The 57,671-nt window shown below is 44.4% G+C and carries 46 protein-coding genes, 1 tRNA gene and 1 other RNA gene (2 of these 48 cut by a window edge); 15 read left to right on the top strand and 33 right to left on the bottom strand.

The annotated features are described in order from the left end of the window. The 21 genes from HMPREF9999_RS07995 to HMPREF9999_RS07900 form a co-directional block, all read right to left on the bottom strand. Nucleotides 1-1,399: the 5' portion of a lipopolysaccharide biosynthesis protein gene (locus HMPREF9999_RS07995; RefSeq protein WP_009752212.1), read on the bottom strand. 47 nt of this gene lie to the left of the window's left edge; 1,399 of the gene's 1,446 nt are visible here — the first part of the coding sequence; it begins with the start codon at nucleotides 1,397-1,399; its stop codon lies off the left edge, out of view. A gap of 65 nt (nucleotides 1,400-1,464) precedes the next feature. After that, nucleotides 1,465-3,990: an SLBB domain-containing protein gene (locus HMPREF9999_RS07990; RefSeq protein WP_044063283.1), complete on the bottom strand. Its 2,526-nt coding sequence runs from the start codon at nucleotides 3,988-3,990 to the stop codon at nucleotides 1,465-1,467. Nucleotides 3,991-4,003: 13 nt separating this feature from the next. Beyond that, nucleotides 4,004-4,231: a sugar transferase gene (locus HMPREF9999_RS10935; protein ID WP_009752210.1), complete on the bottom strand. Its 228-nt coding sequence runs from the start codon at nucleotides 4,229-4,231 to the stop codon at nucleotides 4,004-4,006. Continuing rightward, a complete protein-coding gene (locus tag HMPREF9999_RS10930) occupies nucleotides 4,231-4,683 on the bottom strand; it encodes a sugar transferase (protein WP_009752209.1) in 453 nt (150 codons plus the stop codon). Before HMPREF9999_RS10930 ends, HMPREF9999_RS10935 begins: the two co-directional genes overlap by 1 nt. 156 nt (nucleotides 4,684-4,839) lie before the next feature. Beyond that, complete coding sequence (rny, locus tag HMPREF9999_RS07980) at nucleotides 4,840-6,372, bottom strand: ribonuclease Y (protein ID WP_009752207.1); 1,533 nt, start codon at nucleotides 6,370-6,372, stop codon at nucleotides 4,840-4,842. Between the two features lie 68 nt (nucleotides 6,373-6,440). Continuing rightward, nucleotides 6,441-6,740 (bottom strand): cell division protein ZapA, encoded by a 300-nt coding sequence (locus tag HMPREF9999_RS07975; protein ID WP_009752206.1) that lies wholly within the window; start codon nucleotides 6,738-6,740, stop codon nucleotides 6,441-6,443. Between the two features lie 18 nt (nucleotides 6,741-6,758). Then, entirely contained in the window at nucleotides 6,759-7,052 is a 294-nt protein-coding gene (locus HMPREF9999_RS07970) for a hypothetical protein (RefSeq protein WP_009752205.1), read from the bottom strand. Nucleotides 7,053-7,092: 40 nt separating this feature from the next. Beyond that, complete coding sequence (locus tag HMPREF9999_RS07965) at nucleotides 7,093-7,731, bottom strand: hypothetical protein (RefSeq protein WP_044063282.1); 639 nt, start codon at nucleotides 7,729-7,731, stop codon at nucleotides 7,093-7,095. A gap of 146 nt (nucleotides 7,732-7,877) precedes the next feature. Beyond that, a complete protein-coding gene (locus HMPREF9999_RS07960; RefSeq protein WP_410488783.1) occupies nucleotides 7,878-9,113 on the bottom strand; it encodes an anaerobic sulfatase-maturation protein in 1,236 nt (411 codons plus the stop codon). Nucleotides 9,114-9,379: 266 nt separating this feature from the next. Next, nucleotides 9,380-10,171, bottom strand: a complete 792-nt coding sequence (nagB, locus tag HMPREF9999_RS07955) for a glucosamine-6-phosphate deaminase (protein WP_009752200.1) — start codon at nucleotides 10,169-10,171, stop codon at nucleotides 9,380-9,382. 361 nt (nucleotides 10,172-10,532) lie between these two features. Then, nucleotides 10,533-11,840, bottom strand: a complete 1,308-nt coding sequence (locus HMPREF9999_RS07950) for a TolC family protein (RefSeq protein ID WP_009752199.1) — start codon at nucleotides 11,838-11,840, stop codon at nucleotides 10,533-10,535. Nucleotides 11,841-11,895: 55 nt separating this feature from the next. Continuing rightward, the gene (locus HMPREF9999_RS07945; RefSeq protein WP_009752198.1) at nucleotides 11,896-13,011 is read right to left on the bottom strand and encodes an efflux RND transporter periplasmic adaptor subunit; all 1,116 of its coding nucleotides are present in this window, start codon (nucleotides 13,009-13,011) and stop codon (nucleotides 11,896-11,898) included. 63 nt (nucleotides 13,012-13,074) lie between these two features. Next, entirely contained in the window at nucleotides 13,075-14,328 is a 1,254-nt protein-coding gene (locus HMPREF9999_RS07940) for an ABC transporter permease (protein ID WP_009752197.1), read from the bottom strand. Between the two features lie 29 nt (nucleotides 14,329-14,357). Further along, entirely contained in the window at nucleotides 14,358-15,605 is a 1,248-nt protein-coding gene (locus tag HMPREF9999_RS07935; RefSeq protein ID WP_009752196.1) for an ABC transporter permease, read from the bottom strand. Between the two features lie 75 nt (nucleotides 15,606-15,680). Continuing rightward, the gene (locus tag HMPREF9999_RS07930) at nucleotides 15,681-16,391 is read right to left on the bottom strand and encodes an ABC transporter ATP-binding protein (protein WP_009752195.1); all 711 of its coding nucleotides are present in this window, start codon (nucleotides 16,389-16,391) and stop codon (nucleotides 15,681-15,683) included. A gap of 172 nt (nucleotides 16,392-16,563) precedes the next feature. Beyond that, on the bottom strand, nucleotides 16,564-17,394 hold the full coding sequence (locus HMPREF9999_RS07925; RefSeq protein ID WP_009752194.1) for a GIN domain-containing protein: 831 nt from the start codon (nucleotides 17,392-17,394) through the stop codon (nucleotides 16,564-16,566). 81 nt (nucleotides 17,395-17,475) lie between these two features. Continuing rightward, complete coding sequence (locus HMPREF9999_RS07920; protein ID WP_009752193.1) at nucleotides 17,476-17,883, bottom strand: GntR family transcriptional regulator; 408 nt, start codon at nucleotides 17,881-17,883, stop codon at nucleotides 17,476-17,478. A gap of 33 nt (nucleotides 17,884-17,916) precedes the next feature. Beyond that, nucleotides 17,917-18,795 carry a hypothetical protein gene (locus HMPREF9999_RS07915; protein ID WP_009752192.1) on the bottom strand — a complete coding sequence of 293 codons (879 nt, stop codon included), beginning with the start codon at nucleotides 18,793-18,795 and terminating at the stop codon, nucleotides 17,917-17,919. 30 nt (nucleotides 18,796-18,825) lie between these two features. Next, on the bottom strand, nucleotides 18,826-19,689 hold the full coding sequence (locus tag HMPREF9999_RS07910; RefSeq protein WP_009752191.1) for an ATP-binding cassette domain-containing protein: 864 nt from the start codon (nucleotides 19,687-19,689) through the stop codon (nucleotides 18,826-18,828). 1,021 nt (nucleotides 19,690-20,710) lie between these two features. Continuing rightward, nucleotides 20,711-24,031: a C10 family peptidase gene (locus tag HMPREF9999_RS10010; RefSeq protein ID WP_083475839.1), complete on the bottom strand. Its 3,321-nt coding sequence runs from the start codon at nucleotides 24,029-24,031 to the stop codon at nucleotides 20,711-20,713. Nucleotides 24,032-24,151: 120 nt separating this feature from the next. Beyond that, complete coding sequence (locus HMPREF9999_RS07900; RefSeq protein WP_009752188.1) at nucleotides 24,152-25,849, bottom strand: AMP-binding protein; 1,698 nt, start codon at nucleotides 25,847-25,849, stop codon at nucleotides 24,152-24,154. 336 nt (nucleotides 25,850-26,185) lie between these two features. Here HMPREF9999_RS07900 and mltG point away from each other — a divergent pair, with 336 nt between their 5' ends. From mltG to HMPREF9999_RS07885, 3 genes are all read left to right on the top strand, one after another. Beyond that, a complete protein-coding gene (gene mltG / locus HMPREF9999_RS07895; protein WP_009752187.1) occupies nucleotides 26,186-27,202 on the top strand; it encodes an endolytic transglycosylase MltG in 1,017 nt (338 codons plus the stop codon). Between the two features lie 135 nt (nucleotides 27,203-27,337). Next, nucleotides 27,338-28,651, top strand: a complete 1,314-nt coding sequence (locus HMPREF9999_RS07890; protein ID WP_009752186.1) for a DUF3078 domain-containing protein — start codon at nucleotides 27,338-27,340, stop codon at nucleotides 28,649-28,651. A gap of 87 nt (nucleotides 28,652-28,738) precedes the next feature. After that, nucleotides 28,739-29,452, top strand: a complete 714-nt coding sequence (locus tag HMPREF9999_RS07885) for a DUF4827 domain-containing protein (RefSeq protein ID WP_232301289.1) — start codon at nucleotides 28,739-28,741, stop codon at nucleotides 29,450-29,452. A 107-nt stretch (nucleotides 29,453-29,559) separates the two neighbouring features. On the opposite strand, the gene HMPREF9999_RS07880 is transcribed toward HMPREF9999_RS07885, so the two are convergent. The 4 genes from HMPREF9999_RS07880 to nagA form a co-directional block, all read right to left on the bottom strand. After that, nucleotides 29,560-31,269, bottom strand: coding sequence for an acyl-CoA dehydrogenase family protein (locus HMPREF9999_RS07880; RefSeq protein ID WP_044063368.1), 1,710 nt, complete (start codon nucleotides 31,267-31,269; stop codon nucleotides 29,560-29,562). An 85-nt stretch (nucleotides 31,270-31,354) separates the two neighbouring features. Continuing rightward, complete coding sequence (locus HMPREF9999_RS07875; protein ID WP_009752183.1) at nucleotides 31,355-32,413, bottom strand: electron transfer flavoprotein subunit alpha/FixB family protein; 1,059 nt, start codon at nucleotides 32,411-32,413, stop codon at nucleotides 31,355-31,357. 3 nt (nucleotides 32,414-32,416) lie between these two features. Further along, nucleotides 32,417-33,289, bottom strand: a complete 873-nt coding sequence (locus HMPREF9999_RS07870) for an electron transfer flavoprotein subunit beta/FixA family protein (RefSeq protein ID WP_009752182.1) — start codon at nucleotides 33,287-33,289, stop codon at nucleotides 32,417-32,419. Nucleotides 33,290-33,529: 240 nt separating this feature from the next. Beyond that, complete coding sequence (gene nagA, locus HMPREF9999_RS07865) at nucleotides 33,530-34,702, bottom strand: N-acetylglucosamine-6-phosphate deacetylase (RefSeq protein ID WP_009752181.1); 1,173 nt, start codon at nucleotides 34,700-34,702, stop codon at nucleotides 33,530-33,532. 308 nt (nucleotides 34,703-35,010) lie between these two features. Between nagA and HMPREF9999_RS07855 the strand changes: the two genes are divergently transcribed. Next, nucleotides 35,011-37,077: an OmpA family protein gene (locus HMPREF9999_RS07855; RefSeq protein WP_009752179.1), complete on the top strand. Its 2,067-nt coding sequence runs from the start codon at nucleotides 35,011-35,013 to the stop codon at nucleotides 37,075-37,077. Nucleotides 37,078-37,323: 246 nt separating this feature from the next. On the opposite strand, the gene HMPREF9999_RS07850 is transcribed toward HMPREF9999_RS07855, so the two are convergent. The 3 genes from HMPREF9999_RS07850 to HMPREF9999_RS07840 form a co-directional block, all read right to left on the bottom strand. Beyond that, the gene (locus HMPREF9999_RS07850; protein WP_009752178.1) at nucleotides 37,324-37,935 is read right to left on the bottom strand and encodes an IMPACT family protein; all 612 of its coding nucleotides are present in this window, start codon (nucleotides 37,933-37,935) and stop codon (nucleotides 37,324-37,326) included. Nucleotides 37,936-38,075: 140 nt separating this feature from the next. Beyond that, nucleotides 38,076-38,531: a MaoC family dehydratase gene (locus HMPREF9999_RS07845; RefSeq protein WP_009752177.1), complete on the bottom strand. Its 456-nt coding sequence runs from the start codon at nucleotides 38,529-38,531 to the stop codon at nucleotides 38,076-38,078. Between the two features lie 50 nt (nucleotides 38,532-38,581). Then, on the bottom strand, nucleotides 38,582-39,625 hold the full coding sequence (locus HMPREF9999_RS07840; protein ID WP_009752176.1) for a hypothetical protein: 1,044 nt from the start codon (nucleotides 39,623-39,625) through the stop codon (nucleotides 38,582-38,584). 183 nt (nucleotides 39,626-39,808) lie between these two features. On the opposite strand from HMPREF9999_RS07840, the gene HMPREF9999_RS07835 reads away from it, so the two are divergent. Next, entirely contained in the window at nucleotides 39,809-40,528 is a 720-nt protein-coding gene (locus HMPREF9999_RS07835) for an OmpA family protein (RefSeq protein WP_009752175.1), read from the top strand. A gap of 197 nt (nucleotides 40,529-40,725) precedes the next feature. Here the strand turns inward: HMPREF9999_RS07835 and HMPREF9999_RS07830 are convergent, their stop codons facing one another. The 4 genes from HMPREF9999_RS07830 to HMPREF9999_RS07815 all read right to left on the bottom strand — a co-directional run bounded on the left by HMPREF9999_RS07830 (nucleotide 40,726) and on the right by HMPREF9999_RS07815 (nucleotide 45,410). Next, nucleotides 40,726-42,081: a hypothetical protein gene (locus HMPREF9999_RS07830; RefSeq protein WP_009752174.1), complete on the bottom strand. Its 1,356-nt coding sequence runs from the start codon at nucleotides 42,079-42,081 to the stop codon at nucleotides 40,726-40,728. Between the two features lie 55 nt (nucleotides 42,082-42,136). Then, nucleotides 42,137-42,772, bottom strand: a complete 636-nt coding sequence (locus HMPREF9999_RS07825) for a trimeric intracellular cation channel family protein (protein WP_009752173.1) — start codon at nucleotides 42,770-42,772, stop codon at nucleotides 42,137-42,139. Between the two features lie 77 nt (nucleotides 42,773-42,849). After that, nucleotides 42,850-44,106, bottom strand: coding sequence for a DUF5103 domain-containing protein (locus tag HMPREF9999_RS07820; protein ID WP_052316499.1), 1,257 nt, complete (start codon nucleotides 44,104-44,106; stop codon nucleotides 42,850-42,852). Between the two features lie 8 nt (nucleotides 44,107-44,114). Then, on the bottom strand, nucleotides 44,115-45,410 hold the full coding sequence (locus tag HMPREF9999_RS07815) for an alpha-L-fucosidase (RefSeq protein WP_009752171.1): 1,296 nt from the start codon (nucleotides 45,408-45,410) through the stop codon (nucleotides 44,115-44,117). Nucleotides 45,411-45,515: 105 nt separating this feature from the next. Here HMPREF9999_RS07815 and rnpB point away from each other — a divergent pair. Next, nucleotides 45,516-45,944, top strand: an RNA gene (rnpB, locus tag HMPREF9999_RS10025) — RNase P RNA component class A. 203 nt (nucleotides 45,945-46,147) lie between these two features. Here rnpB and HMPREF9999_RS07810 read toward each other — a convergent pair. Then, entirely contained in the window at nucleotides 46,148-48,871 is a 2,724-nt protein-coding gene (locus HMPREF9999_RS07810; protein WP_009752170.1) for an immunoglobulin domain-containing protein, read from the bottom strand. A gap of 250 nt (nucleotides 48,872-49,121) precedes the next feature. On the opposite strand from HMPREF9999_RS07810, the gene HMPREF9999_RS10490 reads away from it, so the two are divergent. From HMPREF9999_RS10490 to HMPREF9999_RS07765, 9 genes are all read left to right on the top strand, one after another. Next, nucleotides 49,122-49,295 carry a hypothetical protein gene (locus tag HMPREF9999_RS10490; protein WP_157049636.1) on the top strand — a complete coding sequence of 58 codons (174 nt, stop codon included), beginning with the start codon at nucleotides 49,122-49,124 and terminating at the stop codon, nucleotides 49,293-49,295. A 382-nt stretch (nucleotides 49,296-49,677) separates the two neighbouring features. Next, nucleotides 49,678-53,223, top strand: a complete 3,546-nt coding sequence (ileS, locus tag HMPREF9999_RS07800; RefSeq protein WP_009752167.1) for an isoleucine--tRNA ligase — start codon at nucleotides 49,678-49,680, stop codon at nucleotides 53,221-53,223. Nucleotides 53,224-53,328: 105 nt separating this feature from the next. Next, nucleotides 53,329-53,709 (top strand): TraR/DksA family transcriptional regulator, encoded by a 381-nt coding sequence (locus HMPREF9999_RS07795; protein WP_044063366.1) that lies wholly within the window; start codon nucleotides 53,329-53,331, stop codon nucleotides 53,707-53,709. 155 nt (nucleotides 53,710-53,864) lie between these two features. Further along, nucleotides 53,865-54,539 (top strand): lipoprotein signal peptidase, encoded by a 675-nt coding sequence (locus tag HMPREF9999_RS07790; RefSeq protein WP_009752165.1) that lies wholly within the window; start codon nucleotides 53,865-53,867, stop codon nucleotides 54,537-54,539. A gap of 74 nt (nucleotides 54,540-54,613) precedes the next feature. Continuing rightward, nucleotides 54,614-55,453 (top strand): DUF4296 domain-containing protein, encoded by an 840-nt coding sequence (locus HMPREF9999_RS07785; protein ID WP_009752164.1) that lies wholly within the window; start codon nucleotides 54,614-54,616, stop codon nucleotides 55,451-55,453. A gap of 110 nt (nucleotides 55,454-55,563) precedes the next feature. After that, nucleotides 55,564-55,815, top strand: coding sequence for a hypothetical protein (locus HMPREF9999_RS07780; RefSeq protein WP_009752163.1), 252 nt, complete (start codon nucleotides 55,564-55,566; stop codon nucleotides 55,813-55,815). Nucleotides 55,816-55,854: 39 nt separating this feature from the next. Then, entirely contained in the window at nucleotides 55,855-57,030 is a 1,176-nt protein-coding gene (locus tag HMPREF9999_RS07775) for a glycosyltransferase family 2 protein (protein WP_009752162.1), read from the top strand. Further along, nucleotides 57,027-57,572 carry a GNAT family N-acetyltransferase gene (locus tag HMPREF9999_RS07770; RefSeq protein WP_009752161.1) on the top strand — a complete coding sequence of 182 codons (546 nt, stop codon included), beginning with the start codon at nucleotides 57,027-57,029 and terminating at the stop codon, nucleotides 57,570-57,572. The genes HMPREF9999_RS07775 and HMPREF9999_RS07770 overlap by 4 nt, the downstream gene beginning before the upstream one ends. 67 nt (nucleotides 57,573-57,639) lie before the next feature. After that, nucleotides 57,640-57,671, top strand: a tRNA-OTHER gene (locus tag HMPREF9999_RS07765); it runs 53 nt beyond the window's last position.

The raw sequence follows: 57,671 nt of genomic DNA, 5'->3' as shown, positions 1-57,671 counted from the left end.
TACGTCGTTGGGGAAGAATTATTGCAATATAGATTAATAGCAAGGCAGAGAATGTAAGAGTTTGGTATATTAACCCTAGCCAATGTGATGTATATAGCAATCCAACGTAGTATACAATAGCACAGACAATGAATGAGGGAATGACGTGCATTAAAATACTTTTAGCTCCTTGAAGCAATTCTATTTGTTCTATTATTCTTTGAGTAAAGTATCCATAAATCAGCCACGAACAAAGTGCTAATAGGGAAAAGCTATATAGCAGTGTTTCGAATGAAATAGTTATGCTAAGAACAAAAAGTATAGCAGCTATAGTCTTTCTAGCAATCTCTATGTTGAGATATTGTTGGGATTTACCATAGACTTGTATAACATTTTGGTAAAGCACAATGAGAGGTTGAAAAAGAGCTGATATTGATAGGATTTTGACAATCACGATGCTTTCTTCCCATTGAGCCCCTATTAGTAGTACAATAAAATGATCAGACGTTGCTGCAATAAATCCACTAAAGAGTAAAGCAAAAATAGTAGTCTTATTGTATAAGTGTTGGAATCTTATGGAAAAATAGACTCTGTCGTGCTTGATTTTTGCTAAAGCTGGTAAGGATACTTTTTGTAGTACTAATGCGAAGTTTGCAACTAATCCTACAGAAAACTGATCAGAACGCGAATATAAGCCTAAATGGTGTCCACCATATATTTTTCCTATAAAGTAAAAGTATACATTATTATAGAATGCATCAATTAATCCTGATAAGAGAATACGTGAACCAAATGAAAATAAGTTACGTGCTGAATCTTTGGATAACTGTAGGCTAGGGAGTTGCTGAATTGAACTCCACAATACTAGAGTATAGGTGGTTTGCCTCACAATTTGTTGTACAACAAATGACCATACTCCATAGCCTTGATATAATAGCAGTAAGCCCACTATAGCCCCTAAAATAGAAGATGAAGATGCAGCAACAGCTTGTGTTTTAAAGTTTATTGCACGTGTGAGCTGTGCTTTAGGAACAATGGAAAAGGCAGAGATAAAAATAATGATACCTAACCATCTGACTACGTCAGTGAGCACTGGTATATTTAGCCCTTTTGATAGCAAAGGAGCTATACTAAAGAGTATTATATAAACTACTACAGAGGTAATTACATTAAGTGTAAATCCTGTGTTATAGTCAACTTGGCTTATTTTTGTCTTGCGAACCAGGGCTGTTGAAATTCCACCATCTGATATTATATTGGAAATCGTTATCAGGAGTAACGAAACTCCAATAATGGAAAAATCTTTTGGTGACAAAGCACGAGCAAGCAGGATACCAACTATGAAATTGATACCTGTGCCCGAGAAGTTGTCGATGACTCCCCAACCTAGACCTTTAGAGAACTTACTGCTGTTGCTCATGCGTAGTTGTGCCTATACAGACGTGGTGAGACTATATAATGTTATCTAGATAGAAATCGCTTGCTTTACTTTTTCAATGCACTCACTGCTACTGCGGCGAGAGTGGTGAGACTCATGATGAGAGAGATGAGTTGCGTGAGGTTCATGACTTGGCGTTTAGGCTTGGCAGGTACCACAATATTGCTGCCTGGCTGAATGTCTCGTGAAGAGCGCACACGTTTCACGGTTCCATTCATCTGTATGGCAAATACTCTACTCTTTTTTGATTTGAGGCTATAACCACCACATTGCTCAATATAATGCGAGAGACTAGCTCCAGGAGTATAGGTTAGGGTAGTGGGATACATCACTTCACCACTCACACTTACTGTGTTGTTAAATTGTGGAATGATAAGTCGATCGCCTTCTCGAAGGATGACATCCCAACGGTCATCTCCTGGATTTTGCAATGCCGATTCTAGGTGAATTACAACATAAGGCATATCGTTTATCTGAATCTTACGGATATCAGTGCTGTCGTTGAGCGTTGCAATTTTGATTAGTTCTTGTTGCTTTAGTTTCTCTACATCTGTGAGTTGACGTTCTAGACGAGCACCTCTTGCATAAGCTTCTTTGGTTAATCCACCAGCAGCAGTGATGAGGTCGGAGAGACGATATTTCTTTTTGGTGATTACGTAAGTCCCTTCAAATTGTACTTCTCCTTCTACTTTCACATGTTGTTGTTCTACATAGCCAGGTGACGTACGAACATAAACTTCATCGAAAGGCTGAAGGATGAAATCTGGTTTACCATCTATGATAAATCCGTCTTTAAGTGAAAAACTAAAGAACTGAGCAACTTGCTCTCCTGAAGCTACAGCTTTCTTATCGCGGAAACGACGTGCTATATCTACTTTCGCAACACTGGCTTTGTCGGTGAGACCGCCGGCTTGTAGAATGAGAGACTCTATAGAGCTATTAGCAGCATATTGGTAAGAACCAGGGTATCTCACTTCTCCGTTGATGGTGAGAAGAAGTTCTTCATTTGTATCTTTGCGTGATGGAATGAAAACTACATCTTCATTCTGAAGAGGGATATCAGCTTCTTTATGCTGCATCAAGTCACCACCATTGAAGCTCTTCACTTCAAGGGTGCGATCAGAGCGTAAACGATGGATAATCCCTCGAGCAGGCATAGCATCTTCCGCAAGGCCTCCTGCCGTTTGAATAAGTTGACGAACTGTAGAGATGTTACCATCCATTTGATACTTGCCAGGACGCATCACTGCACCACGAACCTCTACGAGATTTTTGTAACGATCAAGCACTGAGTCTACCCAAACAGAGTCGGCATCTTGGACTTGAAATTTTCCTCTTTCAAACTCATTGAGGCTATAAATGCTCATTTCTCCACCCGACTTTCGGATGAGAGTGATATTATCGCTAAAAGCATCTCCTGTAAATCCACCAGCATATTTGAGTAGTGTGTTGACACTCTCAGTCTTTTTCATCTCGTAGAACATGGGGCGCTTCACTTTACCCGCAATATTTACTAAGCAATCATAGGTATCTACGTAGATGACGTCGTCAGATGTCAGACGGATGTTTCCTGAGAGCTTGCCATTGAGTATGTAGTCATATATGTCTACTGTTGACACTAAACGTCCTTTGCGCAGCACCTTGATGCTACGCAACGTACCAATGTCATTGACTCCACCAGCCATGTATAGCGCATGAAACACAGTGGCAAAAGCAGACACTGTGTATGTACCAGGAGCTTTTACTTCACCCATGACATTCACAGTGATAGTCTTAGTTTGACCAACTGTGAGTTTTACCTGTGAGCCTCCAAAGCGGGACCCCAGAGTATTACGAAGTCTTTGGTTAGCTTGTGCTACCGTGAGTCCACTTACATTGACTGGACCATACCCTTCGATATTGATGAAGCCTTCAGGAGAAACAGTGGATTCAAACTGTTTTTGCGATGCTCCCCAAACATCCACAAACACCGCATCTCCAGGGCCTAAGAGATAGTCGCTGGGAGTTGCTATGTTCATCTCTGATTCAAAAGAGAGTTTCTTGTTGTTGAAGATGTCACGACCGAAAACCTTCTTCTTATTATTGTCTAATAAGATCATAGCGTTTTCGTACATCTCTAAAGAGTCCGGAAGAATAAAATTTAGATTCTCATCTAAATCTAATTCTTGTTGTTCTTTATATCGCTGGCGTTGATATGGAGTAAAAGAACTTTCATCTACTTTTTGCTTGTTCTTAGTGGGAAAGTTCTTGTTAGATTTGATAGGTTCCTCACGTACATCTCCATTGCTTTTCCTCAAGCGTTTGGCTGTTTTACTATCTATTCCAGAGATATTAACGGCACCTTGTACTTCTTTCTTTTGCTGGCGTTCGAAATTGCGACGAATTTTCTGAATTCTATCTACAGTTATACCTCGCTCCATAAGTTGAGTTACGATTTGAGACCGAGGAGTACCTTTGGCATTTTCTTTGACAATATAGTCCATGATTTGACTATCTGTCATAGTGGACTGCGCAAATAGCAGTCCACTACATAAGAAAGAAAGAGAAAGAAGGAGGTATTTGAAGGCTTTCATAAGTTGGGTTTTGCTAAGAATTCTTAGACGCATCTTGCCTACCAGTAAAAAACACAGCAGCAGTGGCAATAATAATTTTCACGTCCGTCCAGAGTGAGAGACGTTTTTGGTAATCTAAATCCATTTCTAGGCGGCGAAGCATCTTATCTATGGTGTCGGTATATCCATTGTAAATAGCAGCTTCGGAGGTTATGCCAGGTCGCGTGATATAAAGCCATGCATAACGTTGGTCGCGCTCCATTATTTGCTTGATGTAGAAGGCGCGTTCTGGTCGGTATCCGACAAATGTGACATTTCTCCTACAAGAACATTCCATAGCTGGGGAAGTTCATCCAAATGGTGCTTGCGAAGAAACTGGCCACATCGAGTAAATCGGTTGGAATTTTCAATGTTCACTAGTTGCGGTCCATTGGCTTCTGCATCAAGTTCCATGGTGCGAAACTTAATGATATAAAAAGGCTTCCCTCCTTTACCTATCCGCTCCTGGCGAAAAAAAGGTGTGCCGGGCGTCGTTATCCATTGGAGGATTAGTACAGCGATAATAACAGGGGAAATGAGGATAATACCTACAAACGAAAAGAATAAATCAAAAACTCGTTTAGAGATGCGATGAAGTAGGGCGGGCTTCTTCATCGCATCTTTATCTTCATGAAAAGTAGAGATTGTGGTATTGTAACTATCAAGTTGTTGCATAACTAGCTAGACAGAGGTTTGGCCACTTGGTATGGAAAAACCTCATCGTTCGTTTATTTGGCTAACGCTTCTCTGTTGAATTTATTGTATAAAGAGTGCAAACAAATGAAGAAGGCTTGCAAACTAGCATTGCCTTCTCCTTAATACAGAGCTAAATTATTTAGCGTAGCTCACAGACCTTGTCTCGCGGATCACTGTAATCTTAACTTGTCCAGGATAGGTCATTTCGTTCTGGATGCGTGTAGCGATATTGTTGGAGAGGTTTTCAATTTCTTTGTCGTCAATCTTGTCAGCACCGACAATAACACGGAGTTCACGACCAGCTTGGATGGCGTAAGTCTTCATTACACCTGGATAGTTCATTGCGATATTTTCCAAGTCGTTCAATCGTTTAACGTAGGCCTCTACAATTTCTCGACGAGCACCAGGACGAGCACCAGAGATAGCATCGCAAACTTGTACGATAGGAGCAATGAGTGAGGTCATCTCCATTTCATCGTGGTGAGCTCCAATAGCATTGCAAATATCAGGCTTTTCCTTATACTTCTCAGCTATCTTTGCTCCATAGAGCGCGTGTGGCAATTCGGTTTCTTCATCGGGCACCTTACCGATGTCGTGGAGCAAACCTGCCCGTTTGGCCTTTTTGGGATTCAACCCTAATTCAGCTGCCATGATACCACAAAGGTTTGCCGTTTCTCGTGCGTGTTGCAAAAGATTTTGGCCGTAAGAAGAACGGTACTTCATTTTACCCACGATGCGAATGAGTTCAGGATGCAAACCATGGATACCTAAGTCTATGGCGGTCCGTTTACCTGTTTCTATTACTTCTTCTTCAACCTGCTTAGACACTTTGGACACAACTTCTTCAATACGGGCTGGGTGAATGCGACCGTCAGAGATGAGGTGGTGCAATGCAAGACGAGCAATTTCACGGCGTACAGGGTCGAAAGCACTAATGACAATTGCTTCAGGAGTGTCGTCTACAACGATTTCGACACCAGTGGCGGCTTCGAGAGCACGAATGTTACGGCCTTCACGGCCGATGATTCGACCTTTTACTTCATCATTGTCGATGTGGAAAACTGTCACACTGTTTTCAATAGCGGTTTCAGTTGCCACACGTTGAATGGTTTGAATAACGATGCGCTTAGCTTCTTTGTTAGCGTTGATCTTCGCCTCGTCCATAATCTCATTGATGTAGCTTTGAGCATGGCTGTGAGCTTCGGCCTTGAGTCCTTCAATGAGTTGATTTTTCGCTTCTTCCGCAGAAATACCAGAAAGTTCTTCGAGCTTTTCTATTTCACGCTGGTGCATTTTGCTCAGCTCTTCCTCCTTACGTTGTAGCAGAGCTTCTTGATTCTTGACACGGTTTTGGTGAGAATCAAGTTCTTGTTTAGTGCGATTAATCTCTTCCTGACGTTTGTTAAGCGTCATTTCGCGTTGCTTCAGCTTATTCTCGCTCTGGAGGATATGTTGATTGCGTTGTTGGACTTCTTTTTCAAGTTCAGCCTTTTTATTCAAGAATTTTTCCTTGACTTCTAGGAGTTTTTTTTCCTTTATCACCTCTGCTTCTTTAGAGGCTTCGTTGAGTTTTTGTTGGTAGATAGACGTCAAGACGTAGCGGAAACAGAGATATCCTCCACCTCCACCAACGATGAGTGCTACCAAGGCTATGATAAAATAAATCATTATCGTGGAAAGAATTATGTCTTGTTGGTTATCGGGGTAAAAATTGCGAGAGAGATTAGCGACTCTTTCTATTCTTCATTGAGCACCTCTTCTACTTCTAAGTTGAGTTGCTTCATCGAAGACACGAGTGGATCTACACTTTTCTCCTGTTGCAGTTGAAGTAGTTGCACAGCTATGTCCACCAGCACAGTAGTGCTATAGCGTTCAGCACTATGATTAGGCTGTGCTGTGCGATATTTATTGAATTTGCTGTTGATTAAATCAGCCGCCTTACGAAAGAGTTCCTCCTTTTCACGGAGCACAGTGTACATATAAGGCTGATTATTAATCAATAGTCTGATTTGTAATTTGTCGCTTGTGTTTGGCATCTTAATCTACTGTCAAACCTACACATTGAGCAAAGCTATGCACTTATCAATTTCTCGAATGAGCTTGTTGATTCGCTTCTGTGCAGCTTGGTTTTCGGCCGTTGTGATTTCTATCATTTTGGCCATTTTGAGATTGGCATATTGCTGCTCTAATGTAGCAATACGCTGTTCCAATTCTTGTGCACGGGATTTTTCTTCATTCAAAGCCTGGTTCAACTCGTCATTATGTGCAAGAACTTCTTTGTGCTTGTTGATGAGTTGGCGCACTCGTGCTTCAAATTGATGTAAAATCTTTTCTTCTTCGGCAGTCATAGGCAGTCATGAATCCTTCAATGAATACTCTTGCCAAAGTTTACGCATCTTTATTGTCGGTCTTTGGCTCTTTCTTGGCGAGCATCAGCACATTGTAGACAAATTCGGTCATCCACGCTTGTGAATATCCCAATTGCGCTTGATAGCTACGCACATTCATCACGGCTTTTTGCACACTTGCATCGCTCCAAGAGTTTTTAGTGAAAATATCACGTACAGATTTTTCTGTAAGATTACGCAATGCTCCGCGCAAGAAAGAAGGAAGGCGAAATTTCCAATTCATAAGATTGCCCATGAGCATCATAAGTTCTTGGGTGAATCCTTGAAACTGAAAAAGATAGGTTTGCATATCATTTACATTTCTGCAACGACGCTTGATACTTTCATCAATTTCTTTGAAAAAACTGTCGGAGATACCATAAATCTCGTTCATCATTTTCTTGCACTTACTCTTTTCTGCTAGACCAATTTTGTTGTTGAGAGTCTGCACTTTAAGTGTTTGCTTGAAAACTCTGAGGTCTGGTAAAGCACGGAGATCTCGAAGTCCGAAAGACGAAGCCATGACGGCTTGATAATATACACGGATGAGTGTCATGAAATCCTCGGTACCTCCCACGCGCCAGCCTTGATCTTGTACGCTTTTCTTGGAGCTACCAAAGAATTTAGAGAAAATTCCCATAGGGTTGTAGCTTGAAGAGCATTAAAAAATGCTCGTTGTTTCATTGATAATCCAATAGTTAGAGCGATTCTTATGAAAAACGCCTTTATATCTTCCTGCAAATTTAGCATTTATTCTTCATTCTGCCAAACCCAACAGGAGAAACCCTATAGTTTTCCTTGCTTAGCAAGGATGTTCATGATATTGGCTGGAGGTAGATTCGCTTGGAGTTGACGTTTCATGAAATCCATGTAAGGGGCTACATGGTGAAAATAATGTTGCCATCCAGCGCACAAATAGGGATGTCCCCATTCTCCTTCTTGACTTTGTGTAAATCGGGTGCGAGGGCAGTCACCATTGCAAGCAAATCTCCATTCGCAAGTTTTGCATTGCTGAGTGAGTAGTCTTCGTTTATTCTCTCCAAACTCTTTTTGTTCAGTGCTGAATACCATTGATTCCAACGTTTGTTGCATGATATTCCCTAGTTTAAACTCCGGAAATACATAGTGATCACAGGCATAGACATCGCCATTGTGTTCCATGGCAGTGGCATGTCCACAGGTCTCTGCCATTGTACACAGACTTCCGGGCACACCCATCCATCCTGCTAAGGTAGAATCAAAAATTTGTACAAAAAACTCTCCCACATCATGGCGCACCCACTCATCAAAAATGGTCGTTAAAAAAATACCCCACGCTTTAGGTGAAACGCTGAAAGGAGCCATCTCGGCTGTTGTCAATCCCTCGATAGGAGAAGCTAGAAGTCTTCCATCGGGATGTCGATAGATGCGTTCCACAATAGGGGTAAACTGTAAATAGTCGCAACCTATCGACTTGAAAAAATGATAGAAAGCTAATGGATCTTGAGTATTAAAATCATTCGCAACTGCCATGGCGTTCCAGTCTACGCCACATCGTTGCAATAGTTCCACTCCACGCATTACTTGTTTCCAAGTGCCACGACCAGAGCGAGAGAGTCTATAGTGGTCATGCATCTCTTGTGTTCCATCTATGGAGATGCCGACAAGAAAGTTGTTGCTTTTAAGGAAGTTACACCAGTCGAGTGTAAGTAGAGTTCCATTTGTTTGGAGAGCATTTTCTATCGTCTTTCCTTGCGCATGCTTCTCTTGTAAACGCAGAGCACGATCATAGAAACTCATGGGGCGCACCAAGGGTTCTCCACCGTGCCAAGTGAAGAGAACATTGTTTGTGGGTTGAGCTGCGATATAATCATGGATATACTTTTCGAGAAGTTCGTCGCTCATCTCTTGTTTGCCTGATGCAGCATAGAGCTTTTGTTTCTCGAGGTAATAGCAGTAGGTGCAGTCCAAGTTGCAAGCCGAACCAGCTGGTTTAGGCATCAAATGAATAGGGTGCATGTCTATGGAATAAGTGATGGATATTGCTGCGCCGTTAAAGGCCTACAATGCGTAAGAATCAAAGATTCTAAAGGATTCTTTATGTTTCTCTTCTACTATCTTCCTTGGCTTTACATTCTATGAAGAATAGATGTAAGCCCTGAGAGGTAAATGGTGAAGTAAAAATGAAATATAAAGCCTTGAATCTCGATAGTTTGGCTCTAAAAGATCAACGTGTCTTTGCTCCGTTTCATCAAATAGGGAGCAAGGACACGTTGAGAAATCATGAAATAGAGGATAAAAATCAACTATTACAAGTTATCTTTTTCGATATCTTTGAAATACTTGTAGGTACCCACTTTAAGTTCTTCGCAAGCAGCCTCATCACACACGATAATGCCGTGAGGGTGAGTTTGCAGAGCTGAGATTGTCCAAGCTTGACACACTGGACCTTCGATGGCAGCTTGCAAAGCGCGAGCCTTATTGTGGCCATTGCAGAGGATGAGTACTTCCTTAGCAGCCATCACTGTGCCTACACCGACAGTGAGTGCAGTGGCAGGCACTGCATTAGGATCACCACCGAAGAATCGGCTGTTAGCAATGCGAGTGTCTGTGGTAAGTGTCTTCTCACGTGTAAGGCTGTTGAGCGAAGAGAAAGGCTCGTTAAAAGCAATGTGACCATCAGGGCCAATGCCACCGAGGAAGAGATCGATACCACCAAAGTCAGCAATCATTTGTTCGTAGCGAGCGCATTCCGCTGCCAAATCTTCTGCGTTACCATTGAGGAGGTGTACATTTTCCTTGGGGCAATCGATGTGGTTGAAGAGGTTGTTGGCCATGAAAGTGTGGTAGCTTTCAGGGTGATCTTCGGGAAGACCTACGTATTCATCCATGTTGAAGGTTACAACGTGTTTGAAGCTTACGCGACCTTCTTGATAAGCCTTGACGATGGCTTTGTACATGCCCATAGGGCTAGAGCCAGTGGGCAATCCCAAAACGAAAGGTTTTTCAGCTGTAGGCTTTGCTGCATTGATTTTGTTTACAACGTAGTCAGCAGCCCATTGTGACAATTTAGCGTAATCGGGTTCGATAATAACTCTCATGGTTGAAAGAAAGTATGTATGTTGTTTTTATTGAAATAATTATCGACAAGGTCGGTTGTCTTATTGACCATACAAAGATAAGCATTTTATTTGATATTAAGATTAACCTCTTTCCTTTTTCTACATAATGTCTATACTTTTCGAGATGAATCGCTGTGATTTTTATGTTTATGCGCTCTATGCAAAAAAAAATCTCCGAGATTTCTATTGAAAACTCGGAGATTATCTGAAAAAAGTAGGAGATTTTCATACTAACCTCGGAGATTTGTTACTTAATTCTCCGAGAAAGGGAAGATCTGTTCTTATGGTCCTAGTGTGACTTTGTGTCATTTCATGCTAAAGAGATTGCATTGTTTATCCTCTATTGTAAAGGTTCTCCAGCATAGAAGTCTAAGATTTTGGTGCGGAAAAGATAGTCGTAGTAAGCAGTGAGGCGTTGAGTTGCTGCATTAGTATGTTTTTTGCGCGCTTCATCATATTCGGTGCCATTGGCTTTCCCTGCTTCATATTTCTTTGTCACAAGGTTGAGACTCATTTCTGAAGCTTGTTCTGCTGTCTTGGCAGCAGTCCACTTTTGTTGTGCTGCAACAGCGTTGTAATATGCGTTTTGAATCTCTTTATACAGCGTTTTTTTGAGATTTTCTTCCTCCAGTTGTTGATTCACCACTTCGAGCTTTGCCTGTTTCACACTATTGCGCGTGCTGTATCGATCAAAGATGGGGATGCTGAGTGAGAGTGCAAGAGAGGAAGCGAAGTTGTTGCGAATCTGTCTATTGAATGCTTCGTTTGTGAATCCCGAAGTATTGTAGTAATTAGTGCCCAGACCAGCAGAGAGGGAAAGGGTAGGAAGATAACCCGAACGTGCCACCTTCACTCCCATTTCTGCAGCTTCTGTGCGAAGTTTTGCCACTTGCAGTGCAGGACGCTGGGGAAGTGCGAGTGCAAACACTGCATCGGCACTTTCTGGCAGATGAGGAAGTTGTAGAGAAGCAGGCGAAGCAATGTGCAAACTGTCTGGTGTGGAGAACTCAAGCAGTTGGGAGAGTTCGAGTAATGCCAAGTTATATTGACTCTCTTCTTGCACAATAGAGGCTTGGTCTTGCGCCACTCGCGATTGTGCCTCACTGAGTTCCACTTGTGCCGCCTTCCCTGCCTGAATCAGACCAATAAGACGACTCTCTTGGAGTTGAGATAGCTGCAAGTTGGTCTTTGCTTGTTGCAGCAATTCTTGTTGGTAGAGCACTTGGAAGTAGGCTTGTGTCACTTGCAATCCCAGGCTTTCACTCAGTCGTTCGATATCTGCTGTGGCTGCTTTCAGATTGAGTTCTGCGCGTTTGCGCTCGTTGCCAATACGAAAGCCCGTAAAGAGTGGCATATCGGCATGTACTCCCAAGGAAGAAGAGTAGGTGTTGCGGGTATCATAGGTGTTGTTGGCGGTGAGTCCGCGTCCGAGCGATAGATTTTGGTTAAAACTACCGCCCACTTGGGGAAGTCTAGCTTGTTTGGCAGACTCCAAGGCTATCTTTTGCTGCTGTTGTCCCACTTGCGCTTGTCGTACACTGACATTGCGTGCCACAGCGAGGTCTATGCATTGGCGCAACGTGAGGGTTTGCGCGCCAACCATTAGCGGAAAGCCTGCAGTGAGGAGCATAAATATGATTTTCTTCATAATCGAGACTAGTGTATGAGGGATGAAACCTTAAGAATATGAGCGACCATTAGATTTATTTGTCAGTGGTTGCTTCTTGTTGGTTGCCGCGCACACGGTCTTTGGTGGTGAGTCCTTTGAGAATCTCAATGTTTACGCCATCGGACAAGCCAACAGTCACCTCGCGACGTTCAAATGTTTGAGGAACAGCGCCTGGCTTGCTTGTCACCACATAAACTACGGTCTTGTTGTTCTCGTGAACAATCGCACTTTCGGGCACTGTGAGCACGTGTTTGCGTGCCTCCAATACGATGGTAGCGTTGGCACTATAGCCAGCGCGGAGCTGATGACCACTGTTGGGGGCAATAGCTCCCTTGATTTCAAACTGATTACTTTGGGTGCCAGCGCTCACTTTAGGAGCGATGAATTCCAGCTTTGCAGACAACGTAGCATCGGGCAAAGCACCGACGGAGATGTCCATGGACATTCCATTAGTGAGTAAAGCCACTTCTGTTTCGTCAATGGTGCCTTTGAAGAGCAAGTCTTTCATGTTTGCCACCGTCGCAATCGTTGTACCTTCGTTGAAGGTGTTGCTCATAATTACCGAGTTACCCACTTTCACAGGGACATTAAGGATGATGCCATCAATCGTAGAACGAACCAAAGTTGTGGATTGTGCTGCCATAGAGCGGCTCACACCTTCTTTAAGAATCTGCAGTGCCTCTGTTGCGTTCGCCAATTCTTCTTTGTTTTGACGAAGCGCCAAGTGCGATTTCTCCATCTCTTCGGTAGAAATGAGCTGCTGATCGTGGAGTTGTTTGTTGCGGTTGTAGTCGCGTTGAGCTTGTGCCAAGTTCAGTTGAGCCAATCGCACGCGATTTTCTGCAGAGTTGAGCGAACTCATGTCTGGAATCACTTTCACACGCGCTATCAGCTCTCCTTTTTTCACCGACTGTCCAGCTTCTTTGTAGAGTTCTGCCACGATGCCAGAAATCTGTGGTTTAATGTCCACTTCGTTGCGCGGTTCTATCGTGCCTGTTGCCACGGTGGTGCGTTGAAGGTTGTTGTAGGCAGGAGCAATCTCTTCAAAAGTTGCTTCTTTCTTTTGCGTCTTATTGTAGAGGAAGACAAAGGTGCCAATAAAAATCACTCCAAGAAGAATGAGACCAATGATTTTAATAGCTTTTTTCATGATGCAAGAATATAACTTGTTATTAGGAATATGAGGAAAGAATGAGGTAGTGCTAAAAGGGTCTTATTCATCGCGGATAGCATCAATAGGTTTGATGGCAAGTGCTCGAAGCGAAGGAGCTATGCCTGCTAAAACCCCAATGAAGGAAAGGGCAAACAATGCTCCAACCGCTACTGGGAAGCTGATGAAGAATCCGCCACTTGGGTAAGATTCCGTCATAGAATGTGCAGCTATGTCTATACCGCTCAAAATCCACACCGATATAATGATGCCTCCTATGCCAGCAAGCAGAGTAATGACCACGCTCTCTGTCATAATTTGAGAGAGAATGTCGTGTGGTTTGGCACCGATGGCGCGGCGAATACCGATTTCTGTAGTGCGCTCTTTCACGACTACCATCATAATGTTGGAGATACCAATGGCGCCAGAGAGCAAGGTGCCGACACCAATGAGCCATACAAGGATGTTGATGCCCGAAAACAGCGCTGTCACCATTTGAAACATTGATTCCATGTTGATGCTCATATAGGCTGCGGTGTCTGTAGGATCCACAGAGTGTCGTTCACAGAAAAATCTTTCCATTTGTGGTTGAATACTGCTGATTGACACATTATCTTTCACCACCACTCCGATAATAGCGATGTCATTGCCCGATTTCGTTAAGTTTTGAGCTACAGAGAAAGGGATAAACACCGAATAGCTGCTATTCCCACCCACACCAAAATTACTGATGATGTGAGACACCCCCACCACTTGCAGATACATACCACCAGATTGTACGTACTTTCCTAGAGGGTTAGGGTCGTTGGGAAAGAGTCGCGATGCAATGTTTTTACTGAGCACACATACACGTCGCTGATTCATCACATCTGCCATCTGAATGAAGCGCCCCATCACGATGTGAGGATTTTCAATTTGATCATAGTTGGGATATACTCCTTTCAGAGATACATTCTCCTTATGTTGCTTGTGGGTCATTTCTGTGAAGAGCCCCAACACCATAGGCGTAGCGAGTTTCACCCCTGGCACTTGTTTGGGGAGCGCGTCCACATCGCTCAAGTGCAACATCCAAGAGCGGTCTACTTGGAATCCCTTATAGGGCTTTGTCGTTTTTCCCGGCATGAAGAAATACGAGTTTTGTGCAAAACCATTGAAGTTGGCTTCTAGTATAGCTCGAAAACCATTGCTACCACCCATGAGGATTGTGAGCATAAAGATGCCCCAAAATACTCCGAAGGCAGTGAGCAAGGAGCGCGATTTGTTGCGACTCAGGGTTTGCCAGATTTCAGACCATTTGTCGAGATCAAAGATAGTCATAGTCTTGAATTTAGGAGGATAGGGGATTTTTATTTGGCATTGAGTGCCGTAATAGGCTTGATTTTTACCGCTCGTCGTGCAGGGAAGAAACCTGCCAAGAGTCCAGCGATGATGAGTGTCAACAAAGCAGAGAAGGCAACGCTCATGTTAATCGTAGGGTCAAGGAAGGTGTAGAATCTGAAATTGAGAAATTCAGTGACTTGTTGCCCTGACACTACATTCATCCATTCGGTGGCAGCAATTCCAGCTACAAGACCGATGTAGCCAAAGAATAGCGTGATGATTACACTTTCTGCGAGTACACCGCGAAGTATCGCCCAGGGACGTGCACCCAGAGCTTTGCGGATACCAAATTCTTTAGTCCTTTCTTTTACGGTGATGAGCATAATGTTAGAAATACTCACCACACCACTCATCAGCGTGAGCAACCCGACCACCCACAATGCACGTTCGAGCATCGTCAAAGCTAAATTTTGCTCTTTTGCTCCTTGAGCAACACTGGATATCCACACTGCACTTTCGTCGTCTTCTGCGAAATCATGGCGAGCACCCAAACTCTTACACCATGCCGCTCTCAAAACCTCAAAAGATTCATCCTCTTCAGGTTTATATGTTTGTACCACAATTTCTGGAACATCAAAGCCCGAGTGAAAGATGGTACGATATGTGGTAAAAGGGATATGGCATCGGCTCTGTCCTTTATTACCATTCGACTCTAGCACTCCCACCACTTGGTAGGACACAGAGTCGACGTTCAGATAGTCGCCAATAGCTGCCTCAATGCTGCCGAATGTTTCTTCTGCACTATAGTCGGGTATCACCACCACTTTACGTTGCTCTTTGAGGTCTAGTTCATTGATATATCGTCCCTTTGCGAGGGATAATCGTTCTATGTTGTAGGCTTCAGGAGATTGTCCGTATAGGGTTGTTTTGAAATAATGTTGGTGTGCAGAAGCTGTTTTTTCTGAGCTAGTTAGTTTACCAGCAGTAGACTTCACCTTGCTCTTTGCCACTATCGCTGTATTGTCAACGTCTATGTTGTCAAATTTAATGTTGCGATCTTCTTTCCAACCTTTGAAGGGTTTAGATGTATAGCCCGGGTAGATGGATATAGCATCGGTGCTAAACATCTGATTGTTGTGATTAAAGGCATGAATCAGTCCATTCCCTGCTCCGAGGAGGACGATGAGCAGAAAGATACCCACCGACACACTCAAGCCTGTGAGCGCAGTGCGGAGCTTGTTTTGTTGGAGTCGTATGAAAATGTCGTGCCACATAGTTCGCTATGTTATAGGAGTGACAAGAAAGGCAAACTTTCTTGGAAACAGTCATAAGGTTGGGATGTGATGCGGCTATTTCATCAAATCTCCAAAAGGTTGCATCGCATTGGGATTATTTTCTTCGATGCGCTCAATCACACCGTCTGAAAGGTGAATGATGCGTTTGGTGCGATAAGCCACACCACTTTCATGGGTCACCACTATGATGGTGCGTCCTTCGGCATTGAGGTCGGTGAGCAATTGCATCACCTCGCCCGATGTCGTGGAGTCCAAGGCACCTGTGGGTTCGTCTGCCAATAGAATCTGAGGATTGGTAATGATGCTACGTGCTATAGCTACACGCTGTTTTTGTCCACCAGACAATTCGTTGGGCAAATGATGTGCCCAATCTTTGAGCCCCAAACGATCGAGATGCTCCATCGCAATTAGGTTTCGCTTCTTGCGCGATATCCCTTGGTAGTAGAGAGGAAGCGCCACGTTTTCAAGTGCAGTCTTGTAATTGATGAGGTTGAACGATTGGAAAATAAAGCCAATCATTCGATTTCTATAGTCGGCTGCTTTATTTTCTGAAAGGTTTTTGATGAGTGTTCCATTGATGTAGTAGTTGCCCTCATCATAGTTGTCGAGAATGCCGAGGATATTGAGTAGGGTAGACTTGCCCGATCCTGAGCTTCCCATGATGCTCACGAAGTCACCTTCATCAATGTCGAGGTTTATGCCTTTAAGCACGTGTAGAGGCTGTGCAGCATAGTAAGTCTTATGTAGATTTTCGATGTGAATCATAAAGCAGAACTTTAATAAAATGGTTGTGAAGCGTGACTTTCTAACGCACGAAGCTGAATGGTATACTAATACTTAGACACCTCAGTGCCGTGCGGTGGGCAATGAGGTGTCCAGAGCAAAAGAAATAGAATAAGGTGTTGTCTGGTGTTGTCTATTACAACAGCCTTTGGGGTTATTTGAAATGATTTTGAGCCTGACCGCCGTTCATCACTGCTTGTTTGAACACACTTTGTGCGTTGAAGTGGAGCGTACCGCCATTGTAGATTTCCACAGCAGCGCGTTTGCTCTTCAAACGTTCTGCTTGAATCTTTCCGCCATTGTTGATTTGATATTTACTCACATTGGCAGTGCCCACCAGTGCAATACCACCGCCATTCGACACTTCGGCATCAGATTCGCTCACCGTAGCACCGTTCACGTTGATGTTGCCACCATTCTGCACGTCCATTTCCAACTTGGCCACTTCCACATTTCCGATTTGGAATGTACCACCGTTGTTCACTTCCACATCCAATTCCGATGCCTTAGCACTCACCAATTTGATTGTGCCGCCATTGTTGAGTTCAAAACTAAGTTTGCCACCCACATTGAGCGGTTGAGCGATGTCTATCATACCGCCATTGTCGAGCTCAAAGTCTTTGATAGCATAGCCCGTGATAGTGACCACGGTTTTCTCGTTTGCCACCTGAATTGCGTTGGAATAGTTGATCTTCAATTCGTCATCGTCCACGCGCACCATCACGTCTGAAGGTGAGATGTTACTTGTTGTTACTGTGATGCTGGGTGTGCCTTCTGCCACATATTTCAGCGTGATGCCATTGCTCACGGTCACGCCATCGAAGTGAGGCAAGCGACCTACGGTGCGAGTACCTCCTCCTTGAGCAGATGAGGTGGAAGATGATTTCAAATCTATCGATTGTAGATGGTATGCCATACGTCGACACGAAGCGAAAGTTACGGCGGTCAAAAGACCGAGAGTGAGAGTGAATATCATTCGTTTCATAGGATGAAGCGTTAGGATGAGTTATTGTGTTGAATAGTTAGTTTGTGTTGGAGAAATCTTACGAGGATAGTATCGAAATGCCTAAACAATGCTTGTTGTTTGCGCCATACTGTTCTGCACCTCTTGTCGTTGAGAAATCAGTTGTTGCAAGCGTTCGACCACCTTACTGATAGGAATTCCGAGGTGTTGCATTTGGTGCGCCAAATCAGGAAGTAATTGGTTGAGCAAATCATCTTGTCGTAGATCACTAATGATTTGTATAGCATCTGGACTAACAAAGGAGCCTAAGCCGCGTTTGTTGTAGAGAATACCTTTCTGCACCAATACGTCGAAAGCCTTAACCGTGGTGTTTACATTCACCTGTAGTAGTGCACTATAGTCACGCACGCCAGGCACACGTTCATCGGCGGTGTACTGTCCTGCGAGGATTTCGTCCATCAAGCGTTCTGCAATTTGCAGATAGATGGGTTGTCCGTCGCGGAAATTCATTTTGTTGTATGTTAGAAAATAGATAACTAGAAATTATTGTCCCACCCAATGGCGAGGCATGAGCGAGGCACGTTTACGGATGCGATAGCCGAAATAGATATTCGCTGCGAGCCATACCCAGCCAATTAAGTAATATGTAGTAAACACGATGTTCACAATCAATTTAATTTCTTTGTCATGCCAGCTATAAATATCGGAATAATAGACGATCACAGATGTCGTGATAGCCGAAAAGATGACAAAGATGATGAAGCAGAACAAGGAAGTCATAATAAATGACTTTTTACGAAAGACTGCGCCACCCCAGAGATAAAAGCTCCATAATACGACGATAGAGAAAATGGGTAAGCTGCGTAAGCTCCATGCACCTAGCAGAGGTTGGAAGTCTTCTGAGGAAAATGGTGGAATCACCAAACTGTCACAGATATTGGCTAGCATCTTGGGGGTAAACCACACATAATCTAAATCAAAGGCTTCCACCACAAAAAAACCTACTAAGTCTGTGAAGAGAAGTGCACTAAAGGAAAGCGCAATAGCTCCGAGATTATAGAGAATAAAACGCGAAAGCACTTTTTCTGCCGTTGTGGCTGGAGTCATCAGTTGAACGATCCTTTTGCTGCGTTCTGTTTTTAGCGAAAATACAGCTGAAGTACTAAAGATGAATGCCGCATAGAGGGTTATGCAGCCTATGCTAGCCATGCTGTGCGCCATTATTCCTAATGCTTCGTAGGTACTCTCTTCATTGTAGCCATTGGTGAAGGCCTGCAAGACATTGTAGATGAAAAGAAGGAGGGCAATGAGAAAGCCAACTTGGAGTCCGAGGTAATAACGCAAGTGCGTCTTCCAATGTTCCACCACATTTTGGCGCAATAACCATCCAACACGTTGGAAATTAATTTTGTGGAAATCCATAATCGAGTATGTTTTAGAGGTGAAACAAAATTAGAATGAGGCTATAGTCCCATTATTCGCTGCTTCTGCTTGGTGAAGCAAGTCAGGATATTGCACGATGGCATTAAAGAGTAGCTCCAGATTGATGGGAGTTTCTTCACGGCCTTTAGTGGGTGTGATGACTGCAGAACCTGAGAGTGAGGGCTCCACGTAGAGTGCGTCATCGAGGGGCGCTCCATAAGGGCGTTGTTCAAAGCGTAGTAGTTTGCTCAATTCGTTGGTGGAGTTATCTACCAGTAAGTGTGTGCCTTCGATGAGCACCACATGGTCAATGAGTTGTTCCACATCGTGCACTTGGTGGGTAGAAACGATGATGGTGCGATTTGCATTCATCTGCGAAGCGAGGGTTCGGCGGAATTGCATCTTGGAGGGGATGTCCAGACCATTGGTGGGTTCGTCCATGAGCAGATATTTAGTGCAAGTGGCGAGGGCAAAAGCCATGAACACCTTCTTTTTCTGTCCCATAGAGAGCGCAGTGAGATTAAATTCTGCGGGAATATCAAAATCGCGAAGCACTTGGTGCAACACCTCTTCTGAGAAGTTGGGATAGTACACACGATTGGTGCGGATAAAGTCTTTAAAACTAACTGCAGGAAGGTCTATTTCTTCGGGGACAATCATGATGTCTTGCAACATTTCGGGATGTCTGTCTTGAGAAACGTAGCCATCTACGAGCATCATGCCTTGGTTGGGACGGAGTAGTCCTGAGATGAGATAGAGTAGGGTAGATTTGCCTGTACCGTTTCTGCCAAGTAGTCCAATGATTTTACCATTGGGGATGTTCAAGGTGAAGTCTTCAAATACCTTGTAGGCAGAGTTGCCGTAGTTGAAGTGGAGGTTTTGTATCGTTATCATAGAATTTCTATGGTTTATGATTTGTCCAAATCATAGGAGTAATTCCTGTGTTTTGGTGTAATAGTGTCGTGTTACACTGCGAATGTCTGAGTTTCTTTTGAGAGTACCAAATCTTTTTCAAGAAAAATGCGGTGAAAGGTGAAAATTTAACGATTTGACAGCTGGAGGATACGGAAACTTGTGTTTTTGTCTAGTAGATTATGGGTGGGGTGTGCAAGGAAGGTGTTGCGACAAGCAATGATTTGCGTGCTTCATGAGCTGCACTCCCTCTATAGATATGGGTAGCAATGCACCGAAAGTGAGAAAATCAGCCTTAAAAGAATGAAAAATGCTCAACTTTTGAGGAGAAAATCACTGAAACCGCTCTTTTTGTGGTGTAGAGATGTCAACGGTGAAGGTTCAAAAAACATCTAATTATAAAGAGCTGGTGAGCAGCGAAATCAAAAAGTGCTTGTTCACCTATATCTTTCACCTGGTGTTGCTGTATTGTGTGGCAAAAGGAGTACGGTTTCTCGCGCGTACGCGTGACGCGCGTGCATTCCCTAGCAACTTTGCATTTTTGCTTTCACAACCTTCACATAAACGAGCCGTTGCATGTGACAAGTTTTCTTAGACGCTCTTGTAGCTTGGAGAAGTTCAACGTAGAGATTTCCATTCTGAATACCTTGATTTTTTGCCAATTCTTAAAAAATGTCCGAAAGGTGACTATAAGCGTTTGTGTGATAGTGTGTTACAATGAAATCTGTGAAGGTTGTGAAAGCAAAAAGGTCAAAATTCCTGTTACGTACGCGCGCGCGAGGAAGGAAGGATAAAAAGAGAGAATTGTAAAGAGATGTAAACGGTGCTATTCCGGCAAACGATATGCTAGAAAACTTGTCGGAGCAAAATGCAAAAATCTCCCACGTTTTCAGTAAAACATGGGAGATTTTCCAATTTATATGGGAGAGTTATGGAGGATAGTTGGAGCTTTTATAGAACCTCCATTGTTTATATCAATGTCTGAGAAGGCAAGAGGGTAGACTTAGTGCATCACCTTTCGTCCACCTTCAATCAAGATTTGTCCAGATTTAGGAGTAGAAATACGACGTCCTGTGAGGTCAAAGATGGGGGTGTTCCATGTACTCTTCGTACTAAGCTGAGGACTCACAATTCCAGTGGGTTTAATACTGAAACTAGGAGCATGTCCTAGAGCCGTTGCACGAATGATGTAGGCACGGAAGGGACGTTGCCAAGCCCCAAGACGGTGGTAGGCTTTTTCCTCACCTGAAAGAGCATAGACTATGGATGAACTGGTAGTCGGTGGTGTTGTCACTGAGCCATAAAGTATATTGTCGTTAGATGAGAAAGGGGACAGCAAACCACTGCTTTTTTTGATCTGAAAATGCACTTGCGTAGCTTGGATTTTTTCGACCAAGAAGGCTGTATTTGCGGGGATATCACCTTCTATCTTATGTAATTCCAGTTGGCCTTCATTATCTAAAGTCGCTCGATAGGCTATTCCATCTGTCACCTTACCTTGTACTGGTGTGAAGAAACTAGCCATGCCATGCTGAGCTAGCGTGATGGGGAGGACGTCTACACGTTCAGCAACCATAGGTGTGGAGAGTGCTATGTCGCGGTATCCCAAACCACGTGGTCTGATGTTTCCGTCTTGCTGTATCCAATGAAGCGGACTACCCATTTGCCCTTCTGGAGCAAAGGTGAGAACTTGGTTCCAGTCACGTTCTTCACTATTCCATTGGATTACACGACCAGTAGAGAGAGAAATGATATAGTCACCTTCTCGATAGAAGATAGCGCGAGCGTCATTCTTCGCTTCAGCTTCTTGAATTGTTGATAATTCACTTTTCTCTACCTCACGTGAGCTGGGGGCTATGACATAAGCTGATCTTGTTGCGAGCTTAAGTGTGAAGAACTCTTTGGGCTGCGGCACATAGGTAGAAGTGGAGTTGGCTGAGACAGTGGCATTTTTAAACCAGTATGTGCGTTGCTTACCTGGTGCAAATGGTACTTCGATTTGATCACCGTTCTCTAGCTGTTGCACAACAATCAGATGATAAGCTTTATCATTGTTGACTTTCAAGCTTTCGTTCTTTAGCCAGCCTGAAGTAGGTAAGCTAAGTCGGTTTTTTTCAATCGTTATGTTATTAAGGAATGGATGCTCAAGAGGAACTCTGACTCCCGTAGCTTGTTCTTCAAAATAGCATTTGAGGTTGCCACGGAACAAAGTGTTACTATTGTTCTTAATGCTCAGTGAAAATTTGAAATTACCATTCACAGGTATGGGTTGTTGAGCTTCAAAGGATGTTCCTGAGTTGTCTTCGAAAGTGCTGCCTAATACCATCAGCTGGGAAGATTGCAGCTGGGGTTTCACTTCGATAGTGGTGGTGCTGGTCTCATTCGTTTCTTGAACATCAAAGTACTTATCTTTGTCGAGTCCACTTAGTGCATCCTTCGACCAAATCATTTGTGCTTTGAGTCGATATGTGCCAGGAGACAAACTTTGGGGTAAATCAACATTAAGGGAAATTTGTTTGGTCTGAAAGTCTTGCATTTCAATTCCATCTGTTCTACTTTGCGCGATATAAACTTCTGTTCCTTGTGCATTGATAAAGGAGACTTTGAAAGTCGACTGTTTATAGGCTGCTTGTAGAATGCGGATGGGACAGTATAATTCTGCTGATGAACCTACGCGTAGGGGCTGGCGACTTACAGGTTTTCCATCCCATATGTATCCAGCTCCAGTGTAGTATTCCTGTAAGACATGGGCTTTTCCATCCTTGATTTCAAGTACAATCTTAGGAGTATTTCTTATAGGATAGAAGACGTTAGTTGTCGATAGGGTGGAAGGCTGACATATCGGAGCAATAATATAACGACCATCTTTTAAATCTTTGACATTGAGGGAAATGGGTAGCTTTTCTGTGTAAAGTCCAGATTCTAATAAGTCAATAGACGATGATGCATAGTTGGGTTCTGACATTTGCTGTTGTTGTTCATTGTAAACAACAAGTCCTATTTTACCATTAAAGGCATTTCCTTTGTTGATAATATCAGAAAGCGTGACACGAATAGGATTGTTTTGATCCTGAATTTTAGACTGTCCCTCAGCGAGTCTAAATTCAAAACCATTATTTCCCATGAGGCGAGCAGCTTCATTCTGAAATTCTGTGGGTAGAGTATTCTTCCCATCTTTATGCGGATGCATCAAGAGAGCCTCCATCCCTTTACTAAAACTCAGAGACTTTCCTCCAAACTCAGCACCAGAGTTTTCTACGTTAATAGCATCAATAGAATAATAGCCATCTGCTTGCCCACCCCAACCAAAGTTCATGTGGGTTAGCCCTTTTTCATCATAACCATCAGCGACCCAAGCATGCCCACTCTTTCCTAAAGATTGGAAGCCAGATAGGTATACAGGATAGCCGTTACTGATTTCTTGATGGATGACTTGAACAAAGTTGCTTCCTTCAGTGGCTTTCGACAGAAGTGCAGCATCATATTGAAAGTACTGGCTAACGGCTTCTTTTGCGTTCCATGTGAGAGTGCCACTATACCATGGGGTATATTGCATATTAGTTGCAATGCCTACGTCTTTCATCAGAAGAGCTACTGCATTCTTCTGTTGTTCGTTAGCACTAGAGCGATACTCATCGCGCATGTTCTTCCAGTCGTAGCGTGACTTTGAAAAATCTGCAGTGAGTCTGTCGTTGTAGTGAGTAACTCTGTAGGCGTTAGATCCAGAACCTTGGATGGGCCATTTATGAAAAGCCATAATTTGAGCTACGGCAGTAGCTACGCAACCTGTGTATGGGTAGCTACCATCTTGATTAGGGCCTAGATACAGGTTGTAAGGGGAGTCTTGGTTCCATTTACTCGTTAGTAGCTCAGGAACTTTCGTTTTAAGAGAAGTTGTATTAATGAGTCTTGTCTGTTGTCGGCTTCTCTTTTGCAATGCGATAAAGCTCTTTTTATACTCTTCAAGCAGGTAGCGAGCACCTGGATTTATACTGGTCGTGTCCAGCGTGTTGGTATTGCTATAAGCTAGAACTTCCCCCAAAGCATTGTCGCCTGCAACAAGCACGAAACCGCGATTTTGGGCATCGTTAAATAGATAGTAGGGCGTTGCTTGGCTAGAGAGTGTGTTTCGATGGGCTTTCTTTGAGAGTCTTTTGATCATTTGCTTATCCTTAGCCTTAACCTGTACATATTGTTGCGCAATATCTAAGGCATTAGAAGGTGAGATAATCTCTGCAAAATGAGGTAGCACAACAAACATAGCTAAACACAATGTATATAGACGTTTGTTGAGCGGTAAAGATAATATAGCTGTTTTATTCATTAGTATTTAGAAAGATAGAGTACTATACATTATTTGGTAAAAGAGCTTTGTTGGCCATAACCAACAAAGCTCTTGTGGGGAGTATGTGAATGAGTTGTATCAACACGTATGATAATTAGCTTAAATCTCGGCATCAGCATAGAGGAATCGCTTGATAGAACGCTTAGGCGTTTTTTCAAACTCCTCTTCATAAAGACGGAAACCAGAGATTTGTTCGTAACTATTCACCATAGAATTGAGCTCGCGACGATTTTCTTCCATTTGTTTTTGGAGGTCTTCTTCGCTAAGTGCTGCTTTTTGTATCTCATCATAGTCTGGGTGAATCAGCGCATATAGCTTCTCTCCCTTTTGAATCACAATGCTCTCCATCACAAAGGGAAGTGTGTTGAGCTTGTCTTCTATTTCTTCTGGGTAGATATTCTGACCACTTGCGCCAAGCAGCATGTTTTTGCTTCGTCCACGAATGTATAGGTTGCCCTCTTCATCAAGAATACCCAAGTCGCCCGTGTGATACCATCCATCGGCATCAATGGTTTGGGCTGTGGCTTCTGGATTCTTATAATAGCCGAGCATTACGTTGGCGCCACGTGCGAGGATTTCACCAACTACGTGCGTGGGATCGGGGCTGTCGATGCGCACTTCCATGCGAGGCGCAGCTTTACCACATGAGCCAAGTGCAAACTTACTCCAGTCTTCGTAGGTGATGATGGGTGCACATTCTGTGGCACCATAACCGACGGTGTAGTTGAAGCCAATACGGTGAAGGAATTGTTCCACTTCTTTGTTGAGAGCTGCTCCGCCCACAATGATTTCGTAGAATTCTCCGCCAAAGACTTGTTGAATGGCAGATTTCACCTTCGTCAAAATGCGATCGCTAATGATGGGCAAACGCAAGAGAATCTTCATCGAAGGTGTCTCGAGTTTGGGCATCACCATCTTCTTGATGATTTTCTCTATGATGAGGGGTACGCTAATGACAACTTTTGGTTTGACGTCTGCAAAGGCTTGAACGATAATCTTTGGAGTCGGTTTGCTTGTAAGGTAATGTACATGGAGACCAAAGAGGAACTCAAAGATGAATTCAAATGCCATGCCATACATGTGAGCCATAGGGAGCATGGAGATGATGCGATCTCCTGGTTTTACCTTGTCTCCAAGTACTTCAGTGGCAAACTCATAGTTTGACCAAACAGCACGATATGGAATCAACACGCCTTTAGAATTAGACGTCGTACCAGAGGTGTAGTTGATCATCGCTAAGTCTTCGCCATTTGGAGCCTCAGGGTAGATGACATGCTCTTTGCGGAAATACTTGGGATAACGCTCACCATAGAGGGCATTGAGACGCTCGCGAGCTGCCGTGAGTTCTTCGTTGCGACTCAACTTGAGCATAAAGTCAGGGATATAGATGATTCCCTCAAGATTTGGCATTTCCTCTGCCAAATATTCTTCTTTATCACCTTTGAGATCATTGTACACCATGTCTCCTACAAAGAGCAAGCGAGCTTCGGAGTGGTTGACAATGTTGTGCACTTGTTCATGCTTGAATTCATGTAGAATGGGCACAGCAACAGCACGATAGGTGAGGATAGCTAAGAAAGCAACCGCCCATTGAGAGGAGTTGCGTCCGCAAATAGCAATCTTGTCACCAGGATGTATGCCTGCTGTTTCAAAAAGGATATGGAGTTTTGCTATTTTGCGCGCCACATCTTTGTATTGAAGCGTGCTACCATTGTAGTCAGTAAGAGCGTTGCGATCCCAATGGGTGCAAATGCTTTCTTGAATTAGACGATTAAAGTCTTTATATTGATATTCCATTGAAACAATATAATTGAAACAATATAGATGTTATGTCAAACAGTGGGGAGCAGTCTTAATGATATTGGTTATTGTACTGCTTAGAAATGTAAATTATAGCGGTAGTCAACTTGCGCAAACTACTTCGTTATGTGCAAATGTACAATATTTTTGAGACTTGGCAAGGAGAAAGCTGGGAGAAACTGCACACAGACCGATATTTTTGTGTAATTTTGTCGGTGCTAATTGACAGCCTTGCATTATTTATGAGGTGCCTGCATACGTTGCGGGAGAGTCGATATCAATGGCTATGAGATAACTTTTGAAGTTTAAATATACCTACCCTCAACCTTGTTTATGGAAAAGAAGAAACAGCTCTATTTACTTGCTCTTATGGCTGTGTCATTGATTGTTGTCGTCTTGGGTGCTTTGTTCAGTTCTTTCGCTGGCAAGGAGCCACGTATTATCTTTTTAGACGATGATGATACCCTTGACTCTGTTTATACAAAGACAGCTATGAATCGTAGCTTCTTGGCACGGCCTACTTTTGCTTTACTAAGTACATTGACTGGATATGGTGCCCATATCCGTCCAGGGCGTTATGATGTGGGAAGTGGAACTTCAACCTTGCAGGTGTTTCGTTCTTTGAGAAATGGTAGACAAACTCCAGTGCGACTTACCATTCCTGTGCTCCGTACTAATCGTGATTTAGCTGAGTTTTTAGGGAAGAACTTTCAAGCTAAGACCGCTGACTTTGAAGCTATTTTACAAGACAGTTCTATATTGGCTGCTTATGATAAGACACCAGCAACCGTAATGTGCCTTTTCGTTCCTAATACTTACGAAATCTTCTGGACATCCTCGCCCAAAGCTGTGATAGCACGCATGCACAAGGAGTACCAGAACTTTTGGAATGAGAAACGTACGATGGAGGCGAAGCAGCTAGGTCTTACGCCTGATCAAGTAACTACGGTGGCTTCTATTGTCGAGCAAGAGACAGCCTACAATCCAGAGAAACCGATGGTGGCTGGAATGTATCTGAATCGCTTAAAGCAAAATATGCCATTACAGGCCGACCCAACGGTGAAGTTCGCGCTTGGAGACTTTACATTACGTCGCATTCTTAATCAGCATCTCCGGATAAATAGTCCCTACAACACATACAAACAAAAAGGATTGCCTCCTGGCCCTATATGCATTCCCTCTGTGGAGAGCATCAATGCTGTGTTGCATCGAGCAGAACATGATTATCTCTATATGTGTGCCAAGGAGGATTTCTCGGGAAGTCATAATTTTGCTACTACTTATGCTGAGCATCAAAAGAATGCTGCAAAATACACGGCTGCGCTTAATGCACGCGGTATCCGCTCTTGATGTTGGTGGTTGAGAGAATGTTCTAATCTATAGTATAAGGTTTTATTTTCTTGAAGCTCATTGCGATGTGAAAATGAGTCCATACTTAAATGTAATATCCAACATAGGCGGGATAAACTATACTAAACAAAGACTATGAATTTGAAGTTCATTGCCCTAATTCTGAGCATTTTTAGCCTAGCTTTACCGAGTTATGCCCAGGCATCGCGACGCAACACAAAAGGACATCCTAGTGTTCTAGAGGATTCCTTGGCAAACATCGGACGTCGTTATTCTTTTGCCATTGATAGCCTTAATAAGGCTTTGGCAGAGGAAGGAAGGAATGAAAAGGAGAATTTGGAGAATCCCTATTATTTCCCATTATTTGCCTCTAGTACTTTCTATCGATTCCCTGTACATTTGGAGTTAGGATCATTGCAGCAGGATGATTTCTCTTTGCAGTCTAGCATAGCTCAGGCTTTAATGCAGCTCTACGCTCATCGTCCGGAGTTGATACAGTATAATTTATCGCATCATAAAGATGATGGCAAGAATGCTGTAGTTGCCAAACCTTCGGCCTTGCCTAAAGAAAAAAATAAACCTATGGCTCCTCCTAAATTGAGTGCCGAGCAGTTGGCACTATGGCAGGATTTTGAACCACTTCAACTGCAAATCCATCGTCCAAACTTTTGGAGCTTTAAGGGGAATTTTTCATTGCAATTTATGCAATATCTGGTTTCTGACAACTGGTATAAAGGTGGAGAAGATCACAACTCTTTTCTGACATCTGGCATTCTCGAAGCAAACTATGATAATAAGCAGAAGTTTACCTTCACTAATAAGTTGGAGATGAAACTAGGTTTCCAGACTTCTCAGTCGGACTCTTTACATAAGTATAAGACAAATGCTGACCTTCTTCGTTTGACTAATAAAATCGGCTTGCAAGCCTTTAAACACTGGTATTATACAGCGATGCTCCAGACTTGGTCACAATTCTATCCTGGGTATCATGCCAATGACAAGCGGGTTTTCTCTGATTTTGCCTCACCTATAGAGACTGTCTTCTCAATCGGTATGGATTATAAGTACAAGAATCCAAAGTTTGAGATTTCGGCCACTATGTCGCCTATTGCAGCAAACTACAAGTATGTTGCCCGACTTGCCTTAGCAGAGCGTTATGGTGTGGAGAAAGGAAAGCATTCACGTCTAAATCTAGGTTCTACGGTGACCATCAATATGCGTTGGACACCCAATAGCTGGTTTCAATGGACTACTCGCTTCTATGCCTTTACAAGCTATTCAAAAACGCAAGCTGAGTGGGAAAATACGATTTCTCTCCGTGCCAACAAGCATCTTTCTACCAAACTCTTCCTCTTTCCCAGATTTGATGATGGAGTGAAGCGCAGAAACAATACGAGCTTCTTCCAATTCAATGAGTATCTTTCTGTTGGTTTAGACTTAGGTTTATAATTTCAGCGAATCAAATGCATGTTTTCAAAGGGTAATCTCTATGGTACTAGAAGTTTTTTGTATCTTTGCTCCTATCAAACATGCATTTTGCTATCATTTCCTTCTTTATTATTTATGTTTCAACGCTTATTTTCTACTATAACTTTTGCGCTTATTCTCTCTTTTTCTTTTATCTCCTGTAACAAAGAAGAGACTTATGCTGAGCGTCGTGAGAGAGAAAACTCTCAAATCAACTCATTTCTCCAACGAGGAGCAAATGTAGTCGATAACGAGTATCAACGTTCGTTGCTGAACGTACCAGGTAATATTAAAGTCATCAGTGAAAAACAGTTTTTTGCTCAAGACACTACGACAGACGTAAGCAAGAATGAATATGTGCTTTTTGCTGGTTCTGGGGTATATGCTCAATTTGTGCGCCGAGGTACAGGAACTGGCATTCAAAATGGTGAACATACTATGCTCTTGTGTCGCTATATAGAATACAATATAGCAACAGATAGCATTCGATCTAGTAATCTTTATGGAAGTGATGCAGCGTATCCAGATGAGATGAGCTTGCAAAATAATAATGGGTCTCTCACAGGCGTATTCACAGCTGGAGTGATGCGACGTTTCTACGGGACAAACGTACCTTCAGGCTGGCTTATCCCATTACCTTACCTGAAGCTTGGTCGTCAGCTTACAGCGAACGATAAGATATCAAAAGTACGTTTGATTGTACCTAGCACTGAAGGCCACTCAATAGCCCAAAATCGCATACATCCATATTATTACGAGATTAGTTTTGAACGCAACCGCTAGAAGAAATAGTTTTTGTTTTTTCTAATCCTAGGATTATAATTATAGTTTAAACGGCCGAGCTTCATCTAAAGCTCGGCCGTTTCGTATGAATGCAAGAGAGGCATTGACTATCTGTGGCGATAGTCTGCAAGATTATCGAGAGAGAGTGACATCACAAAGTGATAATGTTTTTGAGCTTCTGCTTCAGTGTGGCGTGCGAAAACACGTGCAGATTTTGCGAAAAGCTCTGGAGATTGTGAAGCATTGTAGAGCAGTAGATGAAGCATGATTGCATTAGCTGCCATTTCGACTAAATGACGGGCGCAGAGGTCTTGGAATTCTTGGTCAGATACTTCCTTGACATGTGCGATAGCCTCTTCCAAAAGAGCAGAAAGCCGAACAGCTTTTGTCTGTAATGGGCGCATCTCTTCCGAAACCTCGCGATTTTCCCATTCATGAAGTTGAGCGGTGTAGGCACCATTCATGACGAAACGGATGGCAGCTACCACTTGCAATTGAGTAGTACCTTCGTAAATGCTAGTGATACGGGCATCTCGTGCAATGCGCTGAATGGGATAGTCCATCATGAAGCCTGAACCACCATGTATCTGTAATGAGTCATAGGCATTTTGGTTACAAAACTCCGAGTTCATTCCCTTAGCTAAAGGAGTGAGAGAGTCTGCCAGCTTATTAAAGGTCTTCATTTCATCACGTTCCTCAGAAGTGAGCTTACGTTCACGTGAAATGTCTTCCAGAGCTTTGTAAACGTCAACACAACGCGCACAGTGGTAGAGAAGTGCGCGACCTGCATCAAGTTTAGCTTTCATCGTGGAAAGCATATCATAGACAGCCGGAATCTCAATAATCGCTTTGCCAAACTGTTCGCGTTCCCGTGCATAAGCAAGAGCTTCGTTATAGGCGGCTTGAGAAAGACCAACAGATTGCGCTGCGATACCGAGGCGTGCACCATTCATGAGAGCCATAACATATTTGATGAGTCCCATGCGAGTGGAGCCACATAGCTCAGCTTTCGCATTCTTATAAACAAGTTCACAGGTAGGACTGCCATGGATGCCGAGTTTATTTTCAATGCGTCGTACATTGACTCCGCCACTGCGCTTGTCGTAAATAAACATAGACAAGCCACGTCCGTCAGTGGTGCCTTCTTCGGAGCGTGCGAGCACGAGATGTATATCAGCATCTCCATTCGTGATAAAACGCTTGACACCATTGAGCAACCAGCAACCATCTTCTTCCGAATAAGTAGCCTTGAGCATCACGCTTTGGAGGTCACTACCCGCATCGGGCTCGGTCAAGTCCATAGACATGGTAGCACCTTCAGCCACTCGGGGAATAAACCGAGCGTGTTGGTCCTCATTGCCAAATTCGTAGAGCGTTTCAATGCAATCTTGGAGCGACCAGATGTTCCCAAATCCAGCATCTGATGCAGCCACTAGTTCTGCGCACATCGTATAGGGGGTAATGGGGAAGTTGAGGCCATTATAGCGACGAGGCATGGTCATACCATTTAGCCCTGCTTGCACCATCGAATCTAGATTTTGTTGCGTACCGCTAGCGTAGCGCACTCGGTCTCCTTCGTGGTGAGGCCCTTCTTGGTCCACACCTTCGGCATTGTCAGCAATGATGGTGCCTGCGATTTCTCCAACAATCTCAAGAGTACGATGATAGGTGTCCATGGCATCTTCAAAATCTTGCGGTGCAATGTCAAAATTGTCTGCATCGCGATAGTCGCGCTCTTTTAGAGTCACGATATGCTCCATGGAAGGATGATGAAGTTCAAATTGAAGTTCGGGATGATCCGTATAGTGATTAGCCATAATCATAGAGGATAAATGAGCACAAGGAGAATAATTGAGTCTAAAAGAGCTCTTTTTATCTATATCTCCTTAATGTTGCTCAGCATTATTTGCTGTGTTGTTTGTAATACTGAATCATTTTAGGTACGACCTCTTCCACACTCCCTGTGATGACGTAGTCGGCAATGTCGTTGATGGGAGCATTAGGGTCTGAGTTGATAGAAATCAAGATGCCACTTTCTTTCATACCAGCTACGTGTTGGATTGCTCCAGAAATGCCGCAGGCAATGTAGACCTTGGGACGGACAGTAACGCCGGTTTGTCCGATTTGTTCCTCATGGTTGGCGAAGCCAGCGTCCACAGCGGCACGACTTGCTCCCACTTCTCCGTGGAGTTCTTCTGCTAATTTACGCAGAAGATCAAAGTTTTCTTTCGACCCAACGCCATAACCTCCAGCTACTACAATAGAGACACCTTTGAGGTTGTTTTTGGCTTTTTCAACTTGGCGATGAAGCACTTCCACCATTTTATCTTCAGGAGCCACAAATTGATCTACCTCTTCGTATATCACCTTCCCTTTATAGGCTGGATCTAGCACTTCTGCTTTCATCACTCCCGAGCGAACTGTTGCCATTTGAGGGCGGTTGTCGGGATTGATTATCGTAGCGACGATGTTTCCACCAAAGGCAGGACGAATCTGGTAAAGAAGGTTTTCGTAATTCTTTTTGTTCTTCTTGTCCTCGTAGTCACCAATCTCCAAAGCTGTGCAGTCTGCCGTCAAACCACTGGTGAGTGTGGAGCTAACTCTTGGCCCTAAATCACGTCCAATTGATGTTGCTCCCATTAAGCATATTTGGGGGAGTTCACGTTCAAAGAGCTTCACCAATACAGCAGTGTGAGGACGAGTGGTATAGGGAGAAAGGCAAGGTGCATCAAACACGTGAAGCACATCCACACCATAAGGCAGAATCTGCGCCTCTACCTCACCTTTAATACCATTCCCTGCCACTACAGCCTCTAGTTTCACTCCTAGTTCATTGGCAAGTTTTCTACCTTTTGTGAGCAATTCAAAGCTCACTTCCTCAATTTGCTTACCTTCCAGTTCGCAATACACATAAACGCTGCTGTTGTTTGTGCAAGCGCAATTATTGTCGTTCTTGTTCATGGCTTATCCGATGGTGTGGCTGTCTAAGAGTTCTGTAATTAAATCTTCGATATCGCTGTCACTAGCGGTGAGTCGTTTGCTCTCTTTGGTGGCAAAAACCACATTCTGCACGCTTTTTACTTTAGTGGGTGAGCCTGTCAGCCCACATTGCGCTAGATCTGCATCGATTTCTTCTGCCCCCCACTGAATGAGCTGGAGTTCTGGGCGCGCTTCCCATTGTGCCGCGTATTTTTCTGGAAGAGAGTTTCGCTCTGCTGCTACAAGTGCGCGTTTATAACGCATCATCAATTTTGCATTTCTAGGACGGCATGGAGCAGCCGAACCCGTAACGGTAAGCAGCAAAGGGAGAGGAGCTTTCACTTGTTCGATACCACCATCTATGCGTCGTGTAGCGATGACATAGTCCTTGGTAATTTCATTAATTTCCTCTACATAGGTAACTTGGTCAATACCTAATTTTTGTGCCACTTGTGGCCCTACTTGAGCCGTGTCACCATCAATAGCTTGGCGACCACCAATCACCAAATCTACGTTGCCCATTTTGTGAATGGTCTGTGAGAGCACATAGGATGTAGCCAAAGTGTCAGCACCAGCCAGCGCACGATCAGTGACAAGTATCCCAGCATCAGTGCCACGGAAAAGTCCTTCGCGAAGGATATCAGCAGCTTTGGGCAATCCCATCGTAATGATGGTGATGCGCGTGTCCGGATACAAATCTTTAATGCGAAGTGCTTGTTCCAGCGCATTGAGATCTTCAGGATTGAAAATTGCAGGAAGCGCAGCGCGGTTCACCGTGCCTTGAGGAGTCATGGCATCTTTTCCCACGTTGCGGGTGTCGGGCACTTGCTTTGCAAGTACAACAATGTTGAAACTCATAAAGGAGAAAGAGCGGTTTAGATATAAGAAAATAAGTTTTCATTGAGGTGTGGTCAAACACCTAGGGTATAGAGTGACTGTAATAGACAAGAGACAGTCATTAGTCTATTAAATCATAAGTTGCGGAAGCAATATTCCACAGAAGTTGAGCACACATCATCATTCCCACATGGAGAATAAAGGCTCAAAAAAGAAAAGCTCTCCCACGAAAGCACAGGCCTTCGTGAGAGAGGCTACAGATTAAAGTTCGCTACGCTTTACGTTGCCGTTCTGCATCACAAACTTGAGTTGTTGATTTTGGTCAAACATAATGATGTCTGCATCATAACCCTTTTTGAGGAAACCCTTGCGGTCATCAATACCCATGAAGCGAGCTGGCATTTCGCCAATCATGCGACAAGCATCTTGCATAGAGATACCAGCCTCTTGAACGGCAGTGCGTACCAATCGATCCATCGTGGAAATAGAACCAGCGAGAGCACTGCGGTCGGATAGCTTGCACACTCCATCTTCAATGATGGTGCGAGGGTCGATGATGCCAGGATCTACATCACTACCTTCAGGGATTGCACTTACTGCGAGTGAGTCAGTGATGAGACACATGCGGTCTACGCCCTTGGCATTGAAAATCTGCTTCACAAGCACAGGAGGAACGTGGATACCATCACAAATGACTTCTACATTAAAGTCTTCCAGGGCAAACACACTTTCTACGACACCCACTTTCTTAAATTCGCGGTCTTTGCGGAGCATGCTCATAGCATTGGTGAAGTGAGTGGCCAAACGAGCACCAGCATCATAAGCACGTTTCACATCTTCCCAGTCACCATCGGTGTGAGCAATAGAAGCAACGCAGTTATTCTTGACACAGCATTTGAAGAATTCTTCAGCACCAGGAAGTTCTGGAGCAGCATCCCAACGCTTGATGCAGTTGGTGGAAGCAAAGATTTCTTCATATTCCTTTTGGTCAGGATTGCGGATAATGTCTGGCATTTGAGCACCGGCTTTCTTCAAGTTGAAGTAAGGCCCTTCGAGGTGAAGACCCATGACGGGGCTTCCAGGTTCAGCCATCAACTTTTCGCAAGTCTTGATGGCACGGTCTATCCATTCGCGCTTACTAGAGGAAAGGGTAGGGAATATCGCTGTAGTTCCCCAGTGCATGTGAGCTTCTACGGCTGTGCGGAAAGCCTCTTCTGTTCCTTCCATGAAGTCGCGGCCACCACCACCATGGATGTGAAGCTCAATACCACCAGGCACGATGTCGCAACCTTTGGCATCGATGATTTCAGCACCTTGCACAGGGAGTTCGTTATTAGATACCTCAATAATTTTGCCCCCATCGACGATAACACTACCGCCTTCGAGCCAACCTTCGGCCGTGAGGATGCGACCATTGGTGATTTGCTTAAGCATGAGATATAATGGTTGTTTGGGTGAAACAAATGAGTTCGTTTGTGGTTCTTACGAGAGTCGAAGATTCCTTGAGCAAGAAAATTCTTGAGCAAATGGGTGCATATTGTGGAGACACCGCTCACAAGTGTGTATTCTTTGTTATGGGTTTATCAGCTCTCGAAAGAGAGGAGATGGAGCTGTTTTCCATACATCCTATAAGCATCTTCTCTAGAAGATAGCCTATATAAGAGCAAAAGTACAAAATTATTCTACAAATAAAGCATTTCCAAAGCACTAAAATCCGACTTTTTCTGTTATCTTTGTTGTCTATGCAGAGAAAAGTCCTGTTTATCCTCTCCAGCCTTGCTCTTTTAGCCGTTATCGCTAGTTGTGGCTCTGCCGAAAAGAGTGAGCTTCGTGCCCAGCGTGCCCTCGCCATAGGTGAGTATGCCGAAGCTGCGGCACACTATCAACATGCCTACCGGCTGACCCCTGCAAGCGATAAAGCCAAAAGAGGGCGTTTGTCCTATGCTATGGGCGAATGCTACAGTCGCTATGGTGCTTCTTCGCGTGCTCTTGCAGCTTATCGTACGGCAGAGCGATATCATTTCACCGACACTTTGACCTATCTTCGTATAGGGCAGATGTTCATGCTGCAAGGCGACTACAAAGGAGCTTTAGTAGCCTTTGAAAATCAAAGAAAGCTTTCGCTTGAGAATAATGCTTTAGCGATGGCACACCAACAAGCTGCTCTAGGAGTGGAGCAGGTGCAAAAGGCTATGGCCGAGCGCGGTGCCAATTCTCTCTATACCGTAAAATCAGCAACGTTATTCAATGGTAATCGTAGTGACTATGCACCTATGTTGGTAGGACAGGGCAAAGAACAACAACTCTACTTCACGACCACCCGTTCTGCGGTATTGGGCAATGATATCTCTGGCATCACTGCTCAAAAGAGTGGAGATGTGTTCTACTCGCAATTAGATGAGAAAGGCCGCTGGAAAACGCCTGAGCCTGTGAGTACAATCAACACTCCTCAAGATGAAGGAGCTGTGGCCTTTTCTCCCGATGGTAAGACCATGTATCTCACAGTATGTCCTAATCATCCTCAATATCCACGAATGGCTGAAATCTGGACAGCGCAACGCAGCGATGCAGCCTGGACTAAACCGCAAGTCCTAAAAATAGGTACAGACACCTTGTCGAGCTATGCGCATCCGACTATTTCTCCTGATGGAAGATGGTTATATTTCACCTCCGACATGCCTGGAGGATATGGTGGCCTAGACCTTTGGCGTGCTGATATCAAAGAGGCAAAAGGAGTAGGTATCATAGAAAATTTGGGAGCTTCGATTAACACCTCGGGAAATGAGAGTTTTCCTAGCTTCCGTCCCAACGGCACCTTGTATTTTTCGAGTGATGGCCGCGGAGGATTAGGAGGGTTAGATTTGTATCTTGCTCAAGAGGACACGTTGTTGCATGAATGGAAGGTTGAACATCTACCTGCACCAATGAATTCGGCGGGAAATGATTTCGGAATCACTTTTGATGGATGGCACAACCGTGGCTTTTTCTCTTCCTCTCGTAGCACTGGAGGTAGAGGATGGGACAAAATGTTTGAATTTTCCTATCCCGAACGCCTCCTAACAGTGAAAGGTTGGGTGTACGAACAAGACGGCTACGAACTTCCAGCTGCACAGGTGCAAATGGTGGGAAGTGATGGTACTAATGTCAAGCTCCCTGTGAAGCCCGATGGATCATTTGAGCAAGAAGTACAGCCAGGAGTGCGCTATGTCTTCTTAGCTTCATGTTCGGGTTATCTCAATTTCCCCAATCAGCTTCAAGTAGATTCTATTCAGGATGAAGAACATCAATATGTCTTGCAGTTTCCTCTCCCATCCATGAACATTCCCGTTCTGGTACGCAATGTGTTCTATCCTTTTGACAAAGCTGAGGTGGCTTCTGAGTCAGCTCCTGCATTGGAGCGACTCGCAAAACTGCTCATAGACAATCCGCACATCACAATAGAACTGGCTGCACATACCGACTATCGTGGCAATGATGCCTATAATCTTAGCTTGTCTCAACGTCGTGCAGAGAGTGTCGTGAACTATTTGTTGAGCAAAGGCATCGCTCGTGATCGACTCACCCCGAAAGGCTATGGAGAGTCTGTACCTAAAGTGGTGAATCGGCGTTTAGCTGAAGAACAACCTTTCTTGCACGAAAACGATACATTGAGCACGGATTTCATAGCAAAACTCACACCCGAACAACAAGAAATCTGCAATGCGCTCAATCGACGAACGGAGTTCCGCGTGCTTCGCACCACCTATGGGCTTTTTGATGCTCATGGAAATCTCAAATCAGATGCTCTGCCAGCGCGCAAACGTGATTAAATCAGCGTGAGCTATCGTGCGCTCTCGGCTTTCTTCCCGTTTTAACATCGAGAATAAAATGAGGGTAAGAGATACACTTTGTGGCTGAACAAGGAGAATAAGCCCTCTATAATGCCAGTCCTGAAGGTCGAAATATGATGACCGCTAATTTGTCTACGATGGTACAAATTAGCGGTCGCTGTTTTATGTGAGTTCCTCTTCCTAAATACCCAAATCAGGAGATAGAGATGAGAAAGAGTTTACGGCTTATAAAGCCTTCTCGTCTTTGATGGACAATGAATAAATCTTGCGAAGTCGCTCTTGCAAAGAGGCTAAGAGAGAGGTGCGCACCTCGATGGTGAGTATTTGATGGGAGGCCGTATAGTCGCGATTTACAATTTCTCCTTCACCGTCTCGCACAAAACGCATGGCTGTGTCCGCTTCGGTGTAGGGCACCTCAACAATAAATCGTTGCATGACAATCTTCTCCTCTATGCTAGCTGCTTCGATAGCGGCAGCGGCAGCAGTCTTATAGGCTACGACCAAACCACCCGTACCTAACTTCACTCCGCCAAAATAGCGCACCACGACTACCAGAGTATAGGTCAGATCAGCAGAATGAATTTGTCCAAGGATAGGTCGGCCTGCCGAGCCTGAAGGTTCTCCATCATCGTTTGCGCGAGTGGTGCTTGCATCATTGCCTAAAACATAAGCATAGCACACGTGGCGAGCATCGTAGAATTGTTTGCGTAGCGCAGCCATACGAGATTTTACTGCTTCTTCATCAGCCACATGCTCTGCGAAGGCGATAAACTTGCTTCGCTTTTCGGTATAAATCGCTTCACCTGCAGTAGAGATCGTACGATAGGTATCCTTCATCTTAGACGAATGTTTGTTGAGGCAATAGATAAAATGGACATCGCGTGTGGACTGGCTTACAGCTACGACGTTGAGCGCAGCATGCGCTCTATGTCGTGTAGCAGCAACAGTCCACACGCGGTGAAAAGGAGAGGTAGAGATTAAGCAAAGTGATACAAGAAAGTAGCTACACCTGTGAGTGCAGGCTTCTTCTGATCCTTAATCTCAATCGTAAATTTAATTTCAGCTTTGCATACGCCACGAAGATCTGCGATAGATGCGAGCGTAGCAGTGAGACGAATCTGCTGACCAGAAAGCACAGCTTGACCAAATTTCATCTTGTCCATTCCGTAGTTCACCATCATTTTGATGTTACGCACATCAATGATTTGGCCCCACAAGTGAGGAAGGAGAGAGAGGGTGAGATAGCCATGCACGATGGTTTGACCAAATGGGCCAGACTTTGCTTTTTCAGCATCAACGTGAATCCACTGATGGTCGAGAGTCGCGTCAGCAAAGAGGTTGATACGGTCTTGTGGCACTTCAAGCCATTCGGAAGTGCCGAGCACTTGACCGAGGTGTGAAGCAAATTCTTCGTAGTTGTTGATAACGAGCATAGATGTTTTGCTTTATGGTTGATGTAAGTCCTGATGTCTAGGAACGATGATTATTTGTTTTGACGAGAAATCTCCTTCATCGTTAATGACGAAATCTTGAGGTCATTTGTGATAGTAGCGTTAGCAGTGTACGAGCCAAAAGTTTTCCCTTCACCACTGCGTTGGATGTGTTGATCCACACTAAAGCTCACTTGATAAGTCACCTTACCCTCGTTGCTCACCTTTTTCGTAATCTCATAATCATTATTCAACACGAATGAGCAGTTTTCGATATCTTCAGAATAGGTGCTTTTTACAAGGCTCACCACGTCCGCTTTTGTGGCATTCTTCTTAGAGAGAAACTGCGACATAGTGGGAGTGATGAAGGTGCAGAGTGTCGCATCGTCATTTTGGGCAAACGCTTGATAAAAGTCGGTAAGCACCTCTGAGATACTACTGCGTTCCGTTTCGTCTACTTGTGTAGTAGCAAGAGTGTTTTGAGCAATGCCAGCTTCAGAGATATAGCGACCTTCAGGATGCTTGTCCATATATTCAGCCATAGCTTCAGGAGTGTTTAGCTTGAGAGCTGTAACCCAATCCAGGGAGTCAATCTTGAGTTCACACTGTTTGACGAGTTGGCTAGCGGGATATTGCTGTTTGAATCGTTCGAAGTCAGAGGCATATTCGCTATTGGCAATTCTAGTCCAGTCAGCATACATCGTTTTCAGTTGTGCCAGCCGTTCGCGCACCTCAGCAGCATGTTCGCCATTGGGAAAACGCTCTAGATAATTCTCATAATCTTGAACATTCTCATTGCCCAATAGAGTAGTGTAGGCTGTTTCTTCATTTTGACTACCATTGATGTAGTACCAGCCAAAAAGTCCCCCACCTAGTCCTAGAATGATAACGAGCGGAAGGAACCAATAGAGCCATTTATTCTTCTTCTTAGGAGGCATTGGAGGCATGCCAGCCACGTGAGGAGAATTCATTTCTTGGGAATAAGGTGCGTTAGGGTTAGGATTCTGTGCACCATAATCAGAGTTTTGCGCACTGTCATGAGCGAGGTGCGCATCAGCATTACCTTGATTTTGAGGTGGAAATTGAGTATTTTCCATGGCAGAATGCTTGTTTTGTTAGTTATACTGAGAATTTTGATGCGATTATTTCGCACACTTTTGATATTTGCGTGCAAAGATACAACTTTTTTCTTTATTTCTTTTGCTTCTCCTTGGGTAATGAGTATTTTTGTATACAAAATCCATTAAGAACTATCATATTTACTAGAAACAAAACTTATTATGAAAGGAATCAAATTTGCAGCAGTTGCGCTTTGCGCATCTATGATGTTCACCTCTTGTGGTGAATGGAGCAACAAAGCCAAGGGTGGCCTCTTAGGTGGTGGTGCTGGTGCAGCACTTGGTGCATTGGCTGGCTATCTCATCAGTAAGGACGGTAAAGGCACTGCAATTGGTGCAGCCATCGGTACTGCTGTAGGTGGTGGTGCAGGTGTCATCATTGGCAACCGCATGGACAAGGCTAAGGCTGCTGCTGAACAGGTAGCAAACGCTAAGGCTGAAGTGCTCGAAGGTCAGAATGGTGTGAAGTATGTCAAGGTAACTTTCGACAGCGGTATTCTTTTTGCTACTGGTAACTCACAACTTTCTCCTTCTGCTAAGAGTTCTCTTTCTAAGTTTGCAAAGGAAGTACTTGTACCCAACAGTGACATGGACGTGTCTATCATGGGTTATACTGACAATGCAGGTTGGAAGAACAGCACAGCTGAGCAATCTAAGGCTAAGAATCAGCAACTTTCTCTTCAACGTGCTGAAAGCGTAAGTAGCTACCTCCAAAGCATGGGTGCAAAGAGTACGCAAATACGCGAAGTGACTGGCCATGGCGAAGATTTCCCTGTAGCTGACAACAGCACTGCAGCGGGTAAAAAAGAGAATCGTCGCGTAGAAGTTTATCTCTATGCTTCACAGCAGATGATTCAAAATGCAGAAGCACAAGCGAAATAAATCATCGCAAAATCAGATGTCTATCCTTAATATGCGTTGTTCCTGTGTGAATAAGACAGCAACGGCATAATTTCTAGGATAGATAATAAACTAAGTAAGTCCTACTTTCCACAGTGTATTCGAGGAAAGTAGGACTTTTTTGTGATTATCGTAGTTGAGACTGTTCTGTCGTAATCGAGAGCTTTTTGATCTGAAAGCTATTCCATGATTCTAATTTTCCCATTTTGGATGTAGACCTCCCCTTTATGAGGATGAAGCAAGGGGAGTCCTTTCAGGTCATATCTCATCGCAGGCTTTGTGTCTTGAGGCGAACTAGTCTTAGTCGTTGAAGCAACAGAGGTAGGAACCGTGTCGTGAACTTTAATACTGAGTACTTGTGTGTGCGACCGTTTACCCTGCACTTTCTCTTCAGCCAACACGGCTTTTCCTTTAGGGATATTGCTTTTTATTCTAGCAAAATACCAATCGTCGGGAGCATCAGCCTCTACCGTCAATCCAAGATACTGAAAGCGAGAAGCCTCCACTTCTTCTATTGGGATGTCGCGCCTAGTCCCTTTCAAGTCATTGCGCGCTTCAAGTGGGGGAGTATCTTCAAACGTAAGTTGCAGTTCCACGTCTCCAGCCACTGCTTTATAGAGAATCACCGCAGTGCAGGCAGGAATGGTCTTAGAAATCGGGTATAGATTGAGTTGCTGACCCTTTCTTTGCGCATAATAGGCTTTCACGTTTTCTGGTATCTTGTAGGCATGCGGCGCAAAGAAGGTGCGATAGCCAGGAGATGAAAAACGAATGCGCTGAGTGGCGACATACGTAGACGGCAGAGCCTCTCCTTGAGCAAAAAAACGAAACACCCTAGTTGGAGAAATCAGATTAGGGCTGTTTTTTATATAGGCTCCCGCAGTAGGGTAGTTATATTTTTTGAAGTTATAGCTCTCTGCGCCATCTGTCCATTCTACATACACTCTTTGTCGTGAAAGAGACTTTTCATAGAAAGAAAGTCCAAACCATTGTGGACTATCACAGGTTCTGTATTGGATGTCGTTGAGAGGAAAACTCTCAATAAACATCCTCGTAGAGATGTTGTTTTCACGATTGTTGTTCTTGACCGTAAAGACCTCTTTTTCCTTAGAGGCTTTAGTCTTAGATTTAGCATATTCCCACACTGCCATTTGTTGCTGGCTTTGAGCATTCACTAAATGAGTATGTCCTTTTTCATCCGCTTCGTAGTGCCAGATAGCTTGTTTCGGAACTGAGAAAATCGCATCCCCATTCACTATGGTGGCCGCAATGGGCTCTACTTTTCTATTTTCTCTGTCATCCTCTTGTGAGAGAATAGCCTGAGTAGGCGATAAAATGGAACTTCCAAAGACATATCGTTTTCCTCTTTGGCAGTCGTTAGGTGACTCTACAAGGTAGAATCCATCTTTGGGAGCAAGTAAGCTGGCTTCCTTCTTGTTGTTAGGCGCAACATTCGTTTGCGCCGACATGCGCAGATTTCCTAGCATTGCACTTCCACAAAAGAGAAGCAGCCCAAAATGGCAAAAGTTTTTCATGAGTAATTATATAGGAGTTAGGATATACAAGGAGAAAAAATGCTCAAAATGCCATTTATTCCGGCATCTCATCATCGCGCAAGGTGGGGAGGTTGATGCGGTAGCGCACGGCTAAAACACGCGATAAAATCACCACAGTGCCACACACCAATCCACAGGGCACATTTCCCATGCCCATGGCATAGCAAACCCAGTAGGCTAGTCCTCCAAACACACAAGCAACGGCGTAGATTTCCGCACGAAAAATCAGAGGAATCTCGTTCAGAAACACGTCGCGAATCACACCGCCACCTGCACCTGTGATGGATCCCATGACAATGGCCACCCAAAAAGGGTAACCCACGGCCAAAGATTTCTCAATCCCTATCACCGCAAACATGCCTAGACCGATGGTGTCAAAGATAAACCAAGTGTTCTTCTGCCGAATCACCAACTTGCCAAACAGCACGACAAGAAGCAGAGCCAGGAGATTGATGATGAAATATATGCTGTTGTTCATCCAAAACACTGGTACGTCCAGCAACAAGTCACGCATGGTTCCACCACCAATAGCCGTGGCAAGTCCCACTACGTAAGCTCCGAAAAGGTCAAACCGTTTCGCACTAGCCAAGCGGATGCCGGAGATGGCAAAAGCAAGCGTTCCGATATAATCTAGTACATTGGCAAAAGTGATTTCGGGGAGAGTAATCATGAAGAAAAAATGTGTAGAAGTGAGAGAAGATATAGGGGTATTTCAGAGAAGAGAAGCTCGGGATATAGATGAAGACATTAGGATCTTAGGGTAGCTACGCCGACCAGTCTGTCATATCGGTCAGCGGCCAAACGAGCATACACTAGGATGGTATAATCATTAGTCGTTTGATAGAAGTTTCCTTCTGTGGCCGCTGTGCTGCCATTTTGTGTCTTTTGAGATCGAGTGAGGTAAATATAGTTGTAATAACCTTGTTTCAGCAACACCACTCCTTCATAGGCTTGTCGTTCCTCATGATAATGTAGTTGATAGGATGGAGTCAAATTCCCATAACTCCATTGTCCGTTAACAAACACCGAAGCATTGGGGATTTCCTCCCCTTCAAGGGTGAAATGTGTGAGCACATAGTCACTTTCCGTGTCTGCATCCCCATTGTCCGTGTTGCGAATCACAGCCGTTCCGTTGCGATCCCCTTGGACAAGATAGCTACGGCGCATATCATCTTCAGCGAGTGTGGCGTGATAATAGGGAGGAAACCATTGCAACTGTTGAACCCGCAACCCAGGGGTACGGACGGATAAGAGTTCAAATCGTCTGTATTCGTTGCCTGCTTCAAAGATGAGGCCCTGAGCATGCTTCCATAGCAACGAGTTCCCCATCTGCGCCGTAGGAGGAATAGCAACCGCAGCATTGTCGCTTCGACCATTTTGTAAGACGATGGTGCGAATGCCAGAGCGCAAGTCTCCAGCTAGTCTTTCCGCTTTCACTTCCATCTCCAGCTGTTGATGGGCAGCATTCCAGTCTATGTCAGTGTTGGTGAGTACACGCCCAGTGATGCTCACCAGGGGCTCAACCATACGTAGGCGAACTTCAGCCACAGCCTCTGGGTTTTCTGACGAATCATCATAGATGGTCAGTAGATAGTTACCTGAGAGCAGCGGTTTCGCTTCTGCACTTGGAAAGTGAAAGCGATAGTGAGTGTAAAGCGTTGTTGTGTTCTGGCTTTCGATGCCTTTGTCTATCCACACCTCGTCTTGGTTTGATTCCATAAATTCATTCAAGAAAATACCTTCAGCAGGTTGCCAGTCGAAATTACAATGTTGTATGCGGTAGAAAAATCTACGACCTTCGTGCGACAGCTGGTCGAAGCTCACCACCACCTGCTCTCGACTGTGTAGTTGCAACACAGGCATTGGGCTTAACTCACCTCCAATCTCCGTGCGAAGCGTGCGAATGTCGTCGCGCAGCACGTTGTTCTGGGGCACCATAGCTTGAAGAGCCCCACAGAAGATGAAGAACATGCAGAGGATGAAACAGCGAAGAGAAGGTTTCATGATGTTGATTATTTGAGATGCAGCACCACGATGCGATCCACTTCAGTTTGTGGTGGTAGCTTGCAAGTCAGTTTTCCATTTCGTTGTGTGAATCGCATCGGAGCATTATTAGCAAAGTCCGTGATGCGTTGCACAGAAGCAGTACAGTCTATATGCAGCGAGTCGAGTGTGGCATCTAGCACATGCACATAGATCGTCTTGCCTTGGCGCGTGCTGACCACCTTTTCTCCATCTCCCCATCCTCCTGCTTCTGTGTCATAGATCGTGACACCATGGCTTTTCAGCCACGTTCCCATCTCTTTCAAGCGTGTCACTGCCGTTGCAGGAAGGTTGCCATCGGGCTGAGGCCCAATATTCAGCAAGAGGTTCGCTCCCTTTCCTGCTGTGCGCACCAATAAGCGAATGAGTTCTTCAGTAGATTTGTAGTTCGTGTCCGCCACTTTATAGCCCCACATACCATTCATCGTCTCGCAGGTTTCGAGTGGAAGCCTACTAACAGCTTGTCCACTTAGTCCAGCCTTGTTTTCACCAGGAACGTCTCTTTCAAAGAGCTGTATGTCTTCTCCCTCATAGGGCGTTTGGTGATGGTTGTTTCCGATGAGGCAGCCAGGCTGCAAACGGTGAATGAGGGCATACTGTTCAGGTAGTTGCCAATTAAAAGTGGGTTTCGCTCTTTCTTGGTCCCACCATCCATCAAACCATACGGCACGAATCGCCCCATATTGCGTGAGGAGTTCCGTAAGTTGTCGATTCATAAAATCAAAGTACCCCGCCCAGTTCGCTTGTTTAGGGTCTTTTCCTGTGTGCAATCCCGTACGGCCTATAGGGTAGTCGTCGCGTGTCCAGTCTATATGGCTATAATAGATATGCAAAGGAAAGTTCTGTTTGTGGCAAGCATCTGCTAGTTGCCTCACGACGTCTTTCCCATAAGGGGTGAACATGATGTTGTAGTCGCTCTGTTGGGTGTCCCACATCGAGAAACCAACATGGTGGCGAGTGGTGAAGGTGACATAGCGAGCCCCTGCCTCCTTAAAGGTTTCAATCCATTGTGCTGCATTGAAGGCATGAGGATAAAAAGCATTAGCTGCCTTTGCATATTCGTAGCGATCGAGTCGAGCATCTTGAAGGTACCATTCGCCTTGGGCATAAAGAGCGTAGATGCCCCAATGAATGAATATGCCAAAGCGATCTTTGGCAAACTGGCGGCGGTTTTCGAGGTTCTCTGAAGTGGGTTGGTAGTGTTGCGCTTTCATAGGTTGCCCCAAGGCAAGTAGGACAACCACCACCCAAATGATGTGTTTCATAAGGTGAGCTAATGGGTTTATTTAGAGCAAAAATACTCAAAAAAAACGAGGATAACCGCTCTTCTCGCTATTTTTTACTACTTTTGCAGTAGAATTTTACCATCAGCAGTTGGGCAGTCCGTCGCTTTTGCTTTCGTGGCAAACGAGGAAAGTCCGGGCAACATAGAGCATTCCGCTTCTTAATGGGAAGTCATTCGTGAGAGTGAATCCGTGCAGAAGAAAACAACCGCCTCGTGTTCCGCATTTGGTCGCAAGGTCTTCGGCAGTCATGTCGCAGTGGAGCTGGGGGTAAGGGTGAGAAGGTGGGGTAAGAGCCCACCAGTCGTATGGTGACATACGAGCTGTGCACCTCGGAAGTTGAAAGTTCATGTAAACTGGTGTCATTAGGGCGGCTCGTCCGAGTGCTTTCGGGCACACATCAGAGGGTAGAACGATAGAGTGCACTGGCGACAGTGCATCCAGATAAATGACGGACACCTTGTCTTTCTTTTTTAGGACGAGGCACAAAACCCGGCTTATCGCTCAACTGCTTTTTTCAACTAATGGAGCATCTTTCTGAATCAAACAGAAAGATGCTTCTTTTTTGTGCTGTGGTCTCCACTATCTTCTCGCGAGGATGCAGAGGGAGACTACGGTGTTTGTGTGTCATAAAAAAAACGTCCGTGTCAAATGCTAAGCAATTGACACGGACGTGTGGTTGTCTTAATGAATCAATGTTGAAACATCTAGTTTGGTAACTAGCGATGCACTCTGTTCATCAAGTGAGGATTCACAGGAGCGTGGCAAGGATGAACAGTGATGTTCACATAGCCTTCAATACCCTTAGCGCAGAAGAGAGGTTCAGCCACCACTTTGTAGAGACCAGAATCTTCTACGCGTGCATTGGGGATGATGGGGTTCTGCTCAGTAGAGAAGGGAGGATCACCAGGCTTTGCATTGGGGCGATACCACTTATACTGGTGCAAGGGCAGACATTGCAACTGGATAGGATCACCTGCGCAGTACACATTGGATTCAGAGCTTGCAATGGTGAGGCTGGTGAGGTCAGTAATCGTAACTTTTTGTGGGAAGCTGTTGTTACAAGCATCAATCACTCTGACCGTATAAGTGTCACCAGCTACACCATGTACAAAGTGAGCTACACCATTGGATAGGATTTCGAGAGGTTGAAGAGGTGTGCCACCAGCTCCCATGATTCGAGTTGTATTGTTCTCATCCCACAATTCGTAGCGGTAGGGTGCTACACCCTCTTCGGCTTTAATCAAGATGTGCCCATCGGTAGAACCACCGCCACAAGCATAGGCCGAAGTATGCTGTGAAGCTAATCTCAGGTTTTTATAGCTATAGTTGATTTTTACGGTATCAATACCACACATCGTAGATGGATTGAGCATAAGCCCTAAGAGATATGTTCCTTCTTTGGTAAGTATAAATTTCGTTCCTTTTTCCACATCCTTGAGACTGATTGCCCCTTCAGCATATCCTCCTTCTGGGCCACCAAGAATGCGGAAATAAGTATCGTTCTCTAGTTTTTTCTTTTCGAATGTCGCAAAGCCTGTAGGGGTTACTTCCAAACCAGTACAAGTTTGTTTGAGTTCAGCACCAAAATTCTCTCGGTTGTAGAAACCTTTCCATACAACATCCACAGTAGTAGGAGGACAGCCTTCTTGTAATACTTCAACTTGATATGTACCAGCGGGCATATATATATTGGTAAAGTAGATATCCCAGCTTGGGGATGTGTTCCTACCTAATTCCTTAGAGCCTTGTTTAACGATTACCGTACGATTTTTTTCATTCTTGAGTCCCATCGCAACTCTGAATACTCCTACATCTCTTTTGCAAATTTCGCCACTATACGCAAGATACTCTCTCTTAGGAGGGTTAATTGTTTGTTGGTCAGTAATAGTCATTCCATCTTTTGTGGCAACATATTTGTAGGTTACGCCGAGCTCTAAGTTTGGCGTTTCAATAGGTTGGTCAGTAGTGAATGTAACCTTTTGTACTGTCTCATTCGTTTTGGTGTTGATTACTTCTACGTCATAGGGTAGACAGTTTTTCCAAGTTACCACTCTATATGGAATCTTATACTTTTGCTCGCACTCTGTTAGTACTGGAGTTCCCCATTCGTATCTATTTTTTCTTATGAAGTTCTTGGTTACGACGGTTTTCCCTTTAGCATCAATCATCTCAATAAAGTATTCCTTGTCAAAATCATAGTTGAATTTTGAATACAGGGGATCTTCAGGTTTATTGAATACTTCTGTGCCGATGACAGGGTTAGTGATTGAATTCTCTCTAATCTTTACTGTTACGGGGTAGCATAAAATACCACTATAACCACGAAGTATATTATATACCTCTGTGTACTTTCCACACGTTGGGGAAGGAGGATTATCATTCATTAAAAACCATGGACGAGGTATTCTAAGTATAATCTCACGCTTTACGTCATGACAAGTTTTTAAGCGAATGACAATCTTGTGGGTTTTGGCATTGTCAGCATCCGAATAGCTGTCAGAAATGTCATTTGGAGAGAAATCGAGTGCATAAGAATATTTGCGTTTGTCTGACATAGTGTGGTATTGCGCATCAGCAGGTTCTCTATCAATCGTAGACATCGCTATTTCAAAAAGACCATCTTTTAGATAACGCATCAAGTCTTGGTTAGATATTGTCTCCCCGTCATAGGTGAAGTTAACAATTGGTGCACTGCAGGAATATTTGTTCTGAGGATTTGTCTTGTCGTATTCACTATCAAAGAATGTGGAAAATAATCGATAATCCTCTATCTCAGCAGTTGGAAGTTTTGTGATCTCTTTTACATTAAGGTGCACACTTCGTGTCATACATTGGTCAGAAACGTGTACTTCATAGGCACCAGCGGGATAGTTTTCCCCTGGTAAAGTGTATGTTCCATCCCCATTGTCTTTTGGGGTGATAACACCCGTGGCAACACCTGCGGGAGCCTTGATAATCTCGAACTTCATGCTTGGTTTAGGATTCGTGACATTGAGCACGATAGTTCCTGTGGGGCAACCTGCAAAGGTGCTACGAGAAAGAAGGAGATTGTGTGTCGCATCCAAAGGCTTGTAGTCACCAGGCACCACCACATTGTTGAGGGTGCGGGTGAACTTCTGCGTGGCATCTGATTTGAGCTGAGCCGTTACGGTCACGGTGTAGGTGCCGGCAGGAATGAAGTTAAAGACAGGAGTCGTTTGAGGTTCCTTTTTCAGACCTCCAGGAGTGTTCTCTTGAAGTGAATACGAATGGTTGAACAAGGCACCATCATTGGTGTTGATCACCTTGATAGAACCGTCCGACTGACAATCGGATTTTTTGACCTGAGTCGAAATGGTCCAGTTGTCCGGCGATGACTGGGCGTATGCATGGAACTGCATACCCACAATCATGAGCAAGAGGGCTACTAGTTTTTGAACTAGATTGATAGTCTTAGTCATAGTTCTTTTGTAAGTTGGTTCGTGTATAGTGAGCTTTTTACTAAATAAGCGAAAATAGAACTAGGTGCAAAGCTAGTGTTTTTCTAGCTATCTTCATAGTTTTCATGGCAAAAAAACGAGAATAAAGTCTTTTTTTTTAGCTATTTTAGCTTTTTTCTTGTGGTATTTAGTGCTTTTTTTTTCGTTTCTCGAGATTGTGTGCATTGCCTAGGTAAATGATGTTTCATCAATGGCTTAGCCCTACCTCCCAGTGACGAGTCTTAAAATGGCCATCTGCAATCCTTTTGCGCTGTGTCAAGGAACAGGACAGCCAATCATTGTTGGTGGGCGTGGGCTATTAGTGGCTAGTGGTGTGGTTTGTCGAGGAGATGTGCATGCACCCAGCGGTCTTACCTGCACTGATAAATGGTGTGCTGTAGTATAAGACCGTACTGCTCGAGTTTTGAGGAATCTTAATTACATAATATGATGAGCGGATTTGCTGTTAGTTTGGATATTTTTCTTTAGAATACTGGGACTTTCCTTGCAAACTCTCGGAGATTTTCTTTCAATTCTCGGACTTTTTCTAGAAACTCTCGGAGATTTCTTTGAAAGTCTCGGAGATTTTTGTTGTAACTGTCGGAACTTTGGTGAGCATCACTTGGAAATCATTGGGAATGGCTTCCCCATAAGGGCATACCCAGTGAACGAACAGCTTGGTTTGCTGGTCAATGATGTGTTTTTGAAGCCAACTTTCGCGTATCTCCAATTTTTATTGTAATTTTGCGCTTGTATATTTTCACGAAACGAAAACTGAGCAACAAAATATGAGTAAGAAATTTACTGAGCGTAGTGGCATGAACCTTTACGCCGTTAATGAAGAAGTGCTGAAAGAATGGGATGAGGCTGATCTCTTCCATCGCAGCATCAGCGAGCGCGAAGGTTGCCCATCCTATGTTTTCTTTGAAGGTCCTCCCTCTGCCAATGGACACCCTGGCATTCACCACGTGATGGCGCGTACCATTAAGGACGTTTTTTGCCGATACAAGACCATGCAGGGATTCCAAGTGAATCGTAAAGCAGGTTGGGACACCCATGGATTGCCCGTAGAATTGGGCGTAGAAAAAGAATTGGGTATCACAAAAGAAGATATTGGCCAGAAGATTTCTATCGAAGAGTACAATGCGCATTGCCGTCGCAATGTGATGATGTACACCCAAGAGTGGAGCGACCTTTCGCACCTTATGGGATATTGGGTGGATATGGAGCATCCCTACATCACCTACGAAAACTCTTACATTGAAACACTCTGGTGGTTGCTCAAGCAGCTCTATCAGAAAGGCTTATTATATAAAGGCTATACCATTCAGCCCTATAGTCCTGCTGCAGGAACTGGCCTTTCTAGTCACGAACTGAACCAGCCTGGTGCTTATCGTGATGTGAAAGATACCACGGTTACGGCCCAGTTTGAGGTGCTAAATGCTCCCGAAAGCTTGCAAGAGTGGGGTAAGCCCGTGTTCTTGGCTTGGACGACCACACCTTGGACTTTGCCTTCCAATACCGCGCTTTGTGTAGGCCCGAACATTGACTATGTGGCTGTACAAACTTTCAATCCCTACACAGCAGAACCCATCACGGCCATTATGGCAGAGAATCGCCTGTCGGCTTATTTCAAAGCGGAAGGTGAGACTGCAGACATGAGCTATGCGGCTGGTGATAAGGTGTTGCCCTATCGTGTAGTCGAGCATTATAAAGGTGCAGACCTAGTTGGTATGCGTTACGCTCAACTGATGCCATGGGTGCGTCCTTCTGAAAAGGTGGCCGACACGGCAGCAGACTTTGTGCGCGAATATGCCGCTCAACACAGTGATTGTGCCTTCTCTGTGGGACAAGATCAATTTGTGGAAATGGCTGATGCAGCGTTCCGTGTGATTCCTGGTGACTATGTCACCACGGAAGATGGTACGGGTATCGTGCACATTGCGCCTACTTTCGGTGCTGATGACGCGAAAGTGGCCAAAGCGGCTGGCATTCCCTCTCTCTTCATCATCAACAAAGCTGGTGAGACACGCCCGATGGTGGACCTCACTGGTAAATACTATACGCTCGAAGATTGCGCTCCTGCTTTTGCGGAAAAGTGCGTAGAAGCTGCGGCTTATGGTCAGCATGCTGGCGACTTCGTGAAGAACGCCTACGATCCTCGTTATAACGAAGGAGGAAAGTATGACGAGAAAGCAGCTGAAAAAGCGGAGAATCTCGATATCATCTTGTGCATGGAAATGAAGCAGGCAGGACAAGCCTTCCGCATTGAAAAGCATGTGCACAATTATCCTCACTGCTGGCGTACCGACAAGCCTGTGCTTTACTATCCACTGGATAGCTGGTTCATTCGCTCTACGGCTGTGAAGGAGCGGATGATGGAACTCAATAAGACGATTCTTTGGAAGCCCGAATCCACGGGTACTGGCCGTTTCGGTAAGTGGTTGGAGAATCTGAATGACTGGAATTTAAGCCGTTCGCGTTATTGGGGAACTCCATTGCCCATTTGGCGCAATGCTCAGAAGGAAGAACTTTGCATCGGTTCGGTGGAAGAGCTCTACAACGAGATTGAAAAGTCAGTGGCTGCAGGAGTGATGGCAAAAAATCCCCTGAAGGAGCAAGGCTTTGTGCCTGGCGATTTCAGTAAGGAGAACTACGACCGCATCGACTTGCATCGTCCTCATGTGGATGATATCGTGCTTGTTTCTGCTACCGGGCATCCGCTTTATCGCGAAACGGATCTTATAGATGTGTGGTTTGACTCAGGGGCTATGCCTTATGCGCAAATCCACTATCCTTTTGAAAATAAGGAGCTCTTGGATAATCGTACGGTTTATCCTGCTGATTTCATAGCAGAAGGTGTGGACCAAACTCGTGGTTGGTTCTTTACGCTTCATGCGATTGCGACCATGGTGTTTGACTCTGTGGCTTTCAAGGCTGTGATTTCTAATGGTCTGGTTTTGGACAAGAACGGGCAGAAGATGTCTAAGCGACTTGGCAATGCTGTAGATCCCTTTGCTGCAATCCAAGAATATGGCAGCGATCCAGTGCGTTGGTATATGATTACGAACTCTTCTCCTTGGGACAACTTGAAGTTTGATCCAGAAGGGGTGGTGGAAACGAATCGCACGTTCTTTGGTAAGTTGATTCAGACCTATTCGTTCTTCTCGATGTATGCCAATGTAGACAGCTTTGATCCAGAGGCAGCGGAAGTGCCAGTGGCCGAACGTCCAGAGATTGACCGCTGGATTCTCAGCGAACTGAATACGCTGGTGCGCGAAGTGACGGCTTGCTACGAAGATTATGAGCCTACGCGTGCGGGTCGCTTGATCCAAACTTTCACGGTGGACAATCTATCTAACTGGTATGTACGTCTCAATCGTAAGCGTTATTGGGCTGGTGAGATGACACAAGATAAACTTTCCGCTTACCAAACCTTGTATACTTGTCTGATCACGCTGAGCCGATTGATGGCACCTATTGCACCTTTCTATGCTGACCGCCTTTACAAGGATTTGGCTGCGGGAACGGCTCGTGCTGCAGCAGATAGTGTACATCTCGATCGCTTCCCTCAAGTCGATGAGACCCTCATCGATGCAGAACTGGAGGCTCGCATGGAGTTGGCACAGCAAACCACATCGCTTGTGTTGTCATTGCGTAAGAAGGAGCGCATCATCGTGCGCCAACCTCTCCAGCGCATTGCTATTCCAGTGACTGACCCTCTCATTCGTACACGCCTCGAAGCTGTGCAGCAGCTGGTGCTTGACGAAGTGAATGTGAAAACCATTGACTTTGTAGAAGGCCAGATGTTGGAGAAGAAGGTGAAGTGTAATTTCCGCGTGATGGGAAAGAAGTTTGGCAAGCTCATGAAGGCAGTGAACGAAGTGGTGACCGCCATCTCTCAAGCGCAGATTGCTGAACTTGAGAAGAACGGCACACTGACTGTTGATGTTGAAGGTCAAGCTTGTGTTGTAGAACGTAATGATGTGGAAATCATCAGTGAAGACATGCCAGGCTGGAGTGTTGCTAATGAAGGAACGCTTACCGTAGCGCTGGATATCACGCTCACTGAAGAACTTCGCAATGAAGGTGTGGCACGTGAAATCGTGAAGCGTGTGCAAGCCTTCCGTAAGGATAGTGGTTTTGAAATCACCGACCGCATCCGTATTGTCGTAGAAGCAGTGCCCGTAGCAGAGAAGGCGATCAATGATTACCGCGACTTCATTGCTGGACAAGTTTTGGCAGAAAGTATCGAACTTGCTGCCCAAGTGGAAAGTGCAACTACATTTGATTTGGACGGAACGAATGTGAAGTTCTCAATCAACAAGGTATAACCGATGACGTCTGTTGTGCAGTGGGGTGGAGCAAAGGCTCACCTCCACTCGCACGATTTGGACGTTAACTATAATGACCATAATTATTTTAACACCTATAATCCTATGTCAGAGAAAACAAGATACACTGATGAAGAGTTGGCAGAGTTCCGTGCTCTTATCAATGAAAAGTTAGAGGTGGCTCGTCAACAGTTTGAAGAAATCATCGCCACACTCAATAAGCGTAATAGCAATGATATCGACGACACGATGCCTACCTACCACACGCTTGAAGAAGGTTCTAGTGTGCAGTCGATGGAAGAGCAGATGGTGGCGGCAGAACGCTTGAAGAAGTTTATCACTGGTCTGCAACAGGCTTTGTTGCGCATCGAGAATAAAACGTATGGTATCTGTCGTGTCACCAAGAAATTGATTCCAAAAGAACGACTTCGTGCTGTGCCTCATGCAACACTTAGCATAGAAGCTAAGTTGGCGCAAGGTAAATAATTGCATCTGCGATGCTTTGGAATGGAGCTTTTGTTACAAATAGTCGGTATTTGTAGAAGGCTCCATTCCATTGGCTGCAGCGTATAGCTCCTCATTTGATCACCGTACTCTAGGCAGGCACTCAATTTGTGCCCTAATATCCTACATTTTCCTTTATGAAACTGCGTGCACTACTCGCGGTGTTGATTCCGATGGGTATCATCATCATAGACCAAATCATCAAAATTGCGATTAAAACTCATTTCTTATTGGGAGAGTCGTATGAAATCACCTCTTGGTTTCAACTTCGTTTTACGGAGAATCGAGGCATGGCTTTTGGTATGGACTTCATAGGGCCTGGCATACTCACGGTGTTCCGTTTATGTGCAGTTGCCTTCTTTATCTATGTCTTGAGCAAGGAAGTGAAGAAGCGCGCGCCGATAGGTTTTGTAATCTGCTTAGCAATGATTATTGCAGGTGCCTTCGGAAATATCGTTGATAATGCGTTTTATGGATTGATATTTACTGAAAGTGCTCCTTATTACGCCGCCTCTTTTGGGGCGTTGCCTGCGCATTTTGTGCCTATGGGGCAGGGTTATGGTACTTTCCTTCATGGACATGTGGTGGATATGTTTTACTTCCCTCTCTTTCAGTGGCCTGAATGGGTGCCTTTCTTAGGAGGGGGTACATTCTTTGGAGCCATTTTTAATTTTGCTGATGCTGCCATTTCTGTTGGTGCTGTGGCTATGATCTTGTTTTATCATAAGCATCTCTCTGTGTTGATGAACAGTGGTGCAAAAGCCCCTGCCGCAAGCACAGAGGAGCATTCGCACGAAGCCAACGATCAATAGCCCTTAGGAGCAAGAAAAGTTGTGTGCTGCATTGCTGATCACCTAATCCTATCTTTTTATTTCCATTTGTGTTCATGATAGCCCCTTTAATGATAATCTCTAAATGCTTACTTCGCGGATGGCTCCTAGTGGCGGTCGTCTTGTTGGTGGCTTGTTCTTCTGGAATGAGAGACCGAAAAGTATTGCCTGTTGATGAGATGGCAAAGGTGCTCTATGATTATCAACTGGCCACTTCTCTGGCTCAAGAGGGCAATCAAGTAGAGAGCAATGAAAATGGATTGCTGGTATCCGCTTCTGATTCGGGGCTCGCAGAGAGTCATCGCAACTATCTGAAATATAAATCAGCGGTGCTAGCTAAGTATCAGATTTCAGAGAGTGACTATAAGCATTCCTTGGCTTTCTATTTGCGAAATCCAGAGGAAATGAAGCAGCTGAATGCGCACCTAGAGCGTCGTATTGCTGAAGTCAATGCTCAATATGCGGCAGCAAACAGACAGGTTGCCACGGCATCGGATAGTGTGGTGTTATGGAATAAAGATCGAGTGCTCCTAGATGCTGCAACGACTAACCGTTATGTATATGAAGGGCTGGCTAAGGGTCGGCGTTTGCGTAATGAAGCTCTGATTTTGAGCTTTGATGCACAATGGCTCTATGGAGGTGGAAATAAGCAGGCGCAGGCTTTCCTCACTGCTATTTACGACAATGACTCTGTGTCCACAACTTATTATAGTATTTATTATTTCCAGAATCATCATGAGGTGCGTTTGCCTCTTGCGCAGCGTAACCTGAAAAAGGTATCTGTTCAGTTTGCTTCTTCAAGTACTTGGGAGGCTTATCCGCAAGTGGTCAACTTCAGCCAGATTAAATTGCACCGTGTGAAAGAAGCCAGTGTAGCAACTTCGAGCTCGGAGTGAACGATTTGTCTTTGCTTTCAAGGATGTTTTCTGGTTAAAGAGCCAATTTTTTATACGTGATGCTATGTTCTGGGAACACTGAGTGTAGCATTGTGCTTTATTTCTACAGGATGTCTCGTCTTTTGCTTCGCTATTTTCCCGCTGCTTTTGAAAGAGAAGGAAGTCAGTATTTATCCTTCAGGGTGGCTACCTTGAAACTTCTGCGAGCTGATGGAGAGGTGTTGGAGCGCGTTGTCGTGAAACTTGATTGTCGGGCACATCTTTTAGAGATTACTCCATTGGCACAAGAAATTGCGGCCACTGCCTGGCATCGTGGTACGCTCATTGAATTGCCCAATGGCGAAGTGACACTCGCCGATTGACCTTATCTTTCTTCTTTCCAAAACCTTATTCTTCCCAGTATGTTGCTTTCTGTCATCATCGTGTCTTATAATGTGCGCTATTTCTTGCGACAATGCTTAGACAGTCTGTTTCGCTCATGCCAAGCAGCAGAGATTGATGTGGAAGTGTTTGTGGTGGATAATGACTCACAAGATGGCACTATTCCCTATCTACGAGAAGTCTTTGCTCAAGAAATGGGTGAGGAACATCATTTTGCTAGATTACATCTTATAGCCAATCGACATAATGTTGGATTTGGACGCGCCAATAACCAGGCGTTGCGACAGTGTAAGGGAGATTATGTGTTGTTTCTTAATCCTGATACGATTCTCACCGAGCATACGCTTCTTGACTGTTTGTCGGCAGCTCAACAACGCCCCAATTGTGGGGCGATAGGTGTGGCGATGCTGCAAGCTAATGGTACGTTTGCACCAGAAAGTCGTCGTGGACTGCCTACACCTTGGGTGGCTTTTTGTAAGATGGCGGGGCTGACGAAGCTTTTCCCAAAAAGTAGGTGCTTTGCTCATTATTATATGAGTTATCTTTCTCAAGAGGAAATGGCAGCCATAGACATTGTGAGCGGGGCGTTTATGTTTTGTAATCGAGCAGCTTTAGATAAGGTAGGGGGATTTGATGAGGATTTTTTTATGTATGGAGAAGATATCGATCTTTCGTACAGATTTCTGAAAGCTGGTTTTCAAAACTTCTATGTGCCTACGCCCATTGTACACTATAAAGGTGAGAGTACGCACAAGAATTCATATCGGTATGTGCATGTTTTTTATGAGGCGATGCTGATTTTCTTTCAGAAGCATTTTCCAACTTCTTCTTTGGCACTCAGGATTCCGGTGCGTTGTGCCATCTATGCTCGTGCTTTGTTGGCTTTATTACAACAGATGGTGAAGAACTGGTCGAGATTTCTTACGCCAAAACGGCCGAGTCTTCCTCTGCAGCTACAAGCGGTATGCTCTGAGGCCTTAAAACAAGAATGGGAAGCTCGCACCGATGTTTGGGATCTTCAGTTTGTAGCAGAGGAAAAAGTCTTATCTTCCTATAGTTATTATGGCTTCTCTCCTGAAGAAATGGGCTATTCTGAGATTTTAGACCGTTTGCGCAAGACTAACGGCAAGCAGTATTTGGCTACATTTTTCCCTTCTTGGGGAGTCATGATTACAGGAAAGGAGGTATTTGAATGAGAGATTTACCACAAGTTCGTTTACGTGCTTTGGAAATGTCTGACTTAGACTTGCTCTATGAGGTAGAAAACGATGCGCAGTTTTCAGAATGTAGCACCAACTTGATGCCGCTTTCTCGCGGTGCAATGAAACACTTCATACAGCAAAGTCTGACACTGGACATCTTTGCTTTGCGTCAATTACGTTTTGTTATAGAGAAGTGTCCTGCAACTCCTGTGGGGTTTATAGATCTTGTCGAATTCTCTCCTGAACATAGGAGGGCAGAAGTGGGGGTGGCTGTTCTGGCTCAGTATCGAAAACAAGGTTTGGGCACTGCAGCCTTACAGCAATTGTGTGACTGGGCATCACGACAGCTTTCAATGGTGCAGTTGTATGCCTATGTACAATCAGAGAATATTGCTTCACAACGATTGTTTCAGAAGGTGGGGTTTCGACAGACTGCCGTTCTGCCTTCTTGGTTTATCAAAGGGGGTGTTCTTCAAGATGCGCACGTTTATCAGTGTGTATTTGAGCAGAGTCAATTAGAAAAACGGCTTTTTTGAGAAAAAAAACGTCGAAACGTTTGGTAGTATCGTTGGAATGTGCTACCTTTGCACTCGCAAACGACAAGGTGCGTTAGTTCAGTTGGTTAGAATACATGC

The organism is Alloprevotella sp. oral taxon 473 str. F0040 (genome assembly GCF_000318095.2).
Lineage (GTDB): Bacteria > Bacteroidota > Bacteroidia > Bacteroidales > Bacteroidaceae > Alloprevotella.
Note: the sequence above shows the minus strand (reverse complement) of the source record. Positions and strands in the feature narration are given on the sequence as shown.

What these genes read in the sequence shown, in the direction of transcription:
- HMPREF9999_RS07990 (WP_044063283.1), bottom strand. Translation starts at nt 3,990, where the DNA reads ATGAAAGCCTTCAAATACCTCCTTCTTTCTCTTTCTTTCTTATGTAGT.
- HMPREF9999_RS10935 (WP_009752210.1), bottom strand. Translation starts at nt 4,231, where the DNA reads ATGGAGCGCGACCAACGTTATGCATGGCTTTATATCACGCGACCTGGC.
- HMPREF9999_RS10930 (WP_009752209.1), bottom strand. Translation starts at nt 4,683, where the DNA reads ATGCAACAACTTGATAGTTACAATACCACAATCTCTACTTTTCATGAA.
- rny (WP_009752207.1), bottom strand. Translation starts at nt 6,372, where the DNA reads ATGATTTATTTTATCATAGCCTTGGTAGCACTCATCGTTGGTGGAGGT.
- HMPREF9999_RS07975 (WP_009752206.1), bottom strand. Translation starts at nt 6,740, where the DNA reads ATGCCAAACACAAGCGACAAATTACAAATCAGACTATTGATTAATAAT.
- HMPREF9999_RS07970 (WP_009752205.1), bottom strand. Translation starts at nt 7,052, where the DNA reads ATGACTGCCGAAGAAGAAAAGATTTTACATCAATTTGAAGCACGAGTG.
- HMPREF9999_RS07965 (WP_044063282.1), bottom strand. Translation starts at nt 7,731, where the DNA reads ATGGGAATTTTCTCTAAATTCTTTGGTAGCTCCAAGAAAAGCGTACAA.
- nagB (WP_009752200.1), bottom strand. Translation starts at nt 10,171, where the DNA reads ATGAGAGTTATTATCGAACCCGATTACGCTAAATTGTCACAATGGGCT.
- HMPREF9999_RS07950 (WP_009752199.1), bottom strand. Translation starts at nt 11,840, where the DNA reads ATGAAGAAAATCATATTTATGCTCCTCACTGCAGGCTTTCCGCTAATG.
- HMPREF9999_RS07945 (WP_009752198.1), bottom strand. Translation starts at nt 13,011, where the DNA reads ATGAAAAAAGCTATTAAAATCATTGGTCTCATTCTTCTTGGAGTGATT.
- HMPREF9999_RS07940 (WP_009752197.1), bottom strand. Translation starts at nt 14,328, where the DNA reads ATGACTATCTTTGATCTCGACAAATGGTCTGAAATCTGGCAAACCCTG.
- HMPREF9999_RS07935 (WP_009752196.1), bottom strand. Translation starts at nt 15,605, where the DNA reads ATGTGGCACGACATTTTCATACGACTCCAACAAAACAAGCTCCGCACT.
- HMPREF9999_RS07930 (WP_009752195.1), bottom strand. Translation starts at nt 16,391, where the DNA reads ATGATTCACATCGAAAATCTACATAAGACTTACTATGCTGCACAGCCT.
- HMPREF9999_RS07925 (WP_009752194.1), bottom strand. Translation starts at nt 17,394, where the DNA reads ATGAAACGAATGATATTCACTCTCACTCTCGGTCTTTTGACCGCCGTA.
- HMPREF9999_RS07920 (WP_009752193.1), bottom strand. Translation starts at nt 17,883, where the DNA reads ATGAATTTCCGCGACGGACAACCCATCTATCTGCAAATTGCAGAACGC.
- HMPREF9999_RS07915 (WP_009752192.1), bottom strand. Translation starts at nt 18,795, where the DNA reads ATGGATTTCCACAAAATTAATTTCCAACGTGTTGGATGGTTATTGCGC.
- HMPREF9999_RS07910 (WP_009752191.1), bottom strand. Translation starts at nt 19,689, where the DNA reads ATGATAACGATACAAAACCTCCACTTCAACTACGGCAACTCTGCCTAC.
- HMPREF9999_RS10010 (WP_083475839.1), bottom strand. Translation starts at nt 24,031, where the DNA reads ATGAATAAAACAGCTATATTATCTTTACCGCTCAACAAACGTCTATAT.
- HMPREF9999_RS07900 (WP_009752188.1), bottom strand. Translation starts at nt 25,849, where the DNA reads ATGGAATATCAATATAAAGACTTTAATCGTCTAATTCAAGAAAGCATT.
- mltG (WP_009752187.1), top strand. Translation starts at nt 26,186, where the DNA reads ATGGAAAAGAAGAAACAGCTCTATTTACTTGCTCTTATGGCTGTGTCA.
- HMPREF9999_RS07890 (WP_009752186.1), top strand. Translation starts at nt 27,338, where the DNA reads ATGAATTTGAAGTTCATTGCCCTAATTCTGAGCATTTTTAGCCTAGCT.
- HMPREF9999_RS07880 (WP_044063368.1), bottom strand. Translation starts at nt 31,269, where the DNA reads ATGGCTAATCACTATACGGATCATCCCGAACTTCAATTTGAACTTCAT.
- HMPREF9999_RS07875 (WP_009752183.1), bottom strand. Translation starts at nt 32,413, where the DNA reads ATGAACAAGAACGACAATAATTGCGCTTGCACAAACAACAGCAGCGTT.
- HMPREF9999_RS07870 (WP_009752182.1), bottom strand. Translation starts at nt 33,289, where the DNA reads ATGAGTTTCAACATTGTTGTACTTGCAAAGCAAGTGCCCGACACCCGC.
- nagA (WP_009752181.1), bottom strand. Translation starts at nt 34,702, where the DNA reads ATGCTTAAGCAAATCACCAATGGTCGCATCCTCACGGCCGAAGGTTGG.
- HMPREF9999_RS07855 (WP_009752179.1), top strand. Translation starts at nt 35,011, where the DNA reads ATGCAGAGAAAAGTCCTGTTTATCCTCTCCAGCCTTGCTCTTTTAGCC.
- HMPREF9999_RS07850 (WP_009752178.1), bottom strand. Translation starts at nt 37,935, where the DNA reads ATGAAGGATACCTATCGTACGATCTCTACTGCAGGTGAAGCGATTTAT.
- HMPREF9999_RS07845 (WP_009752177.1), bottom strand. Translation starts at nt 38,531, where the DNA reads ATGCTCGTTATCAACAACTACGAAGAATTTGCTTCACACCTCGGTCAA.
- HMPREF9999_RS07840 (WP_009752176.1), bottom strand. Translation starts at nt 39,625, where the DNA reads ATGGAAAATACTCAATTTCCACCTCAAAATCAAGGTAATGCTGATGCG.
- HMPREF9999_RS07835 (WP_009752175.1), top strand. Translation starts at nt 39,809, where the DNA reads ATGAAAGGAATCAAATTTGCAGCAGTTGCGCTTTGCGCATCTATGATG.
- HMPREF9999_RS07830 (WP_009752174.1), bottom strand. Translation starts at nt 42,081, where the DNA reads ATGAAAAACTTTTGCCATTTTGGGCTGCTTCTCTTTTGTGGAAGTGCA.
- HMPREF9999_RS07825 (WP_009752173.1), bottom strand. Translation starts at nt 42,772, where the DNA reads ATGATTACTCTCCCCGAAATCACTTTTGCCAATGTACTAGATTATATC.
- HMPREF9999_RS07820 (WP_052316499.1), bottom strand. Translation starts at nt 44,106, where the DNA reads ATGAAACCTTCTCTTCGCTGTTTCATCCTCTGCATGTTCTTCATCTTC.
- HMPREF9999_RS07815 (WP_009752171.1), bottom strand. Translation starts at nt 45,410, where the DNA reads ATGAAACACATCATTTGGGTGGTGGTTGTCCTACTTGCCTTGGGGCAA.
- HMPREF9999_RS07810 (WP_009752170.1), bottom strand. Translation starts at nt 48,871, where the DNA reads ATGACTAAGACTATCAATCTAGTTCAAAAACTAGTAGCCCTCTTGCTC.
- ileS (WP_009752167.1), top strand. Translation starts at nt 49,678, where the DNA reads ATGAGTAAGAAATTTACTGAGCGTAGTGGCATGAACCTTTACGCCGTT.
- HMPREF9999_RS07795 (WP_044063366.1), top strand. Translation starts at nt 53,329, where the DNA reads ATGTCAGAGAAAACAAGATACACTGATGAAGAGTTGGCAGAGTTCCGT.
- HMPREF9999_RS07790 (WP_009752165.1), top strand. Translation starts at nt 53,865, where the DNA reads ATGAAACTGCGTGCACTACTCGCGGTGTTGATTCCGATGGGTATCATC.
- HMPREF9999_RS07785 (WP_009752164.1), top strand. Translation starts at nt 54,614, where the DNA reads ATGATAGCCCCTTTAATGATAATCTCTAAATGCTTACTTCGCGGATGG.
- HMPREF9999_RS07780 (WP_009752163.1), top strand. Translation starts at nt 55,564, where the DNA reads ATGTCTCGTCTTTTGCTTCGCTATTTTCCCGCTGCTTTTGAAAGAGAA.
- HMPREF9999_RS07775 (WP_009752162.1), top strand. Translation starts at nt 55,855, where the DNA reads ATGTTGCTTTCTGTCATCATCGTGTCTTATAATGTGCGCTATTTCTTG.
- HMPREF9999_RS07770 (WP_009752161.1), top strand. Translation starts at nt 57,027, where the DNA reads ATGAGAGATTTACCACAAGTTCGTTTACGTGCTTTGGAAATGTCTGAC.